The sequence below is a fragment of the Salinibius halmophilus genome, from assembly GCF_003577475.1.
Lineage (GTDB): Bacteria > Pseudomonadota > Gammaproteobacteria > Pseudomonadales > Natronospirillaceae > Salinibius > Salinibius halmophilus.
The window spans coordinates 115344-173014 of record NZ_QPEP01000003.1 but is presented as its reverse complement, the minus strand read 5'-3'; the positions used below and the strand labels follow the sequence as shown (position 1 = coordinate 173014).

51 protein-coding genes and 1 tRNA gene (2 of these 52 cut by a window edge) are annotated in these 57671 nt (G+C 48.8%); 37 read left to right on the top strand and 15 right to left on the bottom strand.

Annotated features, from left to right (window positions below; translation table 11 throughout):
- The 3 genes from DUW71_RS04170 to DUW71_RS04160 form a co-directional block, all read left to right on the top strand.
- Positions 1-339, top strand: partial view of a hypothetical protein gene (locus DUW71_RS04170; protein WP_158583865.1) — the 3' portion only. The gene continues 246 nt to the left of window position 1, outside the view; 339 of the gene's 585 nt are visible here — the last part of the coding sequence; its start codon lies off the left edge, out of view; it ends in the stop codon at positions 337-339.
- A 55-nt stretch (positions 340-394) separates the two neighbouring features.
- On the top strand, positions 395-1033 hold the full coding sequence (gene pdxH, locus DUW71_RS04165; RefSeq protein WP_119393979.1) for a pyridoxamine 5'-phosphate oxidase: 639 nt from the start codon (positions 395-397) through the stop codon (positions 1031-1033).
- 484 nt (positions 1034-1517) lie between these two features.
- Positions 1518-2741 (top strand): argininosuccinate synthase, encoded by a 1224-nt coding sequence (locus DUW71_RS04160; protein WP_119393978.1) that lies wholly within the window; start codon positions 1518-1520, stop codon positions 2739-2741.
- Between the two features lie 54 nt (positions 2742-2795).
- Here DUW71_RS04160 and DUW71_RS04155 read toward each other — a convergent pair whose 3' ends face one another.
- The 4 genes from DUW71_RS04155 to DUW71_RS04140 form a co-directional block, all read right to left on the bottom strand.
- Positions 2796-3944, bottom strand: coding sequence for an MFS transporter (locus DUW71_RS04155; RefSeq protein WP_119393977.1), 1149 nt, complete (start codon positions 3942-3944; stop codon positions 2796-2798).
- A gap of 108 nt (positions 3945-4052) precedes the next feature.
- Positions 4053-4478, bottom strand: coding sequence for a tellurite resistance TerB family protein (locus DUW71_RS04150; RefSeq protein ID WP_119393976.1), 426 nt, complete (start codon positions 4476-4478; stop codon positions 4053-4055).
- 10 nt (positions 4479-4488) lie between these two features.
- Positions 4489-4818, bottom strand: coding sequence for a DUF6164 family protein (locus DUW71_RS04145; RefSeq protein WP_119393975.1), 330 nt, complete (start codon positions 4816-4818; stop codon positions 4489-4491).
- Entirely contained in the window at positions 4811-5812 is a 1002-nt protein-coding gene (locus DUW71_RS04140) for a LacI family DNA-binding transcriptional regulator (protein ID WP_119393974.1), read from the bottom strand. Before DUW71_RS04140 ends, DUW71_RS04145 begins: the two co-directional genes overlap by 8 nt.
- A gap of 206 nt (positions 5813-6018) precedes the next feature.
- Here DUW71_RS04140 and DUW71_RS04135 point away from each other — a divergent pair, with 206 nt between their 5' ends.
- From DUW71_RS04135 to DUW71_RS04120, 4 genes are read left to right on the top strand one after another with little or no spacing between them, the layout of a single operon-like run.
- On the top strand, positions 6019-6918 hold the full coding sequence (locus DUW71_RS04135; protein ID WP_199671149.1) for a siderophore ABC transporter substrate-binding protein: 900 nt from the start codon (positions 6019-6021) through the stop codon (positions 6916-6918).
- On the top strand, positions 6918-7859 hold the full coding sequence (locus DUW71_RS04130; protein ID WP_119393973.1) for an ABC transporter permease: 942 nt from the start codon (positions 6918-6920) through the stop codon (positions 7857-7859). The genes DUW71_RS04135 and DUW71_RS04130 overlap by 1 nt, the downstream gene beginning before the upstream one ends.
- Entirely contained in the window at positions 7856-8806 is a 951-nt protein-coding gene (locus tag DUW71_RS04125) for an iron chelate uptake ABC transporter family permease subunit (protein WP_119393972.1), read from the top strand. The genes DUW71_RS04130 and DUW71_RS04125 overlap by 4 nt, the downstream gene beginning before the upstream one ends.
- The gene (locus DUW71_RS04120) at positions 8803-9555 is read left to right on the top strand and encodes an iron ABC transporter ATP-binding protein (protein ID WP_119393971.1); all 753 of its coding nucleotides are present in this window, start codon (positions 8803-8805) and stop codon (positions 9553-9555) included. The genes DUW71_RS04125 and DUW71_RS04120 overlap by 4 nt, the downstream gene beginning before the upstream one ends.
- A 26-nt stretch (positions 9556-9581) precedes the next feature.
- Here the strand turns inward: DUW71_RS04120 and DUW71_RS04115 are convergent, their stop codons facing one another.
- Positions 9582-9794 carry a carbohydrate-binding protein gene (locus tag DUW71_RS04115; RefSeq protein ID WP_119393970.1) on the bottom strand — a complete coding sequence of 71 codons (213 nt, stop codon included), beginning with the start codon at positions 9792-9794 and terminating at the stop codon, positions 9582-9584.
- A gap of 416 nt (positions 9795-10210) precedes the next feature.
- Here DUW71_RS04115 and DUW71_RS04110 point away from each other — a divergent pair, with 416 nt between their 5' ends.
- The 6 genes from DUW71_RS04110 to DUW71_RS04085 all read left to right on the top strand — a co-directional run bounded on the left by DUW71_RS04110 (position 10211) and on the right by DUW71_RS04085 (position 19106).
- The gene (locus tag DUW71_RS04110) at positions 10211-10699 is read left to right on the top strand and encodes a YajQ family cyclic di-GMP-binding protein (RefSeq protein ID WP_119393969.1); all 489 of its coding nucleotides are present in this window, start codon (positions 10211-10213) and stop codon (positions 10697-10699) included.
- Between the two features lie 88 nt (positions 10700-10787).
- Positions 10788-11099 carry a putative signal transducing protein gene (locus DUW71_RS04105; protein WP_119393968.1) on the top strand — a complete coding sequence of 104 codons (312 nt, stop codon included), beginning with the start codon at positions 10788-10790 and terminating at the stop codon, positions 11097-11099.
- Positions 11100-11160: 61 nt separating this feature from the next.
- Positions 11161-11237: transfer RNA gene (locus DUW71_RS04100), tRNA-Met, on the top strand.
- Between the two features lie 344 nt (positions 11238-11581).
- On the top strand, positions 11582-12559 hold the full coding sequence (locus DUW71_RS04095; protein WP_119393967.1) for a transposase: 978 nt from the start codon (positions 11582-11584) through the stop codon (positions 12557-12559).
- Positions 12560-13122: 563 nt separating this feature from the next.
- Positions 13123-15981 (top strand): cellulose-binding domain-containing protein, encoded by a 2859-nt coding sequence (locus DUW71_RS04090; RefSeq protein WP_119393966.1) that lies wholly within the window; start codon positions 13123-13125, stop codon positions 15979-15981.
- A 242-nt stretch (positions 15982-16223) separates the two neighbouring features.
- Complete coding sequence (locus DUW71_RS04085; protein WP_119393965.1) at positions 16224-19106, top strand: chitodextrinase; 2883 nt, start codon at positions 16224-16226, stop codon at positions 19104-19106.
- A 46-nt stretch (positions 19107-19152) separates the two neighbouring features.
- Here the strand turns inward: DUW71_RS04085 and DUW71_RS04080 are convergent, their stop codons facing one another.
- The 5 genes from DUW71_RS04080 to DUW71_RS04060 all read right to left on the bottom strand — a co-directional run bounded on the left by DUW71_RS04080 (position 19153) and on the right by DUW71_RS04060 (position 26519).
- A complete protein-coding gene (locus tag DUW71_RS04080) occupies positions 19153-21582 on the bottom strand; it encodes an ABC transporter permease family protein (RefSeq protein WP_158583864.1) in 2430 nt (809 codons plus the stop codon).
- Between the two features lie 67 nt (positions 21583-21649).
- Entirely contained in the window at positions 21650-24103 is a 2454-nt protein-coding gene (locus DUW71_RS04075; protein WP_119393963.1) for a hypothetical protein, read from the bottom strand.
- A 93-nt stretch (positions 24104-24196) separates the two neighbouring features.
- Positions 24197-24895 carry an ABC transporter ATP-binding protein gene (locus tag DUW71_RS04070; protein WP_119393962.1) on the bottom strand — a complete coding sequence of 233 codons (699 nt, stop codon included), beginning with the start codon at positions 24893-24895 and terminating at the stop codon, positions 24197-24199.
- The gene (locus DUW71_RS04065) at positions 24879-26111 is read right to left on the bottom strand and encodes an efflux RND transporter periplasmic adaptor subunit (RefSeq protein ID WP_119393961.1); all 1233 of its coding nucleotides are present in this window, start codon (positions 26109-26111) and stop codon (positions 24879-24881) included. Before DUW71_RS04065 ends, DUW71_RS04070 begins: the two co-directional genes overlap by 17 nt.
- Before the next feature lie 225 nt (positions 26112-26336).
- On the bottom strand, positions 26337-26519 hold the full coding sequence (locus tag DUW71_RS04060) for an EAL domain-containing protein (RefSeq protein ID WP_119393960.1): 183 nt from the start codon (positions 26517-26519) through the stop codon (positions 26337-26339).
- A gap of 66 nt (positions 26520-26585) precedes the next feature.
- On the opposite strand from DUW71_RS04060, the gene DUW71_RS04055 reads away from it, so the two are divergent.
- The 11 genes from DUW71_RS04055 (at position 26586) to DUW71_RS04005 (ending at position 34546) form a co-directional block, all read left to right on the top strand.
- Positions 26586-27245, top strand: a complete 660-nt coding sequence (locus DUW71_RS04055) for a DUF6988 family protein (protein WP_199671148.1) — start codon at positions 26586-26588, stop codon at positions 27243-27245.
- Positions 27242-27670, top strand: a complete 429-nt coding sequence (locus tag DUW71_RS04050) for an NUDIX hydrolase (RefSeq protein WP_119393959.1) — start codon at positions 27242-27244, stop codon at positions 27668-27670. The genes DUW71_RS04055 and DUW71_RS04050 overlap by 4 nt, the downstream gene beginning before the upstream one ends.
- A gap of 10 nt (positions 27671-27680) precedes the next feature.
- Positions 27681-28343, top strand: coding sequence for an HAD family hydrolase (locus DUW71_RS04045; protein ID WP_119393958.1), 663 nt, complete (start codon positions 27681-27683; stop codon positions 28341-28343).
- Between the two features lie 123 nt (positions 28344-28466).
- Positions 28467-28778, top strand: coding sequence for a cupin domain-containing protein (locus tag DUW71_RS04040; protein ID WP_119393957.1), 312 nt, complete (start codon positions 28467-28469; stop codon positions 28776-28778).
- The gene (gene pip, locus DUW71_RS04035) at positions 28771-29760 is read left to right on the top strand and encodes a prolyl aminopeptidase (protein ID WP_119393956.1); all 990 of its coding nucleotides are present in this window, start codon (positions 28771-28773) and stop codon (positions 29758-29760) included. The genes DUW71_RS04040 and pip overlap by 8 nt, the downstream gene beginning before the upstream one ends.
- 26 nt (positions 29761-29786) lie before the next feature.
- Positions 29787-30233 carry an HIT family protein gene (locus DUW71_RS04030; RefSeq protein ID WP_119393955.1) on the top strand — a complete coding sequence of 149 codons (447 nt, stop codon included), beginning with the start codon at positions 29787-29789 and terminating at the stop codon, positions 30231-30233.
- A gap of 97 nt (positions 30234-30330) precedes the next feature.
- On the top strand, positions 30331-31299 hold the full coding sequence (locus DUW71_RS04025) for an Rpn family recombination-promoting nuclease/putative transposase (protein ID WP_119393954.1): 969 nt from the start codon (positions 30331-30333) through the stop codon (positions 31297-31299).
- Positions 31300-31435: 136 nt separating this feature from the next.
- Complete coding sequence (locus DUW71_RS04020) at positions 31436-32539, top strand: phosphoribosylaminoimidazolesuccinocarboxamide synthase (protein WP_119393953.1); 1104 nt, start codon at positions 31436-31438, stop codon at positions 32537-32539.
- A gap of 158 nt (positions 32540-32697) precedes the next feature.
- Positions 32698-33171 carry a GNAT family N-acetyltransferase gene (locus DUW71_RS04015; RefSeq protein WP_119393952.1) on the top strand — a complete coding sequence of 158 codons (474 nt, stop codon included), beginning with the start codon at positions 32698-32700 and terminating at the stop codon, positions 33169-33171.
- A complete protein-coding gene (locus DUW71_RS04010) occupies positions 33168-33602 on the top strand; it encodes a GNAT family N-acetyltransferase (protein WP_119393951.1) in 435 nt (144 codons plus the stop codon). Before DUW71_RS04015 ends, DUW71_RS04010 begins: the two co-directional genes overlap by 4 nt.
- A gap of 128 nt (positions 33603-33730) precedes the next feature.
- Positions 33731-34546 (top strand): sulfurtransferase, encoded by an 816-nt coding sequence (locus DUW71_RS04005; RefSeq protein ID WP_119393950.1) that lies wholly within the window; start codon positions 33731-33733, stop codon positions 34544-34546.
- A 211-nt stretch (positions 34547-34757) separates the two neighbouring features.
- On the opposite strand, the gene DUW71_RS04000 is transcribed toward DUW71_RS04005, so the two are convergent.
- Positions 34758-36347: an ABC-F family ATPase gene (locus tag DUW71_RS04000; protein ID WP_119393949.1), complete on the bottom strand. Its 1590-nt coding sequence runs from the start codon at positions 36345-36347 to the stop codon at positions 34758-34760.
- Between the two features lie 240 nt (positions 36348-36587).
- Between DUW71_RS04000 and DUW71_RS03995 the strand changes: the two genes are divergently transcribed.
- The 12 genes from DUW71_RS03995 (at position 36588) to ppnP (ending at position 50637) form a co-directional block, all read left to right on the top strand.
- The gene (locus DUW71_RS03995; RefSeq protein ID WP_119393948.1) at positions 36588-36929 is read left to right on the top strand and encodes a hypothetical protein; all 342 of its coding nucleotides are present in this window, start codon (positions 36588-36590) and stop codon (positions 36927-36929) included.
- A gap of 96 nt (positions 36930-37025) precedes the next feature.
- Entirely contained in the window at positions 37026-37775 is a 750-nt protein-coding gene (locus DUW71_RS03990) for a GNAT family N-acetyltransferase (protein WP_119393947.1), read from the top strand.
- A 79-nt stretch (positions 37776-37854) separates the two neighbouring features.
- Positions 37855-38619, top strand: coding sequence for an SDR family NAD(P)-dependent oxidoreductase (locus tag DUW71_RS03985; RefSeq protein ID WP_119393946.1), 765 nt, complete (start codon positions 37855-37857; stop codon positions 38617-38619).
- 123 nt (positions 38620-38742) lie between these two features.
- Positions 38743-40491, top strand: a complete 1749-nt coding sequence (locus DUW71_RS03975; RefSeq protein ID WP_158583862.1) for a hypothetical protein — start codon at positions 38743-38745, stop codon at positions 40489-40491.
- 239 nt (positions 40492-40730) lie between these two features.
- Positions 40731-41645: a sulfurtransferase gene (locus DUW71_RS03970; RefSeq protein ID WP_158583861.1), complete on the top strand. Its 915-nt coding sequence runs from the start codon at positions 40731-40733 to the stop codon at positions 41643-41645.
- A gap of 2 nt (positions 41646-41647) precedes the next feature.
- Positions 41648-42850 carry a YeeE/YedE family protein gene (locus DUW71_RS03965; RefSeq protein WP_119393942.1) on the top strand — a complete coding sequence of 401 codons (1203 nt, stop codon included), beginning with the start codon at positions 41648-41650 and terminating at the stop codon, positions 42848-42850.
- A 10-nt stretch (positions 42851-42860) separates the two neighbouring features.
- Positions 42861-43037 carry a hypothetical protein gene (locus DUW71_RS17680; RefSeq protein WP_199671147.1) on the top strand — a complete coding sequence of 59 codons (177 nt, stop codon included), beginning with the start codon at positions 42861-42863 and terminating at the stop codon, positions 43035-43037.
- A gap of 245 nt (positions 43038-43282) precedes the next feature.
- Positions 43283-46012 (top strand): lamin tail domain-containing protein, encoded by a 2730-nt coding sequence (locus tag DUW71_RS03960; RefSeq protein ID WP_119393941.1) that lies wholly within the window; start codon positions 43283-43285, stop codon positions 46010-46012.
- A 59-nt stretch (positions 46013-46071) separates the two neighbouring features.
- A complete protein-coding gene (rlmF, locus tag DUW71_RS03955; RefSeq protein WP_119393940.1) occupies positions 46072-46920 on the top strand; it encodes a 23S rRNA (adenine(1618)-N(6))-methyltransferase RlmF in 849 nt (282 codons plus the stop codon).
- Between the two features lie 103 nt (positions 46921-47023).
- On the top strand, positions 47024-49465 hold the full coding sequence (locus tag DUW71_RS03950; RefSeq protein ID WP_119393939.1) for an ABC transporter permease family protein: 2442 nt from the start codon (positions 47024-47026) through the stop codon (positions 49463-49465).
- Between the two features lie 111 nt (positions 49466-49576).
- Positions 49577-50296, top strand: coding sequence for a hypothetical protein (locus tag DUW71_RS03945; RefSeq protein ID WP_119393938.1), 720 nt, complete (start codon positions 49577-49579; stop codon positions 50294-50296).
- 59 nt (positions 50297-50355) lie between these two features.
- On the top strand, positions 50356-50637 hold the full coding sequence (ppnP, locus tag DUW71_RS03940) for a pyrimidine/purine nucleoside phosphorylase (RefSeq protein WP_119394141.1): 282 nt from the start codon (positions 50356-50358) through the stop codon (positions 50635-50637).
- A 51-nt stretch (positions 50638-50688) separates the two neighbouring features.
- Here ppnP and DUW71_RS03935 read toward each other — a convergent pair whose 3' ends face one another.
- The 3 genes from DUW71_RS03935 to rsgA form a co-directional block, all read right to left on the bottom strand.
- Positions 50689-52056 carry an aldehyde dehydrogenase gene (locus DUW71_RS03935; RefSeq protein ID WP_119393937.1) on the bottom strand — a complete coding sequence of 456 codons (1368 nt, stop codon included), beginning with the start codon at positions 52054-52056 and terminating at the stop codon, positions 50689-50691.
- A 120-nt stretch (positions 52057-52176) separates the two neighbouring features.
- Positions 52177-53307 carry an OpgC domain-containing protein gene (opgC, locus tag DUW71_RS03930; RefSeq protein WP_119393936.1) on the bottom strand — a complete coding sequence of 377 codons (1131 nt, stop codon included), beginning with the start codon at positions 53305-53307 and terminating at the stop codon, positions 52177-52179.
- Positions 53308-53582: 275 nt separating this feature from the next.
- Positions 53583-54608 carry a ribosome small subunit-dependent GTPase A gene (rsgA, locus tag DUW71_RS03925; RefSeq protein WP_119393935.1) on the bottom strand — a complete coding sequence of 342 codons (1026 nt, stop codon included), beginning with the start codon at positions 54606-54608 and terminating at the stop codon, positions 53583-53585.
- Between the two features lie 227 nt (positions 54609-54835).
- On the opposite strand from rsgA, the gene DUW71_RS03920 reads away from it, so the two are divergent.
- Complete coding sequence (locus tag DUW71_RS03920) at positions 54836-56380, top strand: carbon-nitrogen hydrolase family protein (RefSeq protein ID WP_233546019.1); 1545 nt, start codon at positions 54836-54838, stop codon at positions 56378-56380.
- Between the two features lie 219 nt (positions 56381-56599).
- On the opposite strand, the gene DUW71_RS03915 is transcribed toward DUW71_RS03920, so the two are convergent.
- Positions 56600-57671: the 3' portion of an FAD-dependent oxidoreductase gene (locus DUW71_RS03915; RefSeq protein WP_199671146.1), read on the bottom strand. 320 nt of this gene lie beyond the right edge of the window; only the last 1072 of its 1392 coding nucleotides appear in the window; the start codon falls outside the window, past its right edge; it ends in the stop codon at positions 56600-56602.

Sequence of the window (57671 nt, the reverse complement as noted above, 5' to 3'; positions counted from 1 at the left end):
ATTGGCGAAATTCGAGACCAGCAGGGCAATGTTAGGTACCGCTCTAGTGCCCAGCCACTAAGCGACACCAGCATTCGCTTAGACGAAGTGTTGTCTACCGAAGACGCCGCCATACGCCATTTTGACTGCCAAGGTGTCGCTGTGCGCTATACCGCGCAAACTGGACAGCCAACGCTCTATGTGCAAAGCCAAACCGGGCAAGGCCAAATTGAGTTGCTCACGCCAACCATTGGCGATAATGGTATTCGCTACCAGGGTGAGCGCTACCAATTCGAATTATTAGAGCAGGGCGCACGTTTGTTCAAAGATGGTATTTGGCTCGATTGCAAGCGGCGGTAATCAAAGACATTTTGTCATTGCCTGCGTATCCTTGCGCAAAAGATAAGGAATAACTATGAAGCTCGATGATATTCGCCGCGAATACACCCAAGCTGGGTTAAATCGTGAAGACCTCGCTGACCACCCAATTGATCAGTTTGAGCAATGGCTGCGCATGGCCGTTGATGCCAATCTTAATAGTGACCCAACCGCGATGACACTGGCGACCGTGAACAATGATGGTCAGCCAAGTCAGCGCGTCGTGCTGTTGAAAGAACTGGATGATGAAGGCTTTACCTTTTATACCAACTTCGGCTCGCGTAAAGCCCAGGATATGGCAAACAACAGCAAGGTTAGTTTGCACTTTGGCTGGCTGCAGCTAGAACGTCAGGTGATCGTTTATGGTGAAGCTGAGAAGCTATCGATGAAGCAGATCAGTAAGTATTTTATGAGTCGACCGACTTCATCGCGCCTAGGGGCTTGGGCATCACATCAAAGCCAAAAGATTGGTTCACGCAAATTGCTTGAGCAAGCATTCGAGCAAGCCAAGCGCAAATTCGCCGATGGCGAAATCCCCGTGCCAGACTTCTGGGGTGGCTACAAGGTCAAACCCACAGCCATAGAGTTTTGGCAGGGCCGCGAAAGCCGCTTACATGACCGCTTTATGTACCGCTTGGTTGATGGCACCTGGCAAGTCGATCGATTGCAGCCGTAGGTTTTTCAAACCTATTCGTCACACCCGAGTGCTTTTATCGGGTGTCTAGTTTACTAGCCTATTCGTCACACCCGAGTGCTTTTATCGGGTGTCTAGTTTACTAGCCTATACGTCACACCCGAGTGCCTTTATCGGGTGTCTAGTTTACTAGCCTATTCGTCACACCCGAGTGCTTTTATCGGGTGTCTAGTTTACTAGCCTATACGTCACACCCGAGTGCCTTTATCGGGTGTCTAGTTTGGTGTTTTCAAATGTGGTGTCTAGATTCCCGCCTGCGCGGGAATGACTGTTGCCCGGCCAAAAAAACGGCCGTGCAACCTACGGTGGGCCATTCGAGGTTTTACAAACCGCAGGTTTGGGAAACATTGATCGCCACCGCTTACCTTAAAAGCATTTCAATAGCGTAAAACAAACGGTACAATACGGCGCAATTTTTTTCCCGGTGGTAGGCGTTCTGCTCGCCACGGATATAGCGGAGATCATTATGTCGGACATCAAAAAGGTAGTACTGGCCTACTCAGGCGGCCTAGACACCTCTGTAATCGCAAAATGGATCCAAGAAACGTATAACTGTGAAGTTGTAACGTTTACTGCGGATCTTGGCCAAGGTGAAGAAGTAGAGCCAGCGCGCGCTAAAGCTGAAGCACTAGGCATCAAAGAAATCTACATCGAAGACCTACGCGAAGAATTTGTCCGCGACTACGTTTTCCCAATGTTCCGTGCCAACGCCATCTACGAAGGTGAGTACCTTCTGGGTACGTCGATTGCCCGTCCACTTATCGCTAAGCGTTTGATTGAAATCGCTAACGAAACGGGTGCCGATGCGATCTCGCACGGTGCAACTGGTAAAGGCAACGACCAGGTTCGTTTTGAGCTAGGCGCTTATGCGCTCAAGCCAGGTGTGAAAGTGATCGCACCATGGCGTGAGTGGGATTTGAACTCACGCGACAAGCTCATGGCTTATTGCGAAGAGCACAACATCCCAGTTGACTTCAAAAAACAAGGTAAGAAGTCGCCATACTCTATGGACGCCAACCTATTGCACATCTCATATGAAGGTGGCGTGCTAGAGGACCCGTGGACCGAGTGTGAAGAGGACATGTGGCGTTGGTCTGTAAGCCCTGAGAACGCGCCAAACGAAGCCACTTACATCGACCTAACGTTCGAGAAAGGTGACATCGTTGCAATCGACGGTGAAGCACTAAAACCACACGAAGTGCTAGAAAAGCTGAACAAGCTTGGTGGTGCTAACGGTGTTGGTCGTTTGGATATCGTAGAAAACCGTTACGTGGGCATGAAGTCTCGTGGTTGTTACGAAACGCCTGGTGGCACAATCATGCTTAGAGCCCACCGTGCAATTGAGAGCATTACACTAGACCGTGATGCAGCACACCTTAAAGATGAGATCATGCCTAAGTACGCTGAGACCATCTACAACGGTTATTGGTGGAGCCCAGAACGTATCATGATGCAAGAGCTGATTGATAAGTCACAAGAGCCAGTAAATGGTGTGGTGCGCATCAAGCTATACAAAGGCAATGTGATCGTTGTTGGCCGCAAGTCTGACGATTCTTTGTTCGATGAGAGCATCGCAACATTTGACGATGACGGTGGTGCGTACAACCAGAAAGACGCCGAAGGCTTTATTAAGCTAAACGCGCTGCGTTTGCGCATTGCTGCAGGCAAAGGCCGCAGCCCACTGAAATAAGTGAGCGAAAGAAAAAAACCGAGCCTGAGTGCTCGGTTTTTTTATGCTTGTGAATTATTGGTTTTTTGGCATTTTCACTGCCAGTGGCACGGCAATGGTGGCGTAGGCAATTAATGTCCAAATGGCGAGGTTGATACTGCCACTGGTTTGGGCGATCCAGCCGCCAATAAGCGGCACAAAAAACGACATTGCATAACCAATGGTAAAGGCACCGGCGGAAATGGCACCGGCTTGCTCTCGCGAAATCATAGGCGGCAGGGCGACTAATAAAATTAGCAAAAAGGCACTAGCGAAGCTCACCATTAGCAGCCCAAATAGAGCTGTTAGCCCAGCGGCTTGAATGAATACAATCATGCCACTTAAGCCAAGTACGGCAGCGAAGATAAGCGGTGCTCGCAAGCCCACCCAGCGTTTTGCCATGCGAATCAGTAGAACCGAGGCCACTACCTGAAACAGGTTAAACCAGAATAAGCTAGCCGCTAACCAGTCTGCTTCGCCACGGGCTTCTAGCACAGGCGCCATATAGGCGTTGGCACCAAAGAATAATGTACTGCTGGTACTCATTAGAAAGCCCATTTGCCAAATAAGCGGCGAGCGCCAGTTGGGCATCCAACTACTTGTGTTAACAGGCTTAGGTTGGCCTTTGGGTAATAAGAGTAACAACGCAATAAGGATGGCTGGCAGGCTCCAAACCACTATTGTGGCACGCCAACTTTGCTCTAGCAGTGGCATCAACAGCGGTATGGTGAGCCCTGCGCCAGTAAACTCGCCAATCAACATGCCATTCATGTAAATTGCCGTGCCCATTGCCAGATGTTTGCTATTCAACCAAGCCGGCAGTAGGGCAGGTAGGGCAGGCTGCATCATGGCCACGCCAAACCCCATTCCGGCTGTCGCCAGCAGTAGCAATGCACCATTGGGTGCTAGCCCCCTGGCGGCACTAAACAAAGCAATAAAGACTAGGCTGATGACCAGTGCTGGACGGGCGCCAAGCTTTTGAATTAATACCGAACCGGGCACGGCGCCAATGGCAAGCATAATGAGCGGCAGCGTTGTGAGCATGCCTTGCTGTAGAGCGTTGAGGCGTAAAGCAAGGGCCATATCGCTTGCAAGGGGTGGGGCTGCCAGCATAGGCAAACGTAAGTACATGCCAGTGAGCCATAACAATGCAAACAGCGCTGGAAGTCTAATGGCCTGTAACATGAACACCCCGTAAGCTAAAAAAGCGCAGTGTACGCTGGCTAGCAATGCTTTTTAAGGGGTGAGCAGGCGAATGTATGCAACTGTGAGCAATTAATTGTTTTGCTAGCTTTACTGAGCGAGTTTTTTCGCCCGGATAAATTCACTGTGCGGTAAGTGAATCAGGTCGGCCACTTGGCGAATGATCGACTCTTCATACGGGTCAATGCTGCCATCCGCATTCGCCACTTCCCACATTGCAGCCACCAAGTTGAAGCGCTCGTCTTGGGTGAGCTGGCGTAACTGGCCTGTAAAATCATAAAGCGAGACCGACTGGTTCATTGCCTGCATGGCTTCAAAGTATAGGTCTTCGGCTTGCATCCCGGTAAGGCCAAGTATCTTTTGTAGCATCAGTTTAAGCGCTTGATGCTCTGCTTCAGTGACTTCTCTGTCGGCATGGGCAACTTCACATAGAAGCGCTGCAGTGGCGAGTTCAACCGAGGTGTCGGCCTCTTCTGGCTGGCTTTTGTTCATTAACTCTTTGATGGTTTGCCACATGTGCTTGTCCTCAGTTGATTAACATCCACACCGGAATGAGCGTAATTGCAATAATGGCAGCAATCAGCACTAACATGCTGAGCACGCGTACTGGGTTAAGTGCCACATGATGCCAAAATGGTAGTGGTGCTGCACGTGGCAGCTCAGCTTGAACTGCCTCTATGGCTTGCCGCGCAGCTGGTACATCGTCGTCGGTGTGAACCCAAATGGCCGCCACGCCAATTCGCCACCGTCCGGCTTCGGTTTCAAAGAACTCCACCTCAGCCTCGGTTAACGCTTGTCGAACCTGCATTGCCTCATCTTCGGGCACATTGGCAAGATGAAAAACGAGTCTAGCCATTATTTAGTTTCACCGATTTGCGTTCAATCACTTCCGGTTTGATGGTCTCTGAATCTACGTGCTCCTGCTGCAATAGACTTTGCATCAGAATTACCGATTGCTTACCCAAGTCTTTGAGGGGCTGTTTAATGGTAGTGAGCCCAGGGTACATATGCTGAGAGAAGTCAGCGTTATCGTAGCCAATAATGGATAGGTCACCTGGAATGTCGACTCCTAGTTCGCGCGCCGCGCGGTACACACCAGCGGCGATGTCATCATCGGCGGCATAAATAGCACTCGGTAGCTGTTGGCGGTGTTTGCTTAACTGCAATAACCGCTCATAGCCGGAATCGGGCGAATACTGGCCAGTGACAATGCTTCCTTCATCAACGGTAAGGCCGTTTTTGCGCATGGTATCAACAAATCCAGACAAACGTTGGTTGGCATCATAAAGGCTGTTCGGCCCAGAAAAATAAACAATGTCGCGGTGGCCGTTGTCGATGAGGTGCTGAGTGGCTAAGCAGCTACCATGGTAGTTATCAATGCTAATGCAGCTGAACATTTCCTCAAGGTCGCGACGGTTGAGCACAACGATCGGCATTTGATTCGATAGTAAGCGCAAATACTCGGGTGGGTGCTCGCCCTCAAAAAAGCATATTAACCCATCACACCCACGAGAACGCAGAGTTTCGACAGCGCGCTTTTCGCCTTCAATGGTGCCATAACCACTGGCAACAATGAGGTCCTTTCCTAGTTCGCGCAGCGCTTCTTGTACACCGCCCATCAATTCGGCATAAAACGGGCTGCCTAAGTGTACGACTAACAAACCAATCATATCCGACTGCTGACGCTTAAGACTTTGAGCCACTTGATTTGGGCGATAACCAAGTTGTTCGATTGCTTGCTCAACTCGTTTACGCGAGGCAGCAGAGACAGACCCTTTACCAGTAATAACACGAGAGACGGTTGATTTAGAAACCCCAGAAAGCTCAGAAACCTGTTTGATCGTGATCATTTGCAACTCAATTCTTAGATGTAACTAAATTATGCGAGCAATTAGCAAAATGTAAAACAGCAAAGGCAAAATTGATCACTGTTCTATTACTGTTACATGGATATTACATCGGTAGTGATAAAACAAATGATAACTATTGCTAATAAAATCTGTTTGGGTATGATTGCGCACAATTGAGAATCATTAACAAACAGAAAGGAAATAGCATGCGTTCAATTATTGCCGGTGCCGCCCTATTAACGGCGGCGTTTGCCAATGCCGATATCACAGTTGAGCATTACAAAGGCACGACTACCCTAGCGCAAGTGCCGGAAAAAATTGTGACATTCGACATTGCTTCGCTCGACACACTTGATTTTCTGGGTGTGCAAGTGGTTGGTTTGCCACAAGATTTTGTGCCATCGCATTTGTCGCACTACGAGGGCGACGAATACACCAGTGTTGGGTCGTTATTTGAGCCAAACTATGAGGTGGTTGCCAGCCTTCAGCCAGACTTAATCATTACGGCAAACCGCTCGTTGCGTGTTCACGACGACTTGGCAAAAATTGCCCCAGCCATTGATTTGACCGTATGGGTAGACGAAGAAAATCCATCATTTCTTGGTCAGTTCGGTAAAATGAGCCGCGCTCTGGGCCAAGCCGTTGGTAAAGAAGCCGCAGTTGACCAACAGCTTGAAGTGATTCAAAGCAAGGTTGAAGCAACACGAGCACTTGCCGATGATGCTGGCAATGCTTTGATTGTGTTAACCAATGGTGGCAAGGTCAATGCGTACGGTCCTGGCTCTCGTTTTGGTTGGATTCATGATGAACTAAACGTAAAACCAGTGATTGAAGATGTGGAAGCGGCTTCGCACGGTGATCCGATTTCGTTTGAGTTCATTCTTGAGCACAACCCTGACTACTTGTTTGTACTAGACCGCGATGGTGCGATTAACCCAGACAACGCCGCTGCCAAAGCGACCTTAGACAACGACCTGATTAAAGCGACCAAAGCCTACCAAAACGGCAATATTGTCTATCTGAACTCGACTAACTGGTACATTGTGATGAATGGACTAGGCGCTGTTGAGCAAATGGTAGACGAGATTCATTCGGCACTTGAATAATGATTCGCGCGACCATGTTATTGGCCTTGGTCGCGCTTGCCCTCGCGAGCATTTTAGTGGGGGTAGGCGACCTAGGTGGCGCTCAGGCGCAAAATATTCTGCTTACCAGCCGTATTCCACGAACCATTACAGTGATGCTCACCGGCACGTCGTTGGCAATAGCCGGTGTATTAATGCAAATGCTGGCACGCAACCGCTTTGTTGAGCCTTCAACCACTGGCACGACTGAGTCGGCCATGCTGGGCCTTTTTATTGTAACGGTTTTTTTCCCAGGCTTTAGCATGATGAGCAAAATGCTTGTGGCGTCGGTGTTTGCGTTGGCTGGCACCTTCATCTTTATCACCTTGATTCATCGGCTACCGCTGCGCTCGCCAGTAATGGTGCCATTGGTTGGCATTATGTTTGGGGGCATTGTCGGCTCGGGGGTGATGTTTTTTGCCTACCGTCTCGACTTAGTGCAATCGCTAGGTATTTGGATGAATGGCGATTTTTCCGCCGTATTAAAAGGGCGCTACGAACTAATCTGGCTAGTGGCTGTGTTATGTGGATTAGCCTACTGGCTAGCAGACCGCTTTACCGTGGTGGGCATGGGGCGCGATTTTGCCAGTAACCTTGGGCTAAATTACAAGTGGGTGATGGCCGCTGGGTTTTCCCTAGTTAGCATGATTGCCGCTGTTACTCTGGTTATTGCCGGTGTGGTGCCGTTTCTTGGTTTGATTGTGCCGAATATCGTCTCACGTATGCGCGGCGATAACCTGCGCTTAAGTATGCCTTGGGTTGCCTTACTTGGCGCCTTATTTGTATTGGCCTGTGATGTGATTGCGCGCTTGCTGCGATACCCCTATGAAATTCCAATTGCCACAGTGGTTGGCGTGATTGGCTCTGTATTATTTATATACCTGCTACTTAACCCACCCCGCAAAAAGGGGGTGCGCGCATGAGTTATCCCATTAATCGCCTAATGCTGGCCTGTTTGCTGGCCATTGCCGGCGCGGTTGCCTTTTTGGCGATGAATCGTGTGGTGGGTTGGTCGCTTACTTGGCAGTTTCGCAGTGATAAATTGCTAACCATGCTAGTGGTTGCCCCGTGCATTGCTATGTCGACCGTGGCGTTTCAAACCATTACGTTTAATCGCATTCTTACCCCAAGCGTGATGGGGTTTGATGCGCTTTATATGTTGCTGCAAGCATTGGTGGTGGCTTTACTTGGCAGTGTAGCGCTGAGCGATATGAACCCCTACCTCAAATGGGCAGGCGAGATTCTGCTGATGGTGGCTATGGTGACACTGCTGTTTCGCTGGCTGTTTGGCGGTAAGCGACGCGACCTATTTTTAATGATTTTAATTGGCATCATTTTTGGCATCTTATTTCGCAGCGCCACAGATTTGATTATGCGCATACTCGACCCAGTTGAGTACGCCGCCGTGCTTGATGCCTCATTTGCAAGTTTCAATCAAGTGAATAAAGACCTGCTATTGGCCTCAATGGTCATCTGTATTGTGCCAATGCTGGCCTTGTGGCGCTGGCGCCATCGCTTCGATGCCATGTTATTAGGGCGCGATCAGGCTATAAACCTTGGCGTTGACTACAACCGGCAAGTGACCAAAACCCTCATATGTATTGCCATATTGGTTGCCGTGCCAACCGCGCTCGTTGGGCCCATCACCTTTTTTGGCTTGCTAGTTGCCAACCTGGCTTATCAATTTTCTGGTACCCATAAACATGCCTATGTCATGCCCATGGCCGTCGCGATATCCGTCACCTTTTTAGTGGGTGGGCAAGCCGTGCTGGAACATGTTTTCAACTACGGCAGTGCGCTGGCCATTATTATCGAATTTCTGGGTGGCCTAGTTTTTATTTTGCTGATTTTGCAACGAGGCAAACGATGATTGAATGTTGTGACCTAACACTAAGCTACGACCAGCAGCCCGTGCTCAAGCAGATCACGCTAACCCTAGGCAAGCCAGGGATTACGGCGCTTATTGGCCCAAACGGGGCGGGTAAGTCTACCTTGCTGTCGGCGATTGCACGGCTTGTAAAACCAGATAGCGGCACCGTATTGCTTGATGGGGAGCCGGTAGTCGGCAATCAAACACTGGCCAAACACCTAGCCATTTTACGCCAAGATAACCATATGGAAGCCAGGCTGTCGGTTTATGACCTGGTCTGCTTTGGCCGCTACCCCCATAGTGGTGGCAGGTTAACCGACGAAGACCTGCAAAAAGTGGCGCAAGCGATCGACTATCTAGACTTGCAACCTTTGCAAGACCGCTACCTCGACGAGCTATCAGGCGGGCAGCGCCAACGCGCTTTTATTGCCATGATTTTAGCCCAAGACACCGAGTATATTTTGCTCGACGAGCCGCTCAATAACCTAGATATGAAGCATGCGGTGAGCATTATGAAGCTTATGCAGCAAGCCGCGCGCGACATGCATAAGAAGATCATTATTGTGCTGCACGATATCAACTTTGCCTCGGTGTATGCCGACCAGATTATTGCCATGAAGGATGGCCAAGTAGCCTACCAAGGCACGCCTGAGGAAATGATCACCGAGCCAGTGATGCTCGACTTATACGACCTGCCAATGCAAATTCAACAAATCAACGATAAGCCCATTGCGGTGTATCATTTATAGCCTCACCTAGGTAAGAACGGTGGCGTTTAGTTTTTGGTGACAACAGTCCAAAGCGACTGTGGGTGCTCGTTGGGTTCGTTGTTTATGTTCCATAATCGAGCTTGCCAATACTGACCATTAAAACGCACCACCGTGCCACTAGGGTAGGCACGGTCTGGTTGCCAATAAGTAGGGTGTTGCACTGCTATGTTTCTGGCAGAAAGATGGTGTTGAGTTGGCTTGGCAAAATTTGCGGTCATAAATGGCCTACCTAGTTTACCCGCGGCATGAGCCGCAGTTTGCTTGTGTTCTGTATTAAATCTAAATGAATGGGAACGTTACCACAAATTAATATATATAAATTATAAAAAATAATAAAATATTATTTAAATTGAATAAAAATTAATATATATGTTATTTATATAAGTAAAAAAATTAAATGGATGTTGATTTTTTCTGATCATTGTTAAAAAATGATATCTAGGTCACAAAATAAAAGCGACAAGATGCTGAATGGTGTTAGATTGGTATGGGTATGGTCAGTCCACAGAAAATGGAATGGGAAGTAAAAGGTGATACCTATCAGCATTGAAGGGTGTTGCTCAGAAGCAATGCTTGGCAAGTAGGCTGTTTTTCGTAACACTAGTGACATGATTCATCAATGGGGAAATGGACTGTGCCGTCTTTCGATATCGTCTCAGAAGTAGATAAAGTTGAACTAGGAAATGCCGTTGCCAACGCCAAGCGAGAGTTAGAAAATCGATTCGATTTTCGTGGTGTTGAATCATCCATAGAACAGAAAGATTTAGTAGTAACGCTAAAAACTGAATCCGACTTCCAAGTTCGACAGCTTGAAGACCTATTTAGAACCCAGTGTGCAAAACGAAACGTGGACGCCGCTGCGGCAGAAGTAGATGAGAAGCCAATCCATGTGGGTAAAACTTTCTCGCTAAATATGACCTTCCGTGAAGGCATTGATCAGTTAGTTGCGAAAAAGATTGTTAAGCTGATCAAAGCAGAAAAACTGAAAGTACAAGCAGCAATACAGGGCGACAAAGTACGCGTAACCGGTAAAAAGCGCGACGACTTGCAAGCCTGTATGGCGGTACTGCGCCAAAGTGAAGAGATTGACTTGCCACTTCAGTTTAATAACTTCCGCGATTAATAAATAGGTACCCCCTGCAGGCTTTACGAACCCAGAGTTCGAGAAACAGGAGCGATTCGGCTGGTTTAAACCAGCCGCTTCTTAATGTATGAAACTCGTTTTTACCCATCCATCGTCACTGATCGTTGGCAACGCTAGAAACTTGCTAGATCAGCAAGGCATCGCCTGTGAAATGCAAAATGTTTTCGCTGGTTCCGCTGCAGGCGAGCTGAGCCCGATAGATGCTTGGCCAGAACTGTGGGTGAAAAACGATGCCCATGAGCAGCTAGCAAAATCGATTCTGGCCAATGCCGAAAATGGCGCTGACGAAACTTGGCTGTGCACTAACTGTGGCGACGAAAACGTAGGCTCGTTTGACTTCTGCTGGCAGTGTGGGACGGCCTGTCCAGAAAAAAAATAAATAAAATCAAAAACTTAGCTTGCATCAGCCGAATTAATCAGTATAGTACGCCACACGTTGTCGCGGGGTGGAGCAGTCTGGTAGCTCGTCGGGCTCATAACCCGAAGGTCGTAGGTTCAAATCCTGCCCCCGCAACCAGTTTTAAGAAAGCAGCTAGAAATAGCTGGTTTTTTTTCGCCTGTCATTCCCGCGCGCGCTTAGCGGGAATCTAGTTGCAAGGCTCAAAGCCAGTAACTACGCGCTCTTCGCTATTCTGATATATACCTTTCTGAACTCAGTAACTACCGCTCAGCTCTCTGTAGAGCAAACTAAAAAATACCATCAGATAACCAAATAATTACTTAAAATGGGCACAAAACCCAGCCTGTGCCCAAATTGTGCCCATTTTGAACGTGGACACCCACCCTTTACTAGGATGGTTGCTGTTTATTTGACCAGCACCATCCGGTCGACTACCTTGTAATCACTAGGAGGTAGTCGCCGTGACCATTGCACGTTCCCAAATCATTCAGTTGGCCGAAACGCTTTTTTATCATTGCGTGTCGCGCTGTGTTCGCCGTGCTTTTTTGTGCGGTGTTGACCAGGTAAGCCAGCAATCCTTCGAGCATCGCCGTGCTTGGCTAATTGAACGCATTCACCTACTGGCCAGCGTGTTCACCATCGACGTGGCGGGCTATGCCATTATGTCTAACCACTACCATCTAATTTTGCATGTGAATCATGCCGCGGCACAAGCGCTGTCTGATCGCGAGGTGGCTGAGCGCTGGCAGGTGTTGTTTAAGGGCAGTAAGGTCGTCGATCGATATTTAGCTGGTGAAGAAGGCGTTGCTGAACTAGCGCAAGCGACACTCGCGAAATGGCGGGCACAGTTGTTTGATATCTCTTGGTTTATGCGCTGTTTAAATGAAAACATCGCTCGCCGCGCCAATGCTGAGGACAACTGCACCGGCAGGTTTTGGGAAGGCCGGTTCAAATCACAACCGCTTTTGGATGAGAAAGCGCTGCTTGCAGCCATGGTCTACGTCGACCTGAACCCGATTCGCGCTGAAATGTGCAAGAGCATTCCCGAAAGTGAATTCACCAGTGCCTATGAGCGCATTCATGGCAAGCCTTGTGAAGATAGTACTGGCGCAAGCAAGAAGCCGCTAATGAGTTTTATCAGCACAGATAGCAACCTCAGCGAAGCCTGTTTGCCATGCACTCAAGCGCAATATTTCGAGCTATTGGATTGGTCGAGCAGGGTTGTTAGAGCAGACAAAAAAGGCGTTGTCTCCATTGAGCAGCCGCCACTGCTGCAACAACTAGCCTTCAGCCAAAATCAATGGCAAATACTGTGCACTAGCCTTGGCAAGGTAACTCATGGTGCAATCGGGGCGCCGAATCAAGTTGAACACTTTCACCAAAGCAGAGGCTGTAAGCGACGACCCCGTACAGACATTGTTGTGCAGCTATTTGGTTAGCTAATCCCGCCACCAAAATAAAAATCTTTAAATCGGCTTAAAATCGAGGCGCGTCCGTGCGTGCGCTACCACCACTCTGTTGCTTTCACCTTAGTAATTAATCATCTTTTACAGAAATAATCGCAAACGCTCGATTCAAATAGGGCGTTTTGACTGTCTTGCAGCTGCTTGGCTGGTGGCAAAAATGGTCTCAGCTAAATAATCAGTGGCTGTCCTGATTCAAAAAATGGCCAATCAATTATCTCTTCAAATGCAATTTATGCGTTTTCAGCGGCTCTCATAACCAAAATCCAAACTATTAGGTCGTTTAGCCAGAAAGTTGACGTTTTGACGTCACTAGTTTTGCCACAAGTTGGTCTTAGTGTGTTTTTGTGTGAAAAAATGGCTGTATATGTGTGATGGGTTTCTCATAAATGATTTAGTTTGGTACCAGTTTCAAAGGGATTAGGCATAATATCCATGAGGAAAATATGTGAATCAATCCGCACGCTTAGCGTTCTGCTATTGTGACGTGCACTCGTGTCTGTAAACTCCGCTCAACTTTTTCAGCTAGCGGTTTGTTTATGTCTCGCAAAAACCTTTCTTTCTCTCTTTTGGCTTCTGCTATTGTATTGGCTGGTTGTAGTGAGCCGATTTCGGTGACATTGCCGAATGTGACTGAGCCAAACGTAACGCCAACTTCGAGCGTGACGCCAGAGCCGACTGCAGCACCAACTGGGGTGTCGACTGCTACACCAGTGCCAACGGCGACCTCAGCGCCAACGTCAACGGCAGTACCAACGGCAACTGCTGCGCCTACTGCTACGGCAGCACCAACGGCATCCGTTGTTTATCCGGAGTTTGTGCCGGGTGCTACTAAAGCGGAAAATGGTCAGGTTTATCAGTACGCAGGGGAATGTTGGGAAGCGAGCAATAATCCTGGTGTTTGGGAGTCGCCAAAAGAAGGTTGGTTCTGGAAAAAGGTAAGTTGTGATGGCGCAACAGCGAACCCAACTGTAGAGCCTTCAATACAGCCGACTAGCCAGCCAACAGCTACTCCAACAGCAAACCCAACAGCAGGCATTACCGCTACGACTGTTGTGACTGCACAGCCCACAACTCAGCCAACTGCACAACCAACAGCGGCGCCTACTGTGCCACCAGTTGAGCAGCCGGATGGCTTGTGCGGCGAGTTCAATGTGTATCCAAACTGGACGCAAGACGGCTATGCTAACACTGGCGATATCATGGTGTACGACAACATTGCCTATGCCGCGAAGTACTACACAACTAGCATTCCTGGTAGCGATGACACTTGGGAGCACCACCTAAACTGTGACGGCACTGCCAAGGGTGAGCCGGCAAAACTGTCGATGCCAAACCCAAAAGACCCAGTGAGTTTAAAAGTGGCGGGCTGGCCAAACTATGTTGTGGCGGCCACGCCGAGCTCGAATCAACCGTCAACAACTGTGGTCAATCTGAATACAGCAGCTGAGCTAGCCAATTCATCAGTGCTACAGGCGGGGTTTGAGACCCTTATTCGCCAAGCGCAAAGTGCCGGTAATACCACCATTATTTTGCGCAGTAATGTGCTAGATAGCATAGTGTCTGACAAAGGAACGACACTTGGCACGGTGACGGTTCAGCAAGCATTGAACAATGCTGCAAGCGCGTTAGGGGTTACGCTGTCAGGCGTTGCCAACTTGCCAAACAACGCCAGGGGCTGGGCGCAAGCAAATAATCTTATTATGGCGCAGCTAGCACCGAATACTGTGTTCGGTTGGGAGTTGAGCATTGGTGATTTTGCGCACCAGAATCACTCGGGTTACCGCTCAGTGTGGAATGCAGCGTCTAAATCAACGGCAGATCTGCTAGACAACTTTGGTTTATATCAGGGTGCCAATGCAGCTGATTTTGTTGCGTTTACTAAGTCGGCTTCAACGTCGTCGCTTAATGCTGATCAGTGGGACAACGCGCTAAGATTTGTTAAGCAAGTAACAGACTTTGTTGATGCACCAGCAATGTTGTCATCTGTGCCAACTGCACAAGCCGGTGACTACTTCCTTGGTGCCACATCGGCCGAACGTAAGCTTCGCCATGCAGCTTATCACAATGTATTTGCCGTTTTGTTTGATGCCGCTAACAGTGGTTTAGAAAGCAAAATTGGCGACTACATGAACCACAGCATTCCTTTGTATAGCACAAGTGGCGGCGCCGGCAGTGCAGCACAGCTAACCAGTGTGGCTGCATTGAACGCTTCGCTTGAAGGTGCGGCGAGCAAGATGAACAACGAAGCGTTTTTGTATGAAACGCCAAATAACGGCTGGGTGCCATCAACCATTTATAAATGGGAAGATTTCTTAACCGGCTTGAACTCAATGCACAACGTCGGTGTGGCAGGCAAAAAGTTCTGGTTAGTTGATGAAAATGCCGACGATGCCACCAACGAGAAGTATGCCAAAGTAGCCATTGCAGCGTTTCTCGCTCAGTCGATGCAGGAAACCATTCGCTATAATGCGTGTGACGAAAACAACTGGGACATGAGGAAATATGGGGTGGCGAAAGCTGATTACCCTATGAGCTCTTCTTGTGGCCAACTTGGACAAAAATATGCCGATTATGGTCAAGACCCAGTAACCGGCCGCGACCATCCGTACTCTTGTGCGCGCAACCCAAAAATGGAAGTGACTGCAACAACTCATGCTGAATGGTACGGTGCGCCGGCGCCAATTTTTGCCGCGCCAGACGCCGTGTTAGCCGAGGCTGGATTGTTGGTGAATGGCAGTGTTGGCCGCTGGGACCACTCTGGTCAGTGGTGCTCATCAGATGTACAAGTATCAGTAATCGATGACACCAAACAAGCTTGGGAGCGCGAAACCTGCCAGGTGTATCCAAACCAGAAAGCCGGTAGTTTTGTTTGGGATGGTAGTGCCGAGAAGTCAGTTGAAGGCTGTGGCTGGTGGGGCCGTGGAGTGATTCAAACAACGGGCCGCCAAAACTTCGGTACGCTTAACCACTTCCTTGGCCGCTCGCATGTCGACCCAGCAACCATAGGTACTGTAGTAGATGGCCAGTTCGTGGCAGAGCCGCCAAGTGATCCACTGTATGCCAACTTAGACCTGTGTTCGAATCCGCAGCTAATTTGTACGTCGCAAGAGCACCCAGAAATTAAATGGATTGCTGGCCTGTTCTTCTGGATGACCTCGGTGCAAGGTTACGAGAACCCAGGCGGCCCATTTGAAGGCTGGAACTACTACAACGAGTTGAAAGCTTACGTAGATGGTGGCTTGCAAGGTACCAAGTTTATCGATGACGTGTCGGGCATTGTTAACCGTGGCTGTCCTGCTGAAACTTGCCCAGTGAGTGGCCACGTGCACGCGCTAGAAGAACGTCGTGAACATTTCGATTTGGTGTTGCGCACGCTAGGTTTAGATCCGCAATAACTATGTAGCGCCCCCTGCGCTAGTAACCCAGCCCTTAGTGGCTGGGTTTTTTTTGCCTGTCAATTTGCTTGTTAACTTGCTTATTAAAAAGTGCCGATAAAATCTAACAATGTAAGCTTTTCATTTAAATGTGATGTCTATCACAGATGTTTCTTGGCGATGAAATTTATTCCAAGTTTGTTGTCTACCTTTTAGATACCTCTGTTGTACCGAGGGATAACAACAAAAATTGGAGGCATTAAATGAAGAATTACATGTTGTCTGCTATCGCGCTGGCGGTTGCTTCAACTTCTTATGCAGCACCCGCGTGGCAGCAAGGCACGGCGTACAGCGGTGGTGATCAAGTAACTAGCGCTAATGCAATATATGAGTGTAAACCATTCCCTTACGAGGGCTGGTGCGGCCTAAGTGCATATGAGCCCGGCATCGGATTCGCCTGGACCGACGCTTGGATGAAGGTAAACGACCCTGATGTAACCCCAGTCATTACCCCAACCCCGGTTATTAGCCCAACCCCGGTTATTAGCCCAACACCAACAGACGTTGGCGACCCGAATAACTACCCAGAATTTATACCTGGCAGTACCCGAGCATCGAATGGCGACATTTATCGCTACGGTGGCAGCTGCTGGCAGGCCAAAAATAATCCAGGGCCATGGGAAACCCCTCGCGAAGGGTGGTTCTGGAGCGAAGTAAGTTGTGGTGATACGGTTGTCACACCAACGATCACGCCTACTACTACACCAACTGTTACTACGTCACCAACCATTACAACGTCGCCAACGGTCACGCCGACTACTACACCAACTATCACGCCTACGGGTGACCCAAACCTCTACCCAGAATTTGTGCCGGGTCAAACCAATGCCACCAACGGCCAAGTTTATAGCTATGGTGGTGCCTGCTGGCGGGCGCAAAATAACCCTGGCCCATGGGAAACACCAAAAGAGGGGTGGTTCTGGACACAAGTTGATTGTGATGGCACCGGCATTAGTCCAACGATTGGGGTGTCTACATCACCATCCGTTACACCAAGTGTCACACCGGCGCCAGTTAGCCTGTCGATGCCAAATCCAGAAGATCCTCTGCACTTAGAGGTGCCAGGCTGGCCAAACTATATTGTTGCGGCAACACCTCAAGATAGCGCGCCAGAAGTCTCGGTGGTTAATCTTGCTAGCCTTGCCGATGTAAACAGCGTGGCAGGCCTGCAAGCAGGGTTTGAGAATGCCATCTTTGCTGCCACCAGTGCCGGTACATCAACACTCGTACTTAGGTCTGATGTGCTCGACAGCGCTATATTCGATAAAGGTGCTTCGCTTGGCGCCATTTCGGTGACCGAAGCATTAAATGCTGCCGCGGGTGCAACGGGTGTAACGCTAACTGGTATTGATGCGCTAGAGAATAATGCACGCGGTTGGACGCAAGCGCATAACCTCATCATGACTCAGCTAGCGCCAAATGCGGTGTTTGGTTGGGAGCTGGAGATTGGTGAGTTTGCCCAGAACTACCATACTGGCTATCGTTCGGTTTGGAATGCGGCATCAAAATATGCGGCCGACACTCTATATGCGTTTGGTTTATATAGCGGCAGCAATGCAGCGGATATCGTAACGTTTAGCAAGTCGGGCGCTACACCAGCACTGGATGCAGACAAGTGGGACAACGCCTTGCGCTTTGTGAAGCAAGTATCCGACTTTGTTAAAGCGCCAGCGATGCTATCGTCGATTCCGGCTGAACAAGCAGGAAGCTACTTCCTTGGCGTAACGCCAGGCGAGCGCAAATTGCGCCACGCGGCTTACCACAACGTGTTCGCAGTGCTGTTCGACGCTGACAATGCCAGCCTTGATAGCAAAATCAACGACTACATGACATCAACAATCCCACTATATAGCCAGGGTTCAAGTGCCATTGATGATGGCCTAGCGCTAACCTCCATTGCTTCGCTCAACGCGCAACTTATTGCCGCCGAGCAAACAATGAATAACGAAGCCTTCTTATATGAAGTATCACAAGGGAGCTACATTCCTTCAACTGTGTACAAGTGGAATGACTTCTTAGCAGCGTTAAGCTCTATGCACAATGTGGGTATTGCTGGCGAGCAGCTATGGCTCTACGACGAAGGCAAAGACGATGCAACCAACTCGCTTTATGCCAAAGTTGCCATTGCAGCCTTCCTCGCTCAGTCGATGAAAGAGACCATCCGCTACAATGCTTGCGACGAAAACAACTGGTCAATTAACACTGGTGACCCTGTGAACTACCCACTCAGCTCATCGTGTGGGCAGTTGCAGCAAGACTATGCAAGCTACGGGGTGAACCCAGTTACCGGCAATGACCACCCATACTCTTGCCCTCGGGCGCCGAAAATGGAAGTAACGGCCACCACGCATGCAGGTTGGTATGGTGCGCCAGCGCCACTATTTGCAGCCCCAGACGCTGTGCTAGAAGAGGCGGGTATTTTGGTCAATGGCAACGTTGGCTACTGGAACTTCGGTGGCGGTTGGTGCGCGGAAATTCCAACCTCGATTGATACCAGCAAGCAAGCCTGGGAGCGCGAAGAGTGTAAAGTGTACGTTGGCCAAAAAGCCGGTCAGTTCGTTCACAATGGCTCGGCTGGCAAGTCGGTTGAAGGCTGTGGCTGGTGGGGCCGTGGTGTGATTCAAACCACTGGCCGCCAAAACTTTGGTACCTTGAACCACTTCCTTGGTCGCTCGCACGTGAACCCAGACACCGTTGGGCAAACACTAGAAGGCGTGGAAGTGCGGCCAGCACCCGAGGCACCACTATATGCTAACCTCGACTTCTGCTCGAACCCACAGTTCATCTGTACCTCAAAAGAGCATCCAGAACTTAAGTGGATTGCTGGTTTGTTCTACTGGATGAACGACGTGCAGGGCTATGTTGGCACTGGCGCCTATGCCGATTGGAACTACCTAACTGAGCTACGTGCCTACGTAGACGGTGGGTTAGTTGGCACTGGCTTTATCGATGATATTTCAGGCATCGTAAACCGTGGGTGTCCAGACTCCACTTGCCCAATTAGTGGCCCAGTGGATGGTATGGACGACCGCCGCAAAAACTTCTTCTTAGTACTAGACAAGCTAGGCGTAAGCTATAGCCGCTAGTTCATAATGGTATATGAAACTAAGCCTGCCGGTTGGCAGGCTTTTTTTATCCCTGCCAAACACTCAAGTCCTTGTTGTTTAGCGTGCGCGCACACCACCAAAGGCTAACTTGCTGTACGACTAAAATCAGCACGGTTGCAATCACGGCTAGGTTCAGCGCATCGCGTTTGGGTAGCCATTGTGAAACCAGTGGGAAGAATTCATAGAAGCCAAACACCGCAATGACCAAGGCTGTCACCAGTGCTATGGCGCTAAGCACACCAATACGAAGCTGGGTTTGCATTTTTGCCACCCGCGGAGGCATGCCTTGGGCAATGTTTAACCAATACCAAGGCTGCATGTGTTTGAACAAATAACTGGTATTGAGCAGCACAATGGCAAATAACGACACCATAGCCAAAGTAGATAACACCAGTACTAAGCGCAGTCGCTGCACTGCTACTTCCTGCTCTAGCGCCATATACTCATGCCAGCTGAGCAGGCGATAGCGCTGCCCGCGATCATTGGGCAAGGTGTTTAGGTCAAACTGTGGCGCTACCCAGATAATCCCCAAACAATTGCTTGGCACGCGCTTGGGGCTATACAGTATCGGCACATTGGCGAGGTTGGGCATATTAATGGCCGGTAGCACCCCTTGAATGTTTTGGCGGCCAATAAACGTTAACTTGCCACTGGCATCAATGACTGGTGCTGACGATAGTTGAATATCTGCCAAGTCACGGGTATCGGTGGAAATGTTTAATGATTTCGCCGCACTCGCGCTAATTAAGGCGTTGCGGCCTTGAACCGAGCCCATGTCTAGTACCTGCTTAAAAAAAGCATGACTGGCTTGCGAGTTAATAATGGTGACCGGGTCGGCTTGGCTACCATGGACGGTCATGCTTTTCGCATCCGACTGAGTTGGGAAGTCGGTTAAACCGCATTGCATGGCTAAATCGTCTGGGTGGTTTCGCAATACGGCTTGCCATTCAGGGCCATAGGTGGCGTTAAATTCACTATATGTTCGAATACTGCCATCAGCTTTTTCAATGTCGGCGATCAAAACTTTGTAGTCGGTTTTACTTAGGGCGTCATTCGGTGCTAGTTGGCGCCAGTAAGAAGTACTTACTAACCCTATAATCAATACAGCAATGGCCAGAATGACAAGATAGGCAGCATGATTAAGCTGCATCCACCAAAAATTATGAACGATGTTGTGCCTAAGGTTGTTGAGACCTTGATACACATACTCAGGGTCGGCCACTTTACGGCTGCTCAACACCAAATATAAGCCAATGGCGAAAATAACCATCAGCAATACTAGCCAAGGCCATATGGTGAACTGCCTTGCGCTCACAAAACCTATGGTATCGGCAAATACATTAAGCGGCAGGTAAAGCACTACGGCAAATACCAGCGCAAGGAGTGAAAACAATGCAGTCTCAACAAGCACTTGTTTGCCAATGCGGTTAGGGCTGGCTCCCATGGCAATTTTTAGCAGGAATTCTGGTTGCCGTATCTGCTGTAAGCGCTGGGCGAATGCGAGTGTATACAGCCCTACAATCAAACCCAACCCAATCATGATAAGGCTTAATAAACTGACTGACTCGCCTAGCGTTTGATATGCAGCCAGGTCGGTTCGGGTGCCGGGAAGCACGCTAATTTGCCTAAAGCTGGAGTCGTAACCAGCGCACGCGGCGGGTTGATCTAATAATATCCGATTTAACTGCCGTTCTAATCGCTTTGCCGTCGTGCTTGTTTTGGTGGTAACAAACAGCTCGCCTATCCAGGGTTCGCTAGTGGCTAGGGGCGGTTGAAAAGCATGGCTTTGGTCGCGGTTCTGTTCGATGTACCAATGGAACATGCCATTGCTAACAATTATGTTAGGCTTGGCGCTGTCTTGATACGGGTGAAAGTTAGCAGGCAGAATACCAGCGACTGGAAACACCTGACGATCACTAATTATTTTGCCGTTAATATCCTTTTGTTGGCGTAACGCAATGGCTGGCAAGCCATTGTGCTCAATTAACATCTCTTGGTTGGCTAGCCACCATGCTTCGTTTAAATACACCCAACGCTCTTGAAAGCGTTGCTGGTGATCAAAAAAGCGCTCGACTGGCTCAACACCAAAAAAAGATAAAAAATTCTGCGAAGCCGTCTGAATCTGCTCGCTCGTGATCTTCACCGTGCGCTCTGGTCCAACCAATTCGCCATTATCAAACCCAAGCAGCGGCGCGCTCACGGCCGTGTCTAGCGTTTGGCTAAATTGGTAGATGGTGCAGCTTTGTAAGTCACCTAGATGAGAGAGGTTGTTATACCCAACGGAAAAATAATGATTGGGTGCCGCACCGGCCGGTACATTCTGCTGATAGTCCTGCAGGGTTTGCCAATACATTAAACCAATGGCCATAAAGCTAGCCAGTAGAATAATTAAAAATGCTAATAGTGAGCGCAGCGGTTTAACAAAGCACCACGAGAGAGAGAGTTCAGGTAGCATATTTTGCATCCTTGTTTAAACAGGTACTGGGCCTGTGAGGATCGCTCACAGGCCCAGTACGCCCTTGTTAGCTCTGCCAAACACTCAAGTCCTTGTTGTTTAGCGTGCGCGCACACCACCAAAGGCTAACTTGCTGTACGACTAAAATCAGCACGGTGGCAATCACGGCTAGGTTCAGCGCATCGCGCCTTGGTAGCCATTGTGAAACCAGCGGGAAAAACTCGTAGAAGCCAAACACCGCAATGACCAAGGCTGTCACCAGTGCTATGGCGCTAAGCACACCAATACGAAGCTGGGTTTGTATTTTTGCCACCCGTGGTGGCATGCCTTGGGCAATGTTTAACCAATACCAAGGCTGCATGTGTTTGAACAAATAACTGGTATTGAGCAGCACAATGGCAAACAACGACACCATAGCCAAAGCAGATAACACCAGTACTAAGCGCAGTCGCTGTACCGCCACTTCTTGCTCTAGCGCCATATACTCCTGCCAGCTGAGCAGTCGATAGCCAAGGTCTTTACCTGCATAACTAAGGCTCATTTCTAGGTTATCAATCAGTTGTTTGTCGAAATCTGGCGCTACCCAAAGCACCCCTGAAAAACAGCTGGTTCCTGTCGGTACAGATAAGGGCTTATACATAATTGGGGCGCTGGCCAAATTAGGCATATTCATTTCTGGCAGCACTCGTTGAATGCCTTGGCTGCCGCGCAGGACGACTCGACCTTCTGCATTCACACCGGGAACATTAGCGATACGAACGTCGGCGAGATCCCGCATATCGCTTGAGATATTCAGAGCCTTGGCGGCATCTGGCGTAATAAAGGCTTGGCGGCCTTCAATTGGGCCTAAATCTAAAACATGTTCAAAAAACGAGTCGCTAGCAACGCTATTAACAATGTTCACTGGTGGCTCGTTTGCGCCTTTAAGCTGCATACCTTGCACATCATAGTTGCCACATTGCAGGGCGACACGGTCTCGGTTATCGCGCAGCAGTGCTAGTACGTCGGCTTCGCTGGGATAAAACTCGGATAGGGTTTCCACTTCACCATTGGTCATTTGCCAGTCTTGCACAACCACTTGGTAATCGGTTTTGCTCATTACATCATTAGGCATGAGTTGGCGCCAATAGGCAGTACTGATTAATCCCATAATTAGCACGGCAACCGCGAGAACAACCAAGTAGATGGCGTGGTTTAACTGCAGCCACCAGAACTTGTGTTGTATTTTATGGCGCAGGTTGGTTAACCCTTGATAAACATATTCTGGGTCGGCCACTTTGCGGCTGGCCATTACAAGATAGAAGCCAATGGCAAAGACTACACCAAGCAGTATTAGCCAGGGTGTTAATTGCAACTCTGAGGTGCTAACAAAGCCAATAGCATCAGCAAAGTGATTCAATGGTAAATAAACCACCACCGCCAAGACTAGTGCCAATACGGCGAACATCGAGGTTTCTGCCAGTATCTGCATGGCAATGCGCTTTGGGCTGCCTCCCATGGCGATTTTCAGTAAGAACTCTTGCTGGCGCACGCTTTGTAGGCGCTGAGCCAAGGCAAGCGTGTAGAGGCACACAATAATACCCAGTGCAATCACCACCAAGGTCAGTAAGCTGACTGACTCGCCTTGCTTCTCGTATTCAGCCAGGTCCATTCGGCTACCGGGCAGGAGCTTCATGTTGCGAAATGCATAAAGATATCTTACACAGGGCGCAGGGGACTCTAAAAGCGTTTGGTTGATACGAGTTTCAAGCTCGGCTAGGGAAGTGTTGTTATCGGCACTAATCAGCAGGCGTGCCCACCAATATGAGCGCGAACCTGGGGCGCGTGGCGGCTCGAATACGAAGCCGTTGTATTGCTCTTCTGGATGCCAGTAGGATAACCCATTACTGGCAATGATTGCCGGTTGCTGTTGGCTTTGATACGGGTGAAAGTCGCCTGGCAATATACCTGCTATCGGCAGCACTTGCGTATCGACCAACTCTTCACCGTTTCCCATAAACGATATGGCAACTTCGAGCGATAAGTAGCCGTTGCGCTCTTTCGCTAAATGCTGATTTTGCTGCCACCATGTTTCGTTAACATATACCCAGCGTTCTTGATAAAGCTGGCGATGATCAAAAAAACGTTCGGTTGGTTCAATGCCAAAGAAGTCGAGAAAGTTAGGCGCCACAGTTTGGATTTGGTCATCGACTAAAGCTAGTGTACGGGTATCGCCAATAATGGTGCTCTGGTCGTCATACAGCATCTCCAGCTCAACCATAGAACTGGTAATGCCATCTATGTCGTTGATTTGATCAACCGTACATTCATCAATTCGGCCAAGCTCAGATATGGCATCAAAACCAACGGTGAAATAGTTCTTTTCCACCACCCCAGAGGGAACGTTTTGCCGATAATCTTGTGCGGTTTGCCAATACATTAAAGCAATGGCCATAAAGCTAGCCAGTAGAATGATTAAAAATGCTAAAAGTGCACGCAGCGGTTTAACAAAGCGCCACGAGAGAGAGAGTTCAGGTAGCATCGTTAGCCCTTATTCGTTAGTTGGCCCAGGTTGGGCTCGCTCTAAAAACCTTTGGTATGCAAGGTAATTAGAGGCCCTTTTTTGTTGTGTTATTTAGGCTTGTTTTTGCATGGCTGCTTCATAGTTAAATATTTCACCGGAGTCGAGCAGGTATTGCTCAACGGCAAGGGCTGCGTGCTCCGGGTTGTGCGTCACCATCATGATGGTGTTACCCGCATCGTGTAGCTCGTTAAACAGGTCCATAATGGCACGACCGGTTTTGGTATCTAGGTTACCGGTAGGTTCATCGGCAATAAGGATATCTGGTTCGGTGACCAAGGCACGGGCAACGGCTATGCGCTGCTGTTGGCCGCCTGATAGTTGCCCTGGCAAGCGTTTGCCGTAGTCGGGCAGGTCGACCTGGCTGAGCACCTTGTGAATGCGATCTTTCCAAGTTTTGCGATCATGCTGGCTGTACACCAGTGGCAGCATAATGTTTTGCTCAATGGTTAGGTCGGCCACTAGGTTGAAGTTTTGGAATATCATCCCTAGGTGGCGGTTGCGTACCTGGGCTAACTGGTTGGCACTTAACCCCACCATGTTTTCACCGGCTAGCGTATATTCCCCTTCAGAAAGTGGCGACAGTAGTCCAACCACGTTTAGCAGGCTTGATTTACCACTACCAGATGGGCCTTGGATGCTGACATACTTGCCTTGTTCAATTTCTAGGTCCACATTGTTGAGCGCGGCGACTTTCTGCTGGCCCGAACCAAAAAATTTACTGGCGCCTGTTAACTTAATTAATGCGCTCATAGAGCTCTCCTTCAATGGTAAATTTCTCTGCCAATTCATCTTCAATGATTAATTTATCGCCTTCCTGTACGTCGCCATCGATACGGTACTCATCACCGGTTAAATGCAGCACGTCAAGGCGCACCGACGATAGTTCACCGTCGCGTACACGCCAAACGCGCCATACACGAGGAATGCTGTCGTCTAGGGTAATTTTATAAGCCGGTGCCTCGCTTTCATAAACGCAGACGTAACTGGCAGGTAAGCCTTCGGTCCAGTCTTCACTTTGCTGGTACAACAAGAACTTTTGCTCATAAAAGCCTTCGTTGTTAACACTCTCAAGCGGTGCGACTTCCCCATCAAAGGTCTTGCCTTGTACGTCAAACGAGCAGGTTAACCCCTCGGCTAGGTAGGGCTGGCGACTAATCGACACACTCGCCGTGGCCACCATTTCGTTGTTCACAACCACTTGCGCAATTTTGCTGTATTGGCCGACATAAGCGCCTTCTTGCCAGTCTTGGGTAAAGCGCAACCGCCCTGGGCGATCTGTGGCAACGGTCAGCTGTGCTAGTTGCGCCTGCGTGCGACCGATTTCATCACGCAGTTGCGCGATCTTGTTCTGTGCAATGCGGTTGCGAATGGTTTGTTCTTGCTCGGTAAGCGCAAGGCGGCGCTGCGTGGAGGCCAATGCCTGCTGGGCGGCCTCAACGGCTATTTGCGAGCGCATCACCGTCACGCTACTGGCATTGCCGCTGTCGGCGAGCGTTTGGTTACGCCTTAGCTCATCTTGGGCGGAATCTAGTTCGCGCTGCTGACGCGCTTGGGTTTGCTCTAGGTCGAGTAGGGCGACCTGCTGACTGACTTCGGTAAGCGCAAGGTCATCTTGCATGCCGGCTAACTCAGCGGTTAGCTCGGTGACTTTCAGTTCAAGTTCTGGGTTTTTCAGTTGCAGTACTTGTTCGCCTAACTTGAGCATATCGCCATCGCGATTCAATACTTTATCAAGTAAGCCTGACTGCTGATTGGATAGGGTTATGATTTTATTCGGCTCTAGCTCACCCGTACCCTGAATGACCATGCGGTAGTCGCCAAAGGTCGGTTCGATATAGCGAACCTCGGGGATTTCAGGTTGCAAGAACCAATACAGTGCACCGCCACTAACAGTGAGCGCAGCGGTGGAGGCAGCGGCAATGATAATATTGCGCCGGCCTTCCTTGCGGTCGTATTCTAATTCCATTGATGTCACCTTTTTGAGAGAGAAGGCAGTGTTAGCAAAGTGTTACTTATTGGAATATTTATTTGCTACCACAGGTAACATTTACCGCATAATTAATGTGACGTGCAAATTAAATTGATCAGAAATACTGATCTGGTAATTTTATTACTTGAATTATTCGTAGGTGCTGGCAGTTTGGGTAGGGTTTTGGTGGTAAAAATACATAGCGATATATAGCTATTTAACTCACTTATAATGATCCAGCCATTTAGAAAAATCGGCACACGGCATGGGCTTGGCTAGGTGATAACCCTGCACATAAGTAACGCCAAGCTTACTTAAATAGTTGATGGTGTCGCCATCTTCTACGCCCTCTGCTACTACGTCGAGCTTTAAGCTGCTTGCTAGCTGCACAATGGAGTGTACGATGGCGGCATCTTCTTAATTGCTGGTAATATGCTGAATAAGTGCCCAACGAGGCAGACATCCAAGCACATGAGTGACCTAAACAAGCTTTTGGCAAGAACCAATGAGTATGAGCAAATAATTGGTCTGGTGATTCACCAACCTATGTATGCCGATACGATTCGAAATCGAGTCACGCACGTGCTTTGCTGTGTATCGCTCGAACATGCGCAAAGTGTGAAAATATTATGCGGTGCAGGTAATTTTACCTCTGCTGTTACCTTAGTGAGGTTGCAGTTTGAAGCGCTGGTGCGCGCGAAATGGATACAGTTTGCTGCAACCGACGCCCAAGTAGAAAAATTGAGCACCCAGCTAGATGACCATAGCGCTAAAAAAGCGAGCAATATCCCCATGCTTAGCGAAATGCTAAAACACCTGCAAAACACAGCGCCGGAAAAAATGGTTGAGCCGTTACTTGAAATAAAAAAGCACCACTGGCCGCACTTAAGTTCTTATGTGCACGGGGGAATTCACGCGGTAAACCGGCACGCGATGGGCTACCCAGCGCAGCTGATCGAGGCCTTACTCAAAACTTGCAACGGCATGACAGCGCTGACTTGCTACTTCATGGCGCTCTCGACGGGTAAAAAAGCACTTGCTGAGCACGTACTCAAAAGCTTTGAGCAGTTCGCTGACGTGATGCCTGATACAAAACCAGATGCCCAATTGGCCGGAGACAAGAAAGAATGAATATTGCTGCATTGCCTTGGCGTGAAGACCTGCCACTTAAATATTCGGTTATTGTTGCAAAAGATCAATGTGGTTATGTATTAGTGCGCCATCATCAGTGCAACACGTGGGAGATTCCGGGCGGTCATATTGAAGCGGGTGAAACGGCATTGGCAGCAGCCAAGCGTGAGCTGGCTGAAGAAACTGGCGCAACCGATTTTTCTATTGAACCAATCGGTGTGTATTCGGTGACGGTCAATGAGCAAACAACCTATGGTGGTTTGTTTTTGGCTCAAATTAGCCAATTTTCGGGTTCGCTTGAACACGAAATTGCAGAGGTTAAGAGCTTTGCCTCCATGCCCGATCAATTAACCTACCCAAAAATCCAATCCGTTCTTTTTGACTATGTGCAGCGCTTGATTGCTGGGCAAGTTGAGATTCAATAAGGAACTCTTAATGCATCATTTGATGTTTGATGTCGACCAAACCCTAGTGCAGTCATTTAAGTTTGATGAGCAATGTTTTGTTGCTGCAGTGGAGACTGTACTCAATCATCGTATTGATCGAGATTGGGCGTCTTATCCTCATGTGACGGACTCCGGCATTCTTGCAACGCATTTTGAACGCTCTGGCTTACTAGCACAAAAAGAGGTGCTGCAAGCAAAAGTGAAGCAAGTGTTTATCGACAATATCAAACAGTACTTAGCGCAAAACCCCGCCAAGCCTATTGCTGGCGCGGTTGAATTGATCGCTTATCTTAAACAGCGCTCGGATATTAAGATCTCTATCGCGACAGGTGGCTGGGGTGAAACGGCACGGTTAAAACTGGCTAGTGCCGGCATCGACATTACTAATATCGTGCTGGCTTCTGCCAACGACCACTCGCATCGAATTGAGATTATGAAATCGGCCTTGGCTAAAACTGGTGCTGATACCAATGTAAGGGTTACCTACTTTGGTGATGCCGAATGGGATGTGAAAGCCTGTGCCCAGTTAAATTGGGATTTGGTGTTGGTAGGAGACCGAGTAGCGCACCCCGTAAATGTGCCCGACTTCTCTGACCTTGAGCAAGTATTAAACCTTGCTGGGCTCTATAAACACAATGCCGCAACAAGTTAGGCAAGAGCCAAAAGCAAGGTTTTTTGCAGACTTAGCAGCTTGTTTATGTTTAGGCAGGCCGATAATAAGCGGTAATATTTAGCAATTGCGGCTTGCAATTGGCCGTTATTCTACGGAGGCACTATGAAAATCATAAAGGGTAAATCGTTCACTGCCGAGCGAGCATGGGGTGCGTTGGATATTGCCAATATGAATGGTATTACCACGCGCCTGCACTGGACTAATCAGCCATATAAATGGCACGTCAATGATGGTGAAGAGGTGTTTGTTGTGCTCGATGGTGTAGTGAACATGCTGTATCGTGAAGCCGGTGAAGAAAAGTCAGTACTGCTTAATGTTGGTGATATTTTCTACGCCTCGGTTGGCACAGAGCACGTGGCACACCCACAGGGTGAAGCTCGGGTATTGGTAGTTGAGACTCAAGGCAGTGTCTAGGAGTCAATCGACGAATCAAGCCTTCCCACCGATAGAGCCATTCCATGCTGCCGAGTTACCGGTAAGTGATGGCTCTAAACTCTATTTTGAGCAAGTTGGCAATCCCAGCGGCCAACCAGCTCTATATCTGCATGGCGGCCCTGGCGGCAGTTGTGGACCTGGAACGCGACGCTACTTTGATCCAGAGAAATACCATGCAGTGTTGTTTGATCAGCGTGGTTGTGGGCGCAGCAAACCATTGGCATCTGAGCCGGATTATGACTTTTCAAATAACAACACCGCTCAGCAAATTGATGATATTGAGAGTTTGCGTCGCCATTTGGGTATTGAACGCTGGGTATTAGTAGCAGGTTCTTGGGGTGTCACGTTGGCACTAGCCTATGCACAAGCGTTTCCACAGCGCGTCAAAGCCATGGTACTGGGCTCGGTTACACTTGGTACTCGCCAGGAGATTGATTGGATTACCCGTGATATGGGCCGCATCTTTCCGCGTGAATGGCAGAGTTTTGTTGAGTATCTGCCAGAAGAGCAAAGAGAGTGCAGCTATACAGAAGACGACACAGGCGACATCTGTGCAGCTTATGCCAAGTTATTACAAAGCAGCGATCCGGCTGTTCACCAGCCAGCAGCTAAAGCTTGGTGCAAATGGGAAGACACTCATGTCTCGTTAATGCCAGGCTGGCAGCCTTCCGCTCGCTTTCAAGATCCAGAGTTAAGCTTAATCTTCGCTAGGCTAGTCACCCACTATTGGTCGAACGATTGCTTTTTAGCGCCGAATCAGCTGATACAAAACATCGAAAAAATTGCTGATATTCCTGCGGTTTTGATTCATGGCAAGTGGGATATCTCTGGGCCGTTAGATACTGCCTACCAACTTCACAACGTTTGGCCCGCCAGTGAGCTTTGCATATTAGAAGAAGCTGGCCATGGCGGTATAGGTTTTGGACAAGCCATTCGTCAAGCACTAGCAAAGTTTGCCTAAACGCTTTTTGGTGTAGGGGATAAAGGATGATTTCACACAAACCAAAGGACTACGTAAGCCCGTTCACGCGCATTCTAAGTTGCCCTAAAGAATCGGCGGCTGAAATTATCTATCAGAATGAACAGGCTTTTGTATGTTTGGGGCTGCATCGCTACCAAAACTGCCCTCCAAGCGCTTTGGTTATTCCCAAAGTTGCTGCCGAAAATATCTACGTTATTGAACCGGCCACACTGAGTGCTGTCGTCGAACTATCGCAACAAGTTGCCATAGCAATGAAGCAGCTGTGGCAGTTAGATGGCATCACTCTAATGCAAAACAACGAACCTGCTGGCTGGCAGGATGTTTGGCATTTTCATATGCATGTAAAAGGGCGAAAAGCCGGCGACAGCATGTGGGGTGCCAAACAAGAGCGCATACCTCAATCTGAGAGAGCGGAACTGATTGCAGAGCTTAGAGAGTTTATGATTGGTTAGGTGTTTTACATACAGTTGTAAATAAAAACAGTTTTATTGAGGTGTTTTTGGTGTCTGGCACTTAGGCTTGAACGCAAGAAAAAGTGCAGGAGCGGATATGAAGCCGATCAATAACCCTCACGACGCAATATTTAAGCAAAGTATGCAGAGGCCCTTTGTCGCGAAGCAGTTCATGCAGCACTACTTACCTTCACACCTACGTGACGAGCTGGATTTAGAGTCTTTGGTGATGTTGGATGCAACCTACATTAATGACCAGCTAGATAGTGCATTTAGTGATGTAGTGTTTAGCTGCGATTTAGCCGGGCAATCTGCGACCATTAGCTTATTGGTCGAACATCAATCTCGGCCAGATAAGTTTATGCCTATTCGGGTTGGCTATTACATGTTCAGCCTGTTCATGCGACATATCAAAGATGGTGCGAAAGGCCTGGTCGCTCCGGCATACTGCATTGTTTTTTATCATGGCAATAAGTACCCATATTCACTGAGTTTGGCAGACTGCTTTGAAGACCCTTTGGGCATTATGAAAGATCTATTCAGTCAGCCGGTTCCACTTGTAGACGTAAGCCAACTACCTGATGATCAGCTAAGGCAGCAAGAGTTAATTGGCGCTTTAGCGCAAACACTTAAACACATTCGTGATGCCGATATTAGTGAGTTAGTGATTGAACTGTTCGATCGGTACGTTGAAGAATCAGAGGTTAATAATGCCTTGTTGGCATTCATCAACAGCTTGCTACAATATGCCATGAGTGTAGGTAATGCTGACAAAGAACATCTGATGAATGTGATTGAACATGTCAAGCCAACGCCTAGTCAACTTGGAGAGGGTGTTATGAGAATTGCAGACATTTTACGCGCCGAAGGCCTGGAAAAGGGGCTAGAGCAAGGCATCGAGCAAGGCATCGAGCAAGGCATTGAACAGGGCATAGAGCAGGGTTTGATTCAGGGTAAGCTTGAAACAGCTGCTGCATTGTTAGCAGATGGTTTTGAGGTTTCTCAGGTAATGAAGTTTACTGGTCTGACTGAAGCCCAAATTGCCGAAGTTAAACCGAAGCATTGAAATTGATGTCTCAGATACCAGTTATAGCCAAGCTTCATCCCTAGAACAGTCGTTCTACCTATAATAAAACCATTGGGCAGGCGCCAAGCTTCACGTATAATCCGCGCCATTAAGCTAACCACTCAGGAAACTGCCCATGAGCCTAGCCAATTCTGTTTTGGCCGTTAACGACGATCTTCCTATTCGCACCAACTTGCCGGTACATAGTGGCAAGGTGCGCTCGGTTTATTGGTTAACTGAAGAAGACAGCCGCCGCTTGATCGAAGAGAAGGGTTATGATGTTGCAAGTGATGCGCCGTTGGCGATCATGGTGATTTCAGATCGTATCTCAGCATTCGACTGCATTTGGCGTGGCGAAGGCGATGTGCGTGGTGTACCTGGCAAGGGCGCGGCGCTCAATGCGATCTCAAACCACTGGTTCAAACTATTCAAAGAGCAGGGTTTAGCCGATAGCCATATTCTGGATATTCCACACCCATTCGTTTGGATCGTGCAAAAAGCCAAGCCTGTAATGATTGAAGCGATTTGCCGCCAATATATCACTGGCTCAATGTGGCGCTCTTACGAAAAGGGTGAGCGCGAGTTCTGTGGTATTCAACTGCCAGATGGTCTGAAAAAAGATCAGAAGTTACCTGAGCTGCTAATGACGCCATCTACCAAGGGCATTCTAAAAGGTATTCCTGGTGTGCCTGAAGTCGACGATGTGAACATCACGCGCAGCGACATCGAAAACAACTTTGCAGCGTTTAACCTGCGCAGCAAAGAAGACATTGCTGAATACGAGCGTTTGCTGAGCGAAGGTTTTGAAGTGATCAGCAAAGCCTTGGCCGACATTGACCAAGTATTTGTTGATACCAAATTTGAGTTTGGTTTTGTCACCGACAAAGCTGGCAATGAAAAGCTAATTTATATGGATGAAGTCGGCACACCTGACTCGTCGCGTATTTGGGATGGTGAAAAGTACCGCGCTGGCGAAATTGTCGAAAACTCGAAAGAGGGCTTCCGCCAGATGCTACTGAATCACTTCCCTGATCCAGACATTTTGTTAAACAAAGACCGTTTTGACGAGCGTGTTGCACTTGCGCGTGACAACGAGCTGCCAATCGAAGTGCTACAACAGGTGTCTGACACCTACGTTGGTATTGCTGAAAAAGTAACTGGTCAAAAACTGGTACTGTCAGACAATCCAAAAGCTGAAATCATCAAGGTGCTAAAAGAAGAGTACGGTCTGATTGATTAATCGGTGGCGATACACGTTGCTTGTGGTTTCGTAGGTTTTACAAAGCGAAGCTTTGGGAAACATTGATCGACAGCTAACAATTCCAAAAGCCGATACATTAAACCGTATCGGCTTTTTTCGTTTATGGGCAATGAAGGAACAACCCACAAGGAATCAAAATGAAAATTGTGCCAATCAGTTTGGATTTGCTGCCAGACTTTCCTGCCTACCTACAAGAATGTGTTGATGCTGGCATTGAGCATTACACCGATGCCTTAAAAGACCCTGAAGCTAGCTTACGGCGCAACATCGATATTGCCCAAGGCAAGAACCTACCCGATGGCTGGTGCCCACAAGAGACTTATTTTGCAGTTAAAAATCAGCGCCTTTTAGGAGCCATCCGCCTGCGTCGGGGTGATGGCCACTTTATCCAAAATGAGATTGGCCATATTGGTTACGAAGTTCGGCCAAAGGAACAGGGCAGAGGCATTGCCAAGCACTTACTGCAATACATTGTTGATCATCAACTCACCTCACCAGCTTTGGTGGTTTGTGATGCCGACAATATTGCGTCAGCAAGGGTGGCCCAGACTATTGCTGGTACTGAAGGTGAGCGGCAAGGTGAACAATTACGCTTTCGTTTAGCACCATGACAATTCAAGTTCGCCCAGCAGAGCCACAAGATGCCATTCAGCTCGTCAAAGTGAGTGCATCTGCTTTTGGATTTGATGGACCGCCGGGGTTCGACGATACTGACCATCAAGTTGAAGCAATGGGCCGATACCACTACTTTGCAGTTGAGCGTATCGGGCAGATAGCAGCAGGCTTTTATTATCAAGCAACCCCTTATGGCATTCACCTATTGCGCTTGTTCGTTGACCCGTCTAATCAGCGCATGGGTGCCGGCTCTGCGGTGATAAAGTTCTTGGAAGAAAAGCTGTCGCCTGGCCAACGTATTCAACTTGATACCGACATACACAGTCATCAGTCACATAGTTTTTACCTGAACCAAGGGTTTGAGCTAATTGGGCAAGTAAATTTTAACTCGGGTAGTGCTTTACGGTTCTCGAAGACAAAAGGCTGAGAGTCGTGCGCCAAATCCTAGGACGGGCTGATATGTGATTAAAAGCGCTGACTGAACCACGCATTTAATATCTCGTACCGTTAAGGTAGAAGAGATTTTTTCCACCGAAGCAACCGCTAGGGAGCGCTATGCTTGTATCAACACATTGGTTAGCCAACAATTTAGGCGACGTTATATTGCTCGATGCCAGCATGAGTAAGGTTGTGGGCAAAACGCCGATAGAATACGACCAGCCAACTTACATTCCCGGTAGCCTCAAGCTTGACTTGGAAAACGAGCTAGTCGATCCGCATGCCGATATGGTGAATGCTTTCCCAACCCCTGTGCAGTTTGCCGAGGTCGCCAGTAATCTGGGCATTGAAGCAGACAGCCAAGTGGTTATTTACGACAACCAAGGCTTATATAGCAGCCCGCGCGCTTGGTGGATATTTTATGCCATGGGCTTTAAACGGGTGAAAGTTTTGGATGGCGGCCTACCACAGTGGATCGCTGACGGTTACAAGACCAGTGATATGCACGCTAGCGCGCCGGCGAAATCCTCGATACAGCCTAATTTTGAGCAACAGTTGGTATGCGATGCGGCCTATGTGCTTGGCTGCACAAACGACGAGTCGGTTGCCATCATAGATGCCCGAGCCGGCGAGCGTTTTCGTGGTGAAGTGGCTGAGCCAAGATCAGGTATGCGCAGTGGCCATATTCCAAGTTCATTAAACCTGCCATTTGCGCAAGTGCTCGATGGTCACAAATTTAAATCCGAAGCGGACCTAAAAACCTTGTTCGCTGAGCTAGTGCCAACGGGTGGCAAGTTGGTGTTCTCCTGCGGCTCAGGCATTACCGCCTGCATCATTATGCTGGCTGCGCATATTGCCGGTTACACCGACACCTCTCTTTACGATGGCTCTTGGGCCGAGTGGGGCGGTAACGAGGCACTGCCTATTTCGTAGGTTTCGTGCAACATTGATCGCTGGCGACACACGTTGCCCGGCGCAAAAGTGCCGCGCCGTACAACCTACGGTAGGTTTTACAAACCGAAGGTTTGGGAAACAATGGTCACAGTCATCGTCACTCCCGCGAAGGCGGGAGTCTAGTCGCAAGGCTTGAATGTTGGGAGGCTAGATGCCCGACAAAGGCGCTCGGGCATGACGTATTAGTCGCTTACGCCTCGTACTTAGCCAAGTACTCGTCGTAGGTGCCTTTAAAGTCGATTAGTTTGCCGTCTTTAAATGCCAAGATGCGGTTGGCGAGTGATGATACGAACTGGCGATCGTGGGATACGAACACTAGCGTGCCTTCATAGATTTCCAAGGCGTAGTTAAGTGATTCGATCGATTCCATGTCCATGTGGTTGGTTGGCTCGTCCATCAACAGAATGTTTGGTTTCTGCATCATGATTTTGCCAAGCAACATGCGGCCTTGTTCACCACCAGAGATCACGCTTACTGATTTTTCAATCTCGTGCTGTGAGAACAACAAACGACCAAGGTAGCCACGTACCACTTGCTCGTCGTCTTTTTCTTCTTTCCACTGTGCCATCCAGTCGTAGAGGTTTTCGCCGCCTGCGAATTCATCGGCATGGTCCTGAGCGTAATAACCAATGTTGGCGTTCTCAGACCATTTCATTTCGCCGCCTTTTAATGGCATGCGCTCGGCTAGGGTGTGCAGTAGGGTTGTTTTACCGACGCCGTTTTCACCGATGATGGCAATTTTTTCGCCTACTTCGATCATTAGATCCAAGTCTTTGATCAGCACATTGTCGTCGTAGCCTTGGTACATGCCTTCCATTTCTAGAGCATTACGGAACAGTTTTTTCTCTTGCTCAAAGCGGATAAACGGGTTCTGACGGCTGGATGGTTTCACATCTTCTAGCTGAATCTTGTCGATCTGCTTGGCACGAGAGGTCGCTTGTTTGGCTTTTGATGCGTTGGCCGAGAAGCGCGCTACGAAGGTTTTTAGCTCGGCAATTTGGGCTTTTTTCTTCGCGTTGTCGGCTAACATGCGCTCGCGTGCTTGCGTGGCGGCAATCATGTACTCGTCGTAGTTACCCGGGTACAAGCGCAGCTCACCATAGTCAATGTCGGCCATGTGGGTACACACAGAGTTCAAGAAGTGGCGGTCGTGCGAGATGATGATCATGGTGCACTTGCGCTCGTTTAAAACGTCTTCTAACCACTTAATGGTATGGATGTCCAAGTTGTTGGTTGGCTCGTCGAGCAGCATGATATCAGGGTCGGCGAATAGTACCTGCGCCAATAGCACACGTAGCTTCCAACCTGGTGCCACTTCGCTCATTGGGCCAAAGTGCTGCTCGGTTGGAATGCCTACACCTAGTAGTAACTCGCCTGCTTTTGCTTCGGCTGAATAACCGTCAAGCTCAGCAAACTCAACCTCTAGCTCCGCCACTTTCATGCCGTCTTCTTCGCTCATCTCAGCCAATGAGTAGATGCGATCACGCTCTTGCTTGACTTCCCACAGACGCTGATGGCCCATGATCACAGTATCGACAACGGTAAACTCTTCGTAGCCAAACTGGTCCTGGTTCAGCTTAGCGATGCGCTCGTTAGGGTCGTAAGACACATTGCCCGAGGTAGGGGTGAGCTCACCGCTTAAAATCTTCATAAAGGTCGATTTGCCACAGCCGTTGGCCCCAATCAAACCATAACGATTGCCATCGCCAAATTTAACTGAAATGTTTTCGAAAAGCGGCTTAGCGCCAAACTGCATGGTGATGTTCGCGGTAGAAAGCACTAGAAATACCCTTAAAGGTGGGAGAGTGTAAAACGGCGCGCATTGTCGCACGCTTCGCCCTATGCGCCAAAGGGTAGTACAAGTTTTTTACAAACAAGTATGATAGGCGGGTCTAGCGTCATTAACTGTTATCAGAATTGGAGGAAGCAGACGCTGCAGGAAGGCTCTTCGAACTTGGTCTGTGTTGCCAAATTAGTTGGCAATTAGATTTGTAAATAAATATTTATTAAAAGGTCTACTTTGGAAATTAAAATTCCCATTTATTCGGTCAGTGGCGAGTGCCTTGTGCAAGGCAATTCAAAAGCTATCGCGCAGGGTAAGGTAGGGGTATTTAGTTGGCGTGCCGTGAAGGCAAAAGACAAGCTGGTACTCGAAATTGCCGATGACCCGGCTATTGAAGCGAGCGATTTGCCACTAGTGGGTTTTGGCTGTGGTGGTTGGTTATTTGAGTCAGAGCAAATAACTACTGATGGCATAACAGACGCATGGCTAACTGCATTTTTAAGCGACGGCTTTAAACGTTTTCAGGCAGAACAGCTGCCATATATGCCAGCGGTATCCTGTCCGTGCAGTGATTTATAGCCCAGGCAATGTATTAAGTGCGGTTCAGGCAGCAAGACCTACCCGCAAAACCCTGCTAGCATAGTGGTTTGCTTCACAAGAAAGACCCAAGCCACTATGCATTCCGCTCTGCTTAATTATTTCAAATTCAACAACGCGCGCACCCTGACTACGGGCGAGCCAAGCCAGTTAGCCATCCATCAGTTCGATCATATCACTGCCCTAGTAGATCCAACTCGCCAATTCGATAATCAAGTGATCATCCACGACGCTTGCGATAACGAAGAAGTGGTGGAAGCGTTAGTTTTGTATCAAAACAGTTTCTATCCAGAAGTGCGTATCGCACCCAGTGCGCAAGCGCTCAAGTTGGGCAGTTTTCTTAGCAATAGTGATTTTCACTATATGTACGACATTGATTGGCTAGTGCTGCTCGCCAGCGACTATCAAGCTGGTGAGCAAACATCGATACGAGTTGAGCGTTGGCAATCTGCTCAGGTAGATGATTTTCGTGCTTTGCTCAAAACATCTGGTGTGCAGTGTGCCGATGATATCTGGCAGCAGAAGCGTGTTATGTATTGCACAGAGCAATTTCGCTGTTTTGTAGCCTATATCGAAGATCAGCCTGTGGCATGGGCGACTAGTTTTATCGACGACAGTCATACCGCCATTCTTGCCAATGCCTTTACCCAACCGCTAGCGCGCAACAAGGGTTGTCATACCGCCCTGCTGCATGCACGCATTCAAGATGCCATTGCGTTAGGGTGCACAACGATCCTCAGTGATGTAATGCCTGAATCTACTAGTGCTGAAAACTGCAAAAAAGTTGGCTTTGTGTCCCAGCAAGTCGATATGGTGTGGGTGAAATAAACTTGACTAGATTCGTTAAATCTCACGTATTGAGGGGAGTGATCAGTCAACTTAATTAGGCAAACATGGTGAGACCAATATGGCGAACAAAGCATTAATTACCGGCGCATCTACAGGTATTGGGTTGGCGCTCGCTCGAATTCACGCGCGCCACGGCGGCGATTTAGCTTTGGTTGCTCGTTCGCAAAATAAACTAGAGCAAGTCGCGGCAGATATTCGTAAAGAATACGGCGTTGAAGTACAAGTTGTTGTGGCAGATCTCACGAAACCTGGTGCGGCTGCAGCGGTATACCAACAGGTCAGTGATATTGATGTGCTAATTAACAATGCTGGGTTTGGTGGCCATGGTGAATTTATCGAGCAGGACCTCAGTACCAGCATGCAAATGATTCAGCTGAACATTGCCGCATTAACCGAGCTCAGTCATTTATGCCTAACAGATATGGTGGCAAAAAAACGCGGTAAGGTATTAAACGTATCCTCTATCGCGTCGTTCTTACCTGGCCCGCTGCAGGCGGTTTATTATGCAACGAAAGCGTTTGTTACCTCGTTTAGTCAAGCCACGGCTCAAGAAGTCGCCGAATACGGCGTAACGGTAACAGCCCTTTGTCCTGGGCCTGTTGCCACCGACTTTATGACCACTGCCAACCTTGAGAATGTGCTGGGCTTAAAAGATGCCAAGTCACCGGAGTCGGTTGCTGAGTTTGGTTACAACGCCATGCTTAAAGGCCAGCTTGTTGCGATCAACCAACCGGCGTTTCGGTTTCTAATCAACTGGGTGCTACCGCTATTGCCGCGTAAAGCTGTGCTAGCGATATCGCGCAAATCGATGGAAAAGGTTTAACACTGGCAGGCAGCCATCACCGCTATAATTTGTTCTAACTGTGTTTAGATTCTTTATTTGATCGCGCTTGTCTTTAGCGGTTTATGGCATAGTTGGCGAAACAACTGCAGTAAAGTGATTCGAATGATGAAACCTTGGTTAATGGTAGCTTCTTGTCTAATTTTAGTGGCTTGTAGCCCTGTTAACGTTGTGCCGGTAGACAATCCTGTGAGTTCGCCAACGCCAGTGCAGGCGACACCGCTTGCCTCCGCCTCGGTTACCATTCTGCCAACAACTATCCCGTTGACGACACCATCCGTTACACCAATCGCGACACCAACACCAACCGCGACTCCAACCGTTACGCCAACTGCAACGCCAACAGCCTCACCCTTGGTTTCTACATCGCCGACGGTAACGCCGGCTGCCAATTTAACAATACAGCCCTTAGACGGAGCCTCTAACATTGGTAGGCGCCCAACGCTAAGTGTAAGCAGCGACCAGCCACTCGCCGAACTAACGGTACAAGCAACCAGTGGTACCTGCGCTGGCAACTTACAATTGTCGGCTAATAGTTTTGCGACCTGTATTGGTTTGCAAGCAACCGGCGAGCAAAGCTGGTTGCCGGTCGAAGACTTGCAGCTGGGCCGCATGTATCAAGTTCGTGTGCTAAATGCGACGACTCAAGCAGGGGCAACGATTGACAGTACTGAGCAGTCATTTACCACGAGCCAGCAATCGCTGTTGATTAATGAGGTGAGTGAGTCCTATTACAATAATATTTCGCGATGGGTTGAGCTGCACAACCCAACCGCCACCGGTATTCAACTTGCCGACTATCAATTGCGAGCACCGGCGCGCAATAGTGCTACGAACACTTATGCAAGTAGTCATTTATTTGCCCTGCCAGACTATTATTTGCCGCCTGGTGGCTATGTGATGTTGCGCGCCCCAGAAGAATATAAAGATATTAACAATGGCAGCACCTATGTATATGTGTCCGATGCCAACCTAGTTCCGAACTGGTATACACAGGGGTTTGTGGAGTTGTTACGTGAAGGGAAAACCGAAGACTTTGTCAGCTTTGGGGCGAATTATACGCCCACCACGGCTGGCGCTTGGTTGGGCGACCCGGCTGCGGCATTTGTCTATGGTGATATTTCGTACATGCGAGGCTTAGCTCGCTTAGCTGGTGACACCAATACGGCAGATGACTGGCAGTTGGTCAACTACACCACCCCAAGTGCAGTCAACGATGTGTCGTGTAGTGCCGATACTGACAGTGATGGTATTCCCGATTGTTCTGAGCAGCCAGGTAGCAGCTTTGCTGGACTGCCACTCTATGATTGGGCCGCTAGAGTGGGCCAACCCGATATTTTTATCGAGGTCGATTACATGGATGCCACTAATGGTGGCCAGCAAGCGGAAGACTTGGGTTTGGTGCCAAGTAAAGAGGCACTGCAAATGGTCGTTGATGCCTTTGCCAAAAAGGGAATTGCCGTACATATCGATGTGGGTGACCTGTATGATCAGTCGCCGGGTGTTAACCCAAGCAATTTTGATTTGGGGGGTGGGCAACAGGTGCCATTTGAGCGCTATGTTGGTCTATCGAACCTGAGCTCAGAGCAAGCAAATTTTTATGACTACAAGGCAAGTTACTTCGACATTCGAAGGTTATATATTTTTCACTACGCCTTGTTCGCCAACCAACGCAACAGTCAAACCCGCTCCTCTGGTGTGGCTGAAATTAATGGCAACGACCTAATTGTTACCGTTGGTGAAAACGGGCTTAGTACCTCTACAGATGCTAATCGTTTGTATCGACAAAACTTCCAAGCGCTCACGCTAATGCACGAGCTAGGCCACAACCTAGGCCTGCGCCACGGCGACTGATCAAATAGGGGATGATAAGCAACCCTATATTGTTGAGCCCGATTTCCAGTCGTTTATCCCCTTGCCAAGCGAATAAAACAGCACCCATTGATTCGCATCAATCTTTAAGCCGATCTTGCATCGAAATGTCAAGGTCGGCTTTTTTGTTGATCTAAGTTAGGTATATAAAAAAGTTCTAACGTTATATTCAAATGAGTTAGCCAATTATGGCAGCAACATCAATGATTGAGGTGCGAGAAATGAAGAAGACACTTGTAGGTTTAGCAGTATTTGGAACGGTTGCCACAACTTTTGCCGCCGAGCCCCTAGTTTCTGCCGAATGGTTGGCTGACAACCCGGATGCCGTAGTGCTGGATATTCGAACGATTGATGCCTACCTCAATGGTCATGTACCAGGTGCTGTCAGTACACCTTATGCAGAAGGCTGGCGCGCAACGATGAACGATGTACCAGGCCAGTTGCCACACGTTGCTGTAATGGAGCAAAAAATCGCACAACTTGGTGTGGATGCCGATGAGCATGTGGTGATTGTTACTGATGGAAAATCCGCTGGCGACTATGCACCGGCTGCTCGGGTTTATTGGACGCTTAAAACATTAGGGCATGAAGAAGTCAGCTTGTTAGATGGTGGTTTTGCGGGTTGGTCGGCAGCAAATTTAGAAGTAGCGAACGATCTAGTCGAGGCAGAAAAAGGTGATTTCACAGCAAACTTTAATGATGCGTTCCTGGTTGATGCCGCCACACTGGCAAGCGACCTCGACCAATGGCAAACGGTAGATGCGCGACCAAAATCGTATTTTGATGGCGAAGAAAAGTTCACTGCAGCGCGTGTAGCAGGCACGGTGCCGGGCTCGGTAAATTTGCTGCATGCAAGTGCGTTTACCTCTGGTGATGTCGTTTATTTTGCTGATGTGGCCAAGCTAAAAGAAGTTGCTAGCAGCGCTGGTGTGGATATGAGTGCTAGCCAATCAGCTACGTTTTGTAATACAGGTCACCTAGGTTCAACCAACTGGTTTGTCTTGTCTGAGCTATTAGAACTGCCGAATACCGCTTTGTTTGATGGCTCAATGACAGAGTGGACGGCTGACGAAGATCGCCCAGTGCAAACGGCGAAAAAAGGCCTTGGTAAAATCTTTGGCATATTTGGTGGCTAATTATGACAGCAACAACTCACTCTACGGCCAAGCTTGCTTGGCCTATCGACCGGTTTGTTACCACTACTGCAGCGCTAATGCTGCTAGTGTTGGGCTGGTTAATCTATATTGAAACTGCGCCGTTTTTATTAGCGTTGTTCGTTATTGGCACAGTAATGGGCATTGCCCTATTTCATGGCTCGCTTGGGTTCACCGGCGCTTGGCGCAACTTTGTGCTAACAGGTAAAGCCACAGGTATGCGCGCACAGCTGTTAATGCTTGCTGTGGCAACCGTGTTAATTGTGCCTCTGGTTAGTGGTGTAATCGACGTAGGTGCAAGTGGTACTAGTGCACCATTGGGTGTTTCGCTGGTAGTGGGCTCGTTTATCTTTGGTTTTGGTATGCAACTTGGCGGCGCCTGTGGTTCGGGAACTCTGTTTACCGCGGGCTCTGGCAATACACGCATGGTCATCACCCTAATGTTTTTCATTTTGGGCGCTTTTATTGGCTCTATGCATCATATGTGGTGGATGAACCTTCCTGCTGCGCCAGCTGTGATTCTGCACCAAAGTCTTGGCCCGTGGTTGGCAATAATTGTGCAGCTAGCAGTCATTGCCTTCTTGTGGTGGTTCTTTGGCCGCCGCGAGAAAAAGATGACCGGCAGCACTGGTTGGGGTTTAACGGCTAAGTCGGATGTTACTGGCATTCGCCGCATTATTTCAGGCCCTTGGCCACTGCTATGGGCGGCACTGGTTCTGGCAGTTGGCAACATGTTAACTGTGATTATCAGTGGTTCACCTTGGGGCATTACCTTTGCCTACGCTTTGTGGGGTGCGAAAGTAGCACAAGCCGTTGGCATTGACGTGGCTGCCAATGCTTATTGGTCAACAAACTTTGCCTCAATGGCGCTAAGCGACAGCGTGCTAGTCAACGTTAACTCGGTGATGGCGATAGGTGTTTTGCTTGGTGCTATGTTAGCAACGGGCTTAGCGAACCGCTTCAAAAAGGCCTGCCCACCTAACCTAGCTTGGAAAAGCGTGGCGGCGGCTATTATTGGTGGCCTGTTGATGGGCTATGGTGGTCGAGTAGGGTTTGGCTGCAATATTGGCGCCTTGTTCTCTGGTGTAGCGAGTGCAAGTTTACACGCCTGGGTATGGTTCGCTTTTGCTTTTGCTGGCTCTTATTTGGGGATTAAAGTTCGACCAATGTTTGGCCTGCCGAACTAAAGGGGGAGTGATGACCGACGTTATTTATAATAAGCGCAACCTGGTGCTGGCCATGATGTTGTTGTTTGGTGTGATCATGGCGGATCATGTAAGCAGCGAAACGTTTAAGTACAACATGGGCCAAGGCGGCGATACAGTGCTGCTGAAACTGGATGAGGTGTCTGGCTCGGGTTGTGGTGCGCCTTAAGAGAGCCTCTAAAAACCCTATCAATAAACCAAAAGCCTATGTTTACTTGCATGGGCTTTTTTAATTTTGAGTGATTGTCAATAGAATGACTTGCTAGGTGTTGTTTTGTTGACGGCTTATAGTATTTTTAGTGCTCGAATCGTCACCTTGTTTTGATCTGTTAACTCACTTCGCTAAAAACTACCCCTTATGCCAATGTTTCCGTAATGGTTTCATAGCGGCTTGGCTGTGTTGGAGTGGTTGGCATGGGTTTGCAAAAAGTTTTCCGAGCACGTTCGTTGCCTCGGTGGGTTACTCTATCGTTTATTCTGTTATCGTTCGCCACGCTATCTGCTTGCCAGGCCGATATAGATGTGGACATTGATGTCTCAGACGATGCCGAGCCGACTCCCACTGCAACTGCCACAGTAGCGGTTACACCCGCACCGTCAAGCACGCCCACATTCATGCCAACTGTTAGCCCAACTTTATTTACCTTGCCTGTTATATCTGCAACCCCAACGGCTGTGATTACAGAAGAACCAACAGTGACGCCAACAGTGACGCCAACACCAACAGCGACACCAATAGCGACACCAATAGCGACACCAACGCCAACACCAACAGCGACACCAATAGCGACTCCAACAGCGACGCCAACGGCGACTCCAACGGCGACGCCAACTGCGACGCCAACTGCGACGCCAACAGCGACACCAACAGCGACACCAACAGCGACACCAACACCTGTTATTGAAGATCAGAGCTTTGCCCTAGGTGAGCTAGAAAGTGAGCACTTGTTTACTTTGGATGCCCAAGAGATATTGAGCTCAGTTACGATAAACCCTGAACCGCAATATGGGTCTGTTGCCTTGTTGGCCAACAACCAAATGCGCTATCTACCAACGAGTGCGAGTGCATTTAATGGCGACCAATTTACCCTAACCGTAGGCAGCGATGTGGCGGTGATTAGCTTAAGTTTTTCCGACACAACCGCACCAGCGTTAAGCATTAGTCCGCTAGCCGATGCACAGAATGTCTCGTTGAGCACAACGGCGACCATCACTAGTGATGACCCAATGGAAGCTCCTACTGTACAAGCCAACAATGGTGTTTGCTCTGGAGATATTCAGCTGTCGTCCGATGGTTTTGTTAACTGCGTGGGATTGTCGGTTACCAGTACCGATCAGCTCAATAAAGTGTGGCAAGTTTCGTTTGCACAAGCACTAGAAGCCAGCACTGAGTATCAAATTAAGGTATCTGGTTGGCGTAACCAAACAGGTATCTCGCTCGCCGCTGAGGTGGTGCAAAGCTTTTATACCGCCGCTAGCGATCTGCTCATCACCGAAGTCAGCGAATCCTTCTACTCAAACACGGCGCGCTGGGTAGAGATTTACAACGGCACTAGTGCAACTCAGCAACTATCAAACTATCAATTACGCGCACCGGCATATAATACGGGTACTGGTGCGATAACTACTTACTATAGTTTTTCGCTGCCAAGTTATAGCATCCCCGCTGGTGGTTATGTGGTACTGCGAGCGCCAAATGCTTTCACGAGTATTAACGGCGATAACTACTTCTTTATTGAAGATGGCAACCTAGTGCCGTTCTGGAATACAAACGCTTATGTTGAGTTGGTAAAAAGCGGCTCAACCATCGACTTCCTAACGTTTGGCAACAGTTTTACGCCCACTACAACTGCGGCTTGGAGCGGTGCTGCCGTTGCTGCGTTCACATACAGCAGCGAATCCTTTGCCCGAAGCCTGGTGCGCGGTAATGTTGATACCAACTCAAGTGGCGACTGGACATTGGTAAATTGGTCGACCCCTGGTGGCCCGAACGATGTGGCCTGCAGCAGTGATACCGACAACGACGGTATACCTGACTGTGCCGAGCAGCCCAATACTACCTTTGCTGGCTTACCGTTGTACGATTGGGGAGCGCGCACTGGGCAGCCAGACATCTTTATCGAGATCGACTATATGGATGCCACCAATGCTGGCCAACAAACTGCAGATCTTGGTATCACGCCATTGCGCCAAGCACTCGATAACGCCGTTGCGGCCTTTGCGAGACGTGGTTATGCATTGCATCTGGATGTGGGGGATTTATTCGACCAAGCCCCAGGCACCGATCCAAGCGATTACGACCTAGGGGGCGGTCAGCAGGTGCCGTTTTCCCAATATATCAATTTCAATCCGGGTGCTAACGAGGCATCTGTGTATGAATATAAAGCGGCGTATTTTGATATCGAGCGCCTGCCTGTTTTCCACTATGCAATTTTTGCCAATCGTCAGAATGCAGACAATGGCTCGTCTGGGTTAGCTGAGTTATCGGGTAACGATATGATTGTTACGTTAGGCGAGAATGGGTTTAGTTTGGCGAGCACAGTGCAAACCAATCAAGCGGTTAACTACCAAGCGATGACCTTTATGCACGAGCTTGGGCATAACCTAGGGTTGCGCCACGGCGGTAACTCCGACCTGAATTACATTCCCAACTATGTGAGTGTTATGAACTACCTGTACAGCCTAGGCTTGCCAACGATTGGCAATAATGAGGGCGATAGGTATTACAATCGGAACTTTGCTGGCAACGGCAACTGTGATGTTGGGATGGCTAACATGACGAACTCACTTTTTAGTGATACCTATGTCATCGACTTTTCAGATGGCTCGAGTGTGGATATTAACTTAGCCAGTGTTGACGAGCGTTTGGGTCTTCGACGCACTGGCTCGGGCCCAGTCGATTTTAACTGTAACGGTAATGATCAAGAACCATCGGTTAGTATCGGTACAGGCACATACTCTGACCACGACGATTGGAGTGCGATTAACTTGGTGTTTAGTCAAACATTCCAAGGCAATAACCATCTGTTCATTGGCACCCCATCGGCCGTCGACGACGTAGCAGACGACCGCCAGCCGATTGCTTGGGAGCAACCTTTGCCCGATGATTATTTCCGTAAGCGTTTAGCGGAGCCCTTTGATTAGTGGTGAGCCAAAAATGTAGGCATAATAGTGGCCGGTAACTTAACAATGAGCAGGCTGCTGTGCACCCGAACAACCAACATCGTAATGGCTATGACTTTAAGCAACTTTGCCAAGCGCTACCTGAGTTAGAGGCGAAGCTGAGTCAAACCCCAACGGGCAAAACCAGTATCGACTTCGGGGACCCACAAGCCGTGCGCCTGTTAAACCAAGCCCTGCTTGCTAGTGTTTATGGCGTAAATGGCTGGCAATTACCGGCAAGCGCCCTGTGCCCACCTGTGCCGGGGCGGGCTGATTATTTACATTATGTAGACGATTATTTGGCTGGCCTTAAAGGTAAGTCAGGTATAGATATTGGCACGGGCGCTAGCGCAATATACCCTTTATTGGCAGTGTCTTTATTTGATTGCAATATGGTCGCAAGCGATATATCAAAACGTTCGCTCGCTAATGTGAAAAAGATATTATCCGTCAACCCAAAATATGCAGGCATGATCAAGCTTCGCCAGCAAAGTGATGCTAGCAAATACTTTGAAAGCATTATCCGCAAAGGGGAGCACTATGATTTTACCCTTTGTAACCCGCCATTCTTCCGCTCTGAGCAGGAGGCCGCACAAGCCAATGCACGCAAAACGCGTAACCTAGGCACACAAGCGGGGCTTAACTTTGGTGGAAAGCACCACGAGCTCTGGTGTGAAGGTGGTGAAATTCAGTTCATTATTGGCATGATCAACGAAAGTAAGCGCTATTTCCGCCAAGTTGATTGCTTCACTTCGCTAGTCTCTCGGCAAAAATCGTTACGCCCAATTGAGCGTCAGTTAAAAAAACTGGGTGCCAAATACGATATTGTCGATATGGGCATTGGCCAAAAGGTTAGTCGTTTTATTGCCTGGCGCTGGAAATCTGAATAACTAAGTCATCACCCCTTGTATATGTTTTGCTAAATACTGCCATTTTTTGATATCCGGTGATATAAAGGCACCCAGCCTAATAAAACTGTATGCAAGGATAGATATGCTTCCCGAACTCTCGCTATCGTGGCGGTTTCTGCGGCCCATTCGTGGTTTATTGTTCTTTTTGTCGATTTTAATGGCAGCCTTTTTGGCCTTGAGTCAAATGTATTGGCATAGCTATTCGGCCTATCAGGCAGCAGTGCCTTCTGGTGCAGCGGCGAAGCAGTATTTTACGCTCGGTTCGGATGAAATTGATGCAATGGGCGAGTTGGATCAATGCATGATCGATCAAGTCCGCCAACTTGATGGCATTGATGCAAGCCAAGTGTACATGGGTATGCGCAGCCATCGAGCCGTGGAATTGCTGCACGATTCTGGCAGTGATGCCTACGAGGCATATACCTTTACCATGACCGAGCCAAGTTTTGTCGACTTCTACGGCTTGCAACCAGTCGAGACGTTTTTTGATGCCAATCAGCTATTCCCAGAACGCTGGGTGTATGTGTTTGACGAATGGTTTCAGGAGAACCAGCATTTAATCTCTGAGCATCAGGGTTATCCTGCCCTAGAGCTTTATGTTGAAGATGAGTTTGGTGATCAAAAGGTAAAAGGCACACTCGCTACGCCAATCGCGGGTGTGCTACCTAGCGATTTCAACCCTTGGATGGACGGCCAAGAGGTTAAATTCATCACCAGTATCGGCTTAGCTAGCTGGCAGTTTGTTGGCATAAACGGTGTTTTTGAGCTTGAGCCACCATCACTTGCTGAAGATGACCTGCCTACCAGCTGGGACAAGGCCGCTCGCATGCAAGTGATTGCAAGCAAGTATGACTCGGCAAGCGCACTACAACAGTCAGTCAACCAGCAAATCTTTAATCAGCCAGCGCCATGCGTGTCCCAGCAACGAGATATATCGAACATCAAGGTATTGCCTGGCGCCAGGACTCAAACCAGTACCTATGCCATGCTGTCGGAATCGTTCAACTTATTGTCGATCGTAACGCTTGCCATGGGCGCCATTGTATTGCTGTTCTCACTCGCCATCGCGCAGCGCTTGCCGCTAGTACGGCAAAGTGAAATGCTCATTAAGGTAGCCATGGGCGCACCACCGAAACGCTTAACCAAACAATTGCTTATTGAAGCATCACTCTTTCTATTATTTACCCTAGTGGTCGCTGGTCTTATCTATTGGCCGCTCAACACTTATGCCTTGCTACTTGGCTTTGTAAAGGGCAATCAGGTCAATCTTTTGGTTGCTGCATTGGCTTTGCTATTTGTTGGGCTGCTGCTGATGTTTATATTGCTAGCAAACCGAAAACTACAGCAGGCACATCTTGTTTATCAGGGCCTTAACACCATTCGCCATAATATTGCTAACAAGTTTTTCGCTTTGCAGCTCACGCATGTAGTGTATTCAGCACTAATTGGCGTGGTGATGCTAATTATGTTGCTGCTGTCACTGGCCTATCGCGCCCAGTTAACCCCTAATGATCTGCTCTCTAAAACAGACTTTCTTGTTGTGCATAGTGAGTATGAAGACTATGACGCCAATGGCTTCAGCTTTGGTTGGAATGCAAGTTTGTCTAATCTGCTGCGGACTTATCCCGATGACGTTGCAGCGGCATGTGTGGGTTGGGAAACCAGCACGCAAAATTGGCAGCTGTCTGGCGATTCATCAGCAATTGTGTCTTTGTATTCTGGGCAAGCTACGCTTTCGTTTTTTACCCAGGTGCTTGGGGTTGAGCAAGCGACTGCCCGAGGTGTTTTCCTAAGCCAGCCAGCGGCCAGTTTATTGGGTCTTGCTAACGATACACGCGATTTTGAGGAAGTTCGTTTAGCCAGTGTGCCGGATACGGCCGCTGACGGCAGTTTGCGTTTGCGAGGTAATACACGTGTACAGGGGATAGTAGAGGCGTTTAATTTACCTAAGCGCTACCAAGTGCCTTATGTACTCAGTGTCAGTCGAGGACCTGAATGTTATGGCACCATGTTTGTCTCGCCAGAGTTCGATATCGACCAGTTAAACGAGATTACTTACGACTACTGGGAGCCGCCAAAACGCTATTTTACTAAAACTTGGTCAGAGTATATGGCGGAAAGCCAACCCCTAGCACAAGCTCGGTTAAACCTAGTCATGGGGCTGTCGTTATTGGCGGGTGTTTCCTTGTTGCTTACTTTGGCGCTCAATACTCGTTATCTGGTTAACCGTATGCAGCCTTGGTATTGGCTCAATATCGCCCAAGGACAGCCACCGGCGAAAGCACGGCAACAAATTATAGTCAGAGTCGGCATGCTTAGTGCGCTAGCCCTTATTGTCGGCGGCGCCATCGCAGGTTCTGTATTTTATCAGTTGTTCCCGGAAGTCGCGAAATGGTTAACCCTAGAGGCGGGGTTAAAGACCGTGCTCGCTACCGTGGCTGGAATTTTTGCAGTGCAGTTATTGGTGCTCTGGTGGTGCCTGCGACCAATCATGCAGAAAGACCTTTCGGCTTGGCAAAACTAGCGCTGAAAACGACTGTATTGTGTTAATAAAAAGTTAGAAATGTAGTTGGTTTGGCTTTTTATTTTGCTCAAGTCGTTATAGTGAAAGAAAATGGAAGATGGAATCATGAAGATGAAAAAGTTGATGTTAGTGGCGGCAACCGCCACCTCGTTAGCAGCTTGCACAAGTGATATTGGTGGCGTTACAGACCAAGTGCAGTTGTCGCCGCCAACGCTTGAAATTACACAGCAGAATGCATCGGCATTGATTGCGATGCAGACTACTACGCGCGAGCAGACTCAGCGCGAGCAAACGGCTGTTGCGCCGCGCATAGGCACTGGGGCTAGCACGACCATCGAATGTCGTGTTTCTGGCACTATTAAAACGGCTAGTAGTGAAACTGCGGACGGTTTAACCAGTAAGGCAGAGTTTTTAAACTGTAATGAAGACGGCAATTGGTCGCTATTGGGCAGTCTTAATACGGTGCTGGTTGCATCGGGCAATGAAGCAAACGGCAATATTTCTATTGCTATGTCGGGTGGGGTGACGGCAACGCATCAGTTTGAACCAGTGACCACTGAACTGAGTCAGTACAATCTGAATATGAACATGCAGACCAGTGGTACAAATGTAGAGTCTACTACCACTATGACGGCAAAAATTGCCTACGAATCGCCTGAAGCTTCTGGCACGGTGAACATGTACACCAAACCAATGGTAGCGGTAGATTTCGTGGATGGACAGCTTACTCAATCGGGTACCTACTACATTGAAGGCGCTAATGGCAGCTATATTTCGGTGAACGTTGCTACAGGCGAAACCAAGGTAAATGGCCAAGTGTGGCCACAATAAAAAACGCTGTTCATGCGTAAAAAATGCAGTACACTCAGCGCCATCAAAAAGAGGATCAAATTATGAAACACAATGCTTATTTTGATGGCGCCGTTCAATCTTTGTCTGTTGAAGGCCATGACAAGCCAGCCACTGTTGGTGTGATGAGCAAAGGCGAATACGAGTTTGGCACGGCGGCCCCTGAGTTAATGCAAGTCATCGCCGGTGAGCTGATTGTTAAGCTACCAGGCTCTGATGAATGGCAGTCGTTCAAGTCGGGTACCGAGTTCAACGTACCAGGTGACAGCAAATTCCAACTGCAAGTACCGGTAGATACTGCTTATTACTGCATTTACCTGTAATCGCCGGCCGATCGGCGATACACGTTGCCCGGCGCTACCGCGCCGTGCAACCTACCTCATTACCTTCTTCAACCACTTTGTGGCAATACGCTTGTGTGGATACATCAGCGATAGCTCAAAGTTGCTTGGTTGCTTCACCAAGCTCTTGTGGTGACTAAAACAATCGAAACTTGCTTTGCCATGGTAGCTTCCCATACCACTGGGCCCTACGCCGCCAAAGGGCAACTGATGACTGGCAACATGCAATAGTGCGCCATTAATCATGCCACCGCCAAAACTAAGCTCTTGCGTGACTTGCTCTTGCACACTTTGTGACTGACTAAAACAGTACAAGGCTAGGGGTTTATCTCTCTTTTGCAGGGTATTAATGGTTGCCTGCAAGTCTTGGTACACCAACACAGGCAAAATTGGGCCAAATATCTCATCTTCCATCGCGGCATCTTGCCACTGAGCAGGGTAGGTGATGGTAGGCGCAAAGTAGCGGCTCTCCTGATCATAATCACCACCAAGTACAATGCGCTGCGGCTCTGGTAGCAGGCTTTGCAAGCGCTGATGATGGCGCTCAGTGATAATTTTCCCGTATTCTTTGCTTTGGTTGGCATGCCCGTAAAACGCTTGCGTGGCCTCTTTAAGGGCTGCAACAAAGGGTTCAGCCACGCTTTCATGTACCAGCACATAGTCTGGCGCCACGCAAGTTTGGCCAGCATTGTTCCATTTACCAAAAGCTATGCGGCGCGCAGCCACACCAAGGTTGGCAGTTTCATCTACAATGGCTGGGCTTTTGCCACCCAGTTCTAGGGTGACTGGGGTTAAAAACTCACTGGCAGCGGCCATAATTTTTTTGCCCACTGGCGTGCTGCCGGTAAAGAATATGTGATCAAAGTTTTCTCTAATGAGCGCCTGTGTAACGTCGGCTTCCCCTTGCACCACGGCAATGTACTGCTGGTCAAAATACTCATCAATCATTGCCTGAACAACCTCGGCACAATGGGGTGCAAGTTCAGAGGGTTTGATCACGGCAGTATTGCCAGCTGCCACGGCGCCTATGAGGGGCATCAGCAATAACTGAATTGGGTAGTTCCACGGGCCAATAATCAGCACAGAACCATAGGGCTCAGGTTGAATCCATGCTTTTGATGGCATCAGCGCCAAATCAGGTGTGACGCGCTTGGCTTTCATCCATTTTTTCAGCGACTTTTTGCTGTGACTAATTTCACTATAAAGCAGCCCAATTTCATTGCTGAAGGCTTCAAACTCAGACTTATCTAAATCGTCGGCCAATGCTTGCATTAAACGAGGTTCATACGCCTGAATCGCCGCTCGCAAGGTGTCTAGCATGCGAATGCGAAACTCATATGGCTTGGTCGACTGCTGATGAAAATAACTTTTCTGTTGCTGCCTCAGTTCGGCGACACTCATAGGAACCTCATTATTGACGACTGACTCGATTTCTTACGTGACACGCTGTTTTTTATATCACGTTGCGTTGCCAAAATAAAAAAGGCCGCGAGTTAGCGGCCTTTATAATCTGTTGGGCGGTTACGCAGCGCTTAGTTGCTTTTTACGCATGTTTTGCCACAACGAGTGCAAATACGCTGGTAGCAATAGCGATAGCGCAAAGGCTAATGAAATGAGTAGGTCGGCCCACCACAATTCTATGTTGTAGGGGTAAGCGAACGGCGCAATCCAGTATAAGGCGACTGCGTGGAAGACAAATACTTGAATCGAGTGCTGACCTAAGAAGGTGAAATAGCGCAGGCTGAGTAGCTTTGGAACATACCGTACAAGCAGCATGGCGCCATAGGCAACTAACAAGGTGTAAGCAATGCGCATCAGGCCAAGGGCTGGCGTGTCATTGCCAAGGGCTGACTGTAATGGCTGGTCGCCATTTAACACGCTAAACACTGCCAACGGCATTAGGCCTAGTTTATTGAGTTGCCAAACAATGGTGATGGCTAGGATGCTAACCACGACCAGTGTGTTAAATACCTTGTTGGCCACCATGAAGTCTAGATTGCGATGCTTGGCATAAAAACCGAGCACCAAGCCAATTTGAAACAAGAATTGCCAAGCGAGCACGTCAAAATACCCTGGTGTAAAAGCAATATCTGGCAATACTTGCGCAAATACTGGGTTGAGCATGTCGGCATTAAGCCACTTCGCGGCTAGCCATAAGGCACCAGAAGCCAGTAACCATATTAACCCTAAGCCTTTGCGCAGCAGCACTAGGCCTATAGGTGCCAGTGCGAGCGAGACTAAATAGATCACTAGTACATCATGAAAACCAGGCACATAGGTGAGGGTCATCATTGCGATGCTTGTTTGCCAAAAATGATCTTTTACATCTGCTAGGCCAAAAAATGGTGCCCATACTTGCTCATACAAGGCCGGCACGGCAAAGCAGCCAGCAACCAAGGCGATAACCCCGGTGATTTGCCAGCGATAAACCAACCAGAGTCGTTTGCCAGTGACAGCAAAGATGTTATCGCGGGCGCCATAAACCATGGCAAACACAATACCACTCAATAATACAAACCCTTCGGCGGCGGAAACCGGCCCTAGGGGTTCAGCGGTAAAGTTTCGCACGAAGGCGCCAAACAAGTGATTGACGGCCATAATGACCAAGAAAAAGCCCCGAAGCCCATCCAAGGCAAGGTTTCTATTATTCATTTTATTGTTTTCCTTTTAGTTAGCCCTAGCGGCACGTGGAGAGAGTGTGTGTGCCATTCGGGCTTGAGAGAGAGTGTTGAAGTGCGCTTCAACCCTTTCACCGTATCCTGACGTCACTAAAGGTAACAAATAATGGTCTGTTATAAAGAGTCCTTTCTTTATTGCTTTTCTAGTAAATATGTCCTTTTGGATGGTTTTGGGTGGTTTTTAATATCCATAAGGCGTAAAAAACAAAGTTTTATATGCAATAGTGGTATTTGATTTTGCCCGAAAAACTATTTTCCTAGCTTCTCTTTTCGTTGGGCGACTGCCTCTTGAACGACATGGCTAAACTTTTTAAAGCGCGCGCGTTTTTCCCACTCCGTTTCTTGCGCATACATGGCTTCGCGTTCTAACTTGCGGAACTGCTGCCAGTCATGACTAGATAGTCGGCCATCTGCAATGGCTGCCTCTACGGCACAACCTTTGTCCCCGTCGTGATGGCAATTGTTAAACTGGCATTGCTGCATAAGTTGGGCAATTTCCTCGAAGCCAACGGTTACATCAACTGACCCAAGGCGCAGTTCTCGCATGCCTGGTGTGTCGATCATCCAGCTGCCATTTTGTAGGGGCTGCATAAGGCGGCTTGTGGTGGTATGGCGACCTTTGCTGTCATCTTCTCTAATACCGCCGGTTTCCTGAACCGCATTACCCAACAGGGTATTTAATAGGGTTGATTTCCCCACGCCAGATGAGCCTAACATAGCGAGTGTTTGCCCTGGTGTAAGCCAATCATTTAGCGCAGAAGAGGCGTCGCTCGCTAAGCCATTTAACGCCACAACCGGCACGTTAGGGGCGGCAATTTGCGCTTGGCTGACATAGTCGTCAGCGTTTGCTACTAAGTCAGCTTTGCTCAGCACAATGACAGGCATGACACCGGCGTCGTTAGCCAGCACCAGGTAACGGCGCAAGCGAGCAATGTTAAAATCGTGATTACAAGACATCATAATCAGCAAGGTATCAACATTTGCCGCAAGCAGCTGTGGTTTGGGTTCAGTGCCGGCAGCAATGCGCTGCAATAGACTAAGACGTTCGAGCAAACGTTCGCCCCACAACCAATCTCCTACGGTTGGTCGCTCGTCTTCGGCAAGCTTTAGCCAATGGTGAGGCATCGCAATTCTTGCTGTGCCCGCTTCGCTGATTACATCAATGTGTTGGCGGTGCACCGCCAGAACGCGTTGAGCAAACCCATGATCATAGTCTTCTAGGCTAAGCTGCTGTTGAAAGAAGGGGCGCCAGCCAAGTTCTGTTAATGAATACATTGTAAGTTCCAATTCAATATCAAAAAGTAATCACCGCCTGGGTGGCAGTGCAAGTGAGCTAATTGAATTGGCAGGCTCGCAGGTAGCGAGGCGTTTTAGCTGGCTACTAAGGAGCCTGCCAAGCTGACATCATCAAATTTAGTCATAAACAGTCTCCTAGAGTGATTGGATAAGAGCCGTTACTATACTGCGTATATAAAGTGAATGCACCCAATTTTGGAGCAGCTGTGGCGAATCAACCGCAAGACTTGCAACTCGTTACTCGAAACTTGCAAGCCGACGATTATCAAGACGTGGCTCATATCATGGAGCAGGTATACCCAGATTTAGGGGGCGCTTGGTCTGAAGAGTCGATTGCTAAATTAATTAACGACTTCCCTGAAGGGCAAATAGCCATTGAAGACAGCGGCCGAGTGGTAGCCGTGGCGTTAACGGTAAAATGCTCATACGACCGCTTTACCGCCCACCATACTTACGATGACCTGGTTGGCCGGCGCGACTCTCTTAAACACGACCCAAAAGGCGACGCTATGTATGGCATGGATGTGTTTGTCGATAAGGACTACCGAGGCCTGCGCCTTGGCCGGCGCCTTTACGACGTGCGCAAAGACGTCTGCCGAAACTTAAACTTGCGCGCCATACTTGCCGGTGGTCGTATTGTTAATTATCACAAGCATGCCGACGACCTTCGACCAACACAGTATATTGAAGCCGTTAGACAGCGCGAAATTCATGACCCGATTTTGAGCTTTCAGCTCGCCAATGATTTTGAAGTGAAGCGCTTATTGCGTGGTTATCTGCCAGAAGACGAGCAGTCGCAAGGCTGGGCAACTCTACTTGAGTGGAGCAATATCTTGTTCGAGCCGGACGACACCCCGATTAGTGAAATGCGCAAATCTGTGGTGCGAGTGGGGATCATGCAATGGCAAATGCGAATGGTTGATTCGTTTGATGCTTGGCTCAAACAAGTAGAGTTTTTTGTAGATACGCTCTCCGATTATCAAGCCGACTTTGTTTTGTTTCCCGAATTTTTCAATGTGCCCTTGATGGGCATCGATGAAAATCAGCATAACCAATATGACGCGATTCGTTATTTGGCGCAGTATGCTGAGCGCACCATTGAAGCCATTTCCAACTTCGCAGTGGTGTATAACGTCAATATTATTGCCGGCAGTATCCCTGAATTAGACGGCGATACCTTGTACAACAATGCTTACCTATGCCGGCGTGATGGCTCGGTTGATCGTCAGCAGAAAATTCATATCACGCCACACGAGCGCCGCGACTGGGTTATTGAAGGGGGTGATGAACTAAAAGTGTTCGACACTGACTGTGGGCGAATTGGGGTATTGATTTGCTACGACGTGGAGTTTCCCGAGTTGGCGCGCATTCAAAGCATGCAGGAAATGGACATATTGTTTGTGCCCTTCTGGGTGGATACCAAAAACGGATTTTTACGAGTGCAGCGCTGCGCTCAAGCTCGGGCCATTGAGAACGAATGTTATGTCGCAATTGGTGGCAGTGTTGGCAACTTACCACAAGTTGAAAACGTTGATATCCAGTATGCTCAGTCGGCAGTTTACACTCCTTCCGACTTTGCCTTCCCGCACGATGCCATCATTGCTGAAAGCACGCCCAATACTGAAATGGCCGTGATCGCCGACTTGGATTTAGACAAGTTGTATCAGTTGCGGCACGAGGGCGCCGTGACCAACAGCAAAGACCGCCGCCCCGATTTATACCAATTATATTGGCGCGGTAAAAAGTCGTAGGTTTTCCAAACCACAGGTTTGGGAAACAAACCCACTCGTCACACCCGAGAGCTTTTATCGGGTGTCTAGTTTTCATATGTGGTGGCTAGGCTCCCGCCTGCGCGGGAGTGACTTGATTGTTGCCCGGCCAAAAAAACGGCCGTGCAACCTACGACTGCTTTCATATGTGGTGGCTAGGCTCCCGCCTGCGCGGGAGTGACTGAATCGTTGCCAGGTCAGTTAACGAGGCTTAACGGCAAGCTCCGGTATGTATTGGCGCGCTTGGCTAAGCATTAGGGCTTTGTTTTCCACGGCTGAAACCGCCCACTTTGCAGAGCGCCGCAATGGCACGGCCGCTTTTTGGGTGAGGCCTAGGTCGATCAGGTTTTGATAAATATCTTCGGCAATGGCAATGGCCGTGCAGGATTTAACAATTTCAGCTCTGGCGTAACGCTCGCCAAAGCTCACCTCTGATGCCCTAAGGCTTGGCTCGTCACCTGGAATTTGCTGGGCACCATAGAGGGGTTTGCCTGCTACCTGAGCCGAAATAAAGCTAGGGACGTGGCGCGCCATATGGGTGATGGCGCGAGCAGTGCGAAGTTCAACTTCTTCTGCTTGCCAGCCTTGATCAATTTTTTCAATAAAATGCTCGGCTAGCTTTGGTTGCGCCGATTGCTCGTTGCTAGCCACCAAACCACGGTCAAACAAGGTAATTTCTGGCGTCATGCCATGCAGTTGAAATACTTTGTCTGGGTAGGGGGTGAGCTGTGCCATGCCGTTGTCGGCGCCACGCGGGCCATGGAAGATAACCTCGGGCCAAATGCCTTCACATTCTGCCCAGCGGGTAATATAAGCGGCTTTAAACTCAACCAATCGGCGTTTGTTTTCGCCAAGTAAATCATCGATCTCACCGGTTCGAAACCCTGCACTATTCACTAGGTAGTCCACCTGCACGCACTGATCTGCGGCGCATATTTGCCAACCATCTTCCCGTTTTTCCACCGAATCAACAGGCTGGTTGAGGTGCAGGTTGACGTTGTTGAGCTCAGCTAAGGTTAATTGAGCTGTGGCGGCAACGCGGAATATACTGAGCCCATATTCTTGCACTAACACCACAGGGTACTTGATGTCGTCCAAGTTGATATTGCGAGCCACGGGCACTAGCCAGTCTTCTGGCTGTTCTATGCTCGCAGGAAGTGGGCGCTGAGCGAGTGTTTGCATTTGTTGCTGGTCTAGCACACGAAAGTAATCGTCTGGTGAGCCCAATAGAGCTTGGTTGGCATCATTTTCGACCAGCTCGCGATAATACTCG

Bases quoted from the DNA above. Each gene is read 5' to 3' on its own strand.
- pdxH (WP_119393979.1), top strand. From the start codon at position 395: ATGAAGCTCGATGATATTCGCCGCGAATACACCCAAGCTGGGTTAAAT.
- DUW71_RS04160 (WP_119393978.1), top strand. From the start codon at position 1,518: ATGTCGGACATCAAAAAGGTAGTACTGGCCTACTCAGGCGGCCTAGAC.
- DUW71_RS04155 (WP_119393977.1), bottom strand. From the start codon at position 3,944: ATGTTACAGGCCATTAGACTTCCAGCGCTGTTTGCATTGTTATGGCTC.
- DUW71_RS04150 (WP_119393976.1), bottom strand. From the start codon at position 4,478: ATGTGGCAAACCATCAAAGAGTTAATGAACAAAAGCCAGCCAGAAGAG.
- DUW71_RS04145 (WP_119393975.1), bottom strand. From the start codon at position 4,818: ATGGCTAGACTCGTTTTTCATCTTGCCAATGTGCCCGAAGATGAGGCA.
- DUW71_RS04140 (WP_119393974.1), bottom strand. From the start codon at position 5,812: ATGATCACGATCAAACAGGTTTCTGAGCTTTCTGGGGTTTCTAAATCA.
- DUW71_RS04135 (WP_199671149.1), top strand. From the start codon at position 6,019: ATGCGTTCAATTATTGCCGGTGCCGCCCTATTAACGGCGGCGTTTGCC.
- DUW71_RS04130 (WP_119393973.1), top strand. From the start codon at position 6,918: ATGATTCGCGCGACCATGTTATTGGCCTTGGTCGCGCTTGCCCTCGCG.
- DUW71_RS04125 (WP_119393972.1), top strand. From the start codon at position 7,856: ATGAGTTATCCCATTAATCGCCTAATGCTGGCCTGTTTGCTGGCCATT.
- DUW71_RS04120 (WP_119393971.1), top strand. From the start codon at position 8,803: ATGATTGAATGTTGTGACCTAACACTAAGCTACGACCAGCAGCCCGTG.
- DUW71_RS04115 (WP_119393970.1), bottom strand. From the start codon at position 9,794: ATGACCGCAAATTTTGCCAAGCCAACTCAACACCATCTTTCTGCCAGA.
- DUW71_RS04105 (WP_119393968.1), top strand. From the start codon at position 10,788: ATGAAACTCGTTTTTACCCATCCATCGTCACTGATCGTTGGCAACGCT.
- DUW71_RS04090 (WP_119393966.1), top strand. From the start codon at position 13,123: ATGTCTCGCAAAAACCTTTCTTTCTCTCTTTTGGCTTCTGCTATTGTA.
- DUW71_RS04085 (WP_119393965.1), top strand. From the start codon at position 16,224: ATGAAGAATTACATGTTGTCTGCTATCGCGCTGGCGGTTGCTTCAACT.
- DUW71_RS04080 (WP_158583864.1), bottom strand. From the start codon at position 21,582: ATGCTACCTGAACTCTCTCTCTCGTGGTGCTTTGTTAAACCGCTGCGC.
- DUW71_RS04075 (WP_119393963.1), bottom strand. From the start codon at position 24,103: ATGCTACCTGAACTCTCTCTCTCGTGGCGCTTTGTTAAACCGCTGCGT.
- DUW71_RS04070 (WP_119393962.1), bottom strand. From the start codon at position 24,895: ATGAGCGCATTAATTAAGTTAACAGGCGCCAGTAAATTTTTTGGTTCG.
- DUW71_RS04065 (WP_119393961.1), bottom strand. From the start codon at position 26,111: ATGGAATTAGAATACGACCGCAAGGAAGGCCGGCGCAATATTATCATT.
- DUW71_RS04055 (WP_199671148.1), top strand. From the start codon at position 26,586: ATGAGTGACCTAAACAAGCTTTTGGCAAGAACCAATGAGTATGAGCAA.
- DUW71_RS04050 (WP_119393959.1), top strand. From the start codon at position 27,242: ATGAATATTGCTGCATTGCCTTGGCGTGAAGACCTGCCACTTAAATAT.
- DUW71_RS04045 (WP_119393958.1), top strand. From the start codon at position 27,681: ATGCATCATTTGATGTTTGATGTCGACCAAACCCTAGTGCAGTCATTT.
- DUW71_RS04040 (WP_119393957.1), top strand. From the start codon at position 28,467: ATGAAAATCATAAAGGGTAAATCGTTCACTGCCGAGCGAGCATGGGGT.
- DUW71_RS04030 (WP_119393955.1), top strand. From the start codon at position 29,787: ATGATTTCACACAAACCAAAGGACTACGTAAGCCCGTTCACGCGCATT.
- DUW71_RS04025 (WP_119393954.1), top strand. From the start codon at position 30,331: ATGAAGCCGATCAATAACCCTCACGACGCAATATTTAAGCAAAGTATG.
- DUW71_RS04020 (WP_119393953.1), top strand. From the start codon at position 31,436: ATGAGCCTAGCCAATTCTGTTTTGGCCGTTAACGACGATCTTCCTATT.
- DUW71_RS04015 (WP_119393952.1), top strand. From the start codon at position 32,698: ATGAAAATTGTGCCAATCAGTTTGGATTTGCTGCCAGACTTTCCTGCC.
- DUW71_RS04010 (WP_119393951.1), top strand. From the start codon at position 33,168: ATGACAATTCAAGTTCGCCCAGCAGAGCCACAAGATGCCATTCAGCTC.
- DUW71_RS04005 (WP_119393950.1), top strand. From the start codon at position 33,731: ATGCTTGTATCAACACATTGGTTAGCCAACAATTTAGGCGACGTTATA.
- DUW71_RS03990 (WP_119393947.1), top strand. From the start codon at position 37,026: ATGCATTCCGCTCTGCTTAATTATTTCAAATTCAACAACGCGCGCACC.
- DUW71_RS03985 (WP_119393946.1), top strand. From the start codon at position 37,855: ATGGCGAACAAAGCATTAATTACCGGCGCATCTACAGGTATTGGGTTG.
- DUW71_RS03975 (WP_158583862.1), top strand. From the start codon at position 38,743: ATGATGAAACCTTGGTTAATGGTAGCTTCTTGTCTAATTTTAGTGGCT.
- DUW71_RS03970 (WP_158583861.1), top strand. From the start codon at position 40,731: ATGAAGAAGACACTTGTAGGTTTAGCAGTATTTGGAACGGTTGCCACA.
- DUW71_RS03965 (WP_119393942.1), top strand. From the start codon at position 41,648: ATGACAGCAACAACTCACTCTACGGCCAAGCTTGCTTGGCCTATCGAC.
- DUW71_RS17680 (WP_199671147.1), top strand. From the start codon at position 42,861: ATGACCGACGTTATTTATAATAAGCGCAACCTGGTGCTGGCCATGATG.
- DUW71_RS03960 (WP_119393941.1), top strand. From the start codon at position 43,283: ATGGGTTTGCAAAAAGTTTTCCGAGCACGTTCGTTGCCTCGGTGGGTT.
- DUW71_RS03950 (WP_119393939.1), top strand. From the start codon at position 47,024: ATGCTTCCCGAACTCTCGCTATCGTGGCGGTTTCTGCGGCCCATTCGT.
- DUW71_RS03945 (WP_119393938.1), top strand. From the start codon at position 49,577: ATGAAAAAGTTGATGTTAGTGGCGGCAACCGCCACCTCGTTAGCAGCT.
- DUW71_RS03935 (WP_119393937.1), bottom strand. From the start codon at position 52,056: ATGAGTGTCGCCGAACTGAGGCAGCAACAGAAAAGTTATTTTCATCAG.
- opgC (WP_119393936.1), bottom strand. From the start codon at position 53,307: ATGAATAATAGAAACCTTGCCTTGGATGGGCTTCGGGGCTTTTTCTTG.
- rsgA (WP_119393935.1), bottom strand. From the start codon at position 54,608: ATGTATTCATTAACAGAACTTGGCTGGCGCCCCTTCTTTCAACAGCAG.